This is a genomic window from Paenibacillus sp. FSL P2-0173, from assembly GCF_038008045.1.
In the GTDB taxonomy this organism is placed as follows: domain Bacteria; phylum Bacillota; class Bacilli; order Paenibacillales; family Paenibacillaceae; genus Paenibacillus; species Paenibacillus polymyxa_B.
In genome coordinates this window covers 749,729-807,399 of sequence record NZ_JBBOYK010000001.1, presented here as the reverse complement: position 1 = coordinate 807,399, position 57,671 = coordinate 749,729, and the positions used below count along the sequence as shown (strand labels likewise).

The window sequence follows — 57,671 nt, the reverse complement described above, 5'->3', positions numbered from 1 at the left end:
GAAACCGGATTGAAGTTTCAAGTTGCTTATGCAAGCAAAGCGTTTTGTGTTATGGCGATGTGTGCTTTAGCTGCTGAAGAAGGAATGTCGCTTGACGTAGTTTCCAGTGGAGAATTGTTTACTGCGCTACAAGCAGGGTTCCCGGCAGAGCGAATCCATTTTCACGGCAATAACAAAACACCGGAAGAAATTGAAATGGCGTTAGATGCGCAAATTGGCTGCTTCGTCGTTGATAGCGAAATGGAGTTGCATTTGTTGCAGGCCCTTGCCTCCGAGAAAGAACAGCAGGTGAATATCTTACTGCGTGTTACACCAGGGGTTGAGGCGCATACGCATGAATATATGGCCACAGGTCAAGAAGATTCGAAATTTGGCTTTGACATTGGGAATGGTACAGCACGCCAAGCAGTGGAACAGGCTATCGAGCTGGACCATCTTAACCTGTTAGGGGTACATTCTCATATCGGTTCGCAAATTTTCGAAGTGAATGGCTTTCAAATGGCTGCTGAACGGGTTGCAGCTTTTTCCAGAGAAATTAAAGAACAGCTTCAGTTTTCTTTCAAAGTGATTAATCTGGGTGGGGGATTTGGCATTCGCTACACAGAGGAGGACACACCGCTGAAAGTATCCACCTATGTGCAGGCTATCGGCGAAGCGGTGAAAACCTATTTTTCAGGACTTTACGATGAACTTCCAGAAATTTGGATTGAGCCGGGACGCAGTATTGTAGGCGATTCAGGCACGACCTTATATACGGTAGGAAGCATCAAGGATATTCCGCAGGTACGTAAATATGTCTCGGTAGATGGCGGGATGACAGATAATCCACGTCCTGCACTGTATCAGGCCAAGTATGAAGCGATGCTGGCTAATCGAGCGCAGGATACGAACGAAGAGACGGTGTCCATTGCGGGCAAATGCTGCGAAAGCGGCGATATGCTTATTTGGGATGTAGAACTACCTCGTATAAATAGCGGCGACTTGCTCGCTGTTGCCTCAACCGGAGCCTACAATTACTCCATGGCGAGTAATTATAACCGAATACGTCGACCAGCAGTTGTATTTGTCAACAACGGTGAGGCCGAGTTGGTGGTGCGTCGGGAAACCTACGAGGATATCGTACGCAACGATGTTGTGCCACAGCGCTTGATTCGTGATCAAGCCAGTCCGGCGGTTCAGCCTAACGCCAAGATTACGGTTTCGTCCTGATTTTAGCATTGTAAGATCAAGCAGGCCATTGAGTCGGTAATAATACACCGGGGACAATGGCCCTTTTTTTTGGACAAGACTTTGCTAAGCGCGGCAATTCATAGTAAACTGGAACTTGATGTTATTTAGTTCTCAAAACAGGTTGAAAAGGAGATACAAACAATGAAAAAAGGTAGAATAGATCTTGAAAACGGCGGTATCGTCGAAATTGACTTTTTCCCAGAAGAAGCTCCAAACACCGTTGCTAACTTTGAAAAGCTGGCAAACAGCGGTTATTACAACGGTTTGAGCTTCCACCGTGTCATTCCGGGCTTTGTGGCTCAAGGTGGTTGTCCAATCGGTAACGGTACAGGCGGTCCTGGTTACACGATTGACTGTGAAACAGCTACGAATACAACAAAGCATGCCAAAGGCGTTCTGTCCATGGCTCATGCAGGTCGCAACACAGGTGGCAGCCAATTCTTTATCTGCTACGCTCCACAACCACATTTAGATGGAGTACATACTGTATTTGGTAAAGTAACCAAAGGTATGGAATTCATTGATGCTGTAAAACAAGGCGACAAAATGAAAGAGGTTAAAGTATTTGACGTGTAATTTTACCGTTAATTACATGATCTTTTTTAAATAGCGTTGCACCTAAGCCGTTCTGTCTTTGGACAGGGCGGCTTTTGTTGTCTTTTGTTTGACGGTTTATTGATTTTCGCAATCACGTAGGCATTACAGTGCGTAAGATCACATTCGAAAAGTAAGTGTTGTGATAGCCTTTTCATAAGAATGCATTTTCCATTTATTTTATATGAGTATTCAAACTCAGTAAGGATTGGAAAAGAAGGGGGCTTATCACATTGTCTATTTTAACGCGCACAAATCGACTCGGATTTTTTGAAATCCGGCTGGAATCCATTGGTGGACTCGGCGCTAATCTGGCTGGCAAAATGTTGGCCGAAACCGGGGTGCTTGGTCTGGGGCTGAATGCTTCAAATTTTTCGTCCTACGGTTCGGAAAAAAAGGGAACTCCGGTTAAAAGCTTCGTCCGCTTCTGTGAGCCGGAGGTCGATATTCGGGATCACAGTCCGATTGAGCAACCGCATGTGGTAGGCATTTTCCATGAAACGTTATACAAAACGGTAAATGTAATTAGCGGACTGCCAGCGGATGGGATTGTAGTGGTTAATTCCACACGTCCAGCAGAAGAAATACGGGCTGATTTGGGACTGGTATCCGGTACATTAGCGGTGGTGGATGCGATGGGCATCGCACTGGAAGAGCGAACCAAACTAAATACGTCCATGCTCGGTGCCTTGTTCCGTGTCTGTGATTTCCTGGACCCGGAAGCGATGAGATCGGTTATTCGCAGTACCTTTGAAAAGAAAAATCCACTGTTAGTGGAACCTAATCTGCGTACGTTTAACCGTGGTTATGATGAAATGGAACTGCACGTATATCCAGTTACTGATGACGCAGAGGATCGGGTTTTTGAACGTCCGCAGCCATTGCTGGGATACGAAACCCAACTACTGGGGGGCGTTATTGCAACTCAGGGAAACAGCATGACGAGAGATGTTAGTGGTTCACGTCAGGGGTATGTGCCTGAATATGAAGCTGATAAATGTACCCATTGTGCCAAGTGTGATTCGATTTGCCCGGATTACTGTTTTGTATGGGAAGAGCAAGCAGACAAACGCGGAAGAATGATGCCATTTTTGCAAGGAATTGATTACCAGTATTGCAAAGGATGTCTGAAATGTGTAGATATTTGCCCGTCGGGGGCATTAAGCTCGCGTCGCGAACAATGGGGATGGGCGGAACAGAATCGAGTTGCCCACCAATTTCCGGCATATGAAGGAGGGCGTGCGTAATGGCAAAACTGGAGGAAGAACTCAAACAGACAGGCGCCGCGCAAGTGACAACGTTCGAATCCGGTAATGAAATGGCAGCTACGGCGGCTGCGCAGATTAATTATCATATGATGGGATATTTCCCGATTACTCCATCTACCGAGGTAGCGCAGTATCTGGATCAGATGAGAACGAGAGGTCAGCATAATATTAAGCTGGTTGCAGCAGACGGAGAACACGGATCGGCAGGGATTTGTTATGGAGCTGCCGCAGCGGGAGCGAGGGTTGTGAACGCCACTAGTTCGCAAGGTTTCCTGTACATGCTGGAGCAGTTACCTGTTCAGTCAGGTACCCGTTTTCCAATGGTTATGAATCTGGTGACACGAGCTGTTAGTGGTCCCCTGGATATTCGCGGGGATCATTCGGACCTGTACTATGGTTTGAATACAGGCTGGGTCATTTTGACGGCAAGTACACCACAGGCTGTGTATGATATGAACATCATGGCACTAAAAATCGCAGAGCATAGCGATGTTAGGCTGCCTGTAATGGTCGCATATGACGGTTTTTATACGTCCCATCAAAAACGTAAAGTGCAATATTTTGCCGATGCTGAGACCGTGCGCGGTTTTGTAGGTCCTAACCCGAACTTGAATTATCCGAATATTACGGATTTTGATCATCCTGTTACCGTGGGTGCGCATATGAACGGTGATGACCTGACGAATAATCATGTTCAGCTATCCGAAGCACTGAAGCTGTCAGAAGGAGTATATGAGCAGGTAGCAGCAGAATATGCCGCTTTATCCGGTCGGGAATACCCGATTTTGGATCTGTATCATATGGAGGATGCTGAGGTCGCGGTATTCCTGTTGAATTCGGCGGCTGAATCGGCCAAGGATGTGGCGGATCAACTCCGCGCGCGCGGGATTAAAGCTGGTGTGATACGTCCGAATATCATCAGACCGTTCCCAGCTGCACAACTACGGGAAGCATTACGCGATGTCAAGGCGCTGCTGGTAGGTGAACGTGCAGATTCGTATGGGGCAGACGGCGGTAATTTAACGCATGAAATTAAAGCGGCCTTGCAGGAGGACCCGCTGAACCGGACACTCGTGTTGAGTCGTATATTTGGCTTGGGCGGCAAGGATTTTTATGCGGAAGATGCAGAGGCGTTCTTCCAGCTTGCGATTGAGGCGGCAGAGGCCGGACGAGCCGAGAAGCCCTTTGATTATTACGGAATTAATCCGGGTTCACCGGACAAGGTGATGCCGCAAGTTATGCAACCGCCACGTGGCAATGCATACCGTACGGGTCTGATTCAGGTTACGCCGGACGAGGCGACCGGGAAGCTCAAAGTCAAGGTACCACCCCTGCGGTCGTTGACGACCAAACCACGCCGTCTTACACCAGGTCACGGGGCTTGCCCAGGATGTGGGGCATTGTCTGCGCTGGAACTGTTTTTCAAAGGTATTGAAGGGGATATTGTCGTGCTGTTCCAGACAGGCTGCGTATATGTGACGACGACAGGGTATCCATATACATCACACAAACAACCGATGATCCACAATCTTTTTCAAAACGGGGCCGCTACACTTTCGGGAGCGCTGGAAGCTTATATGGAAATGAAGCGCCGCAATGAAATTGAGATGTCGGACGATCCGACCTTTATCATGATCAGTGGTGACGGTGGGATGGATATTGGTATGGGTTCTGCGATTGGTGCGGCTCTGCGTAATCATAAGCTGATCATGTTGGAATATGATAACGAAGGGTACATGAATACAGGTTCACAGCAATCGTACTCCACTCCGCTCGGTCACATGACCAGTACGTCGGGTGTAGGGAAAATGCAAAAAGGAAAGCAAGGGCATCACAAGGATACCGTGCAAATCATGGCTGCTTGTAACATTCCGTATGCTTTTACAGCAGCTGAAAGTCATCCGCAGGATATGCTGCGTAAAGCAGCCAAAGCTCAATGGTATGCGAACAACGTGGGTACGGCCTATGGTAAGATCCTGTGCGCCTGCCCGCTGAATTGGAAATCCGAAGACAGACTGGGCACCAGCATTGTGGGCGCCGCAGTCGAGTCCTGTTTCTTTCCTTTGTACGAAATAGAGCAAGGCAGTACGACGATTACGTATAATCCGGAAGACAAGGGAAAACGGATTCCAGCTGCAGAATGGTTGAAATTAATGGGTAAAACGAAGCATCTTCTCAAGGAAGAGGCTACGCTGGCTACCTTTGAGCAGGAGATTGAGCGTCGCTGGACTACCCTGAAAAAGAAACATGAAATTTCAGAGCTATAATTCTGTTTTTTGCATAATCATCGATTAGCATTGTTAGCCGCTGTTACTGTAGTGGTTCGATCAAGATTCTTTGCGCTTATTGCGCAAAGAATCTTTTTTGTCGTTTATGGGTTCAAGCATAAAAAAACAGGTAATGATTTCCGATATAGGAGTGGAGGCCTATAAGAGGCACGTTAAAAAGTTTTCTTCTGAATTTTAAGATGCAATGAGGTGCAGGTAATGATTAAGCTGAATACAGTTGAAATAATCGAAATTATAAAGAAGCAGATCCCTAAGGTTATGAACATCAAGCCAGTAGAACTAAAGTTTACGGACGATTTTGGACGGGCCTCGCTGGCAGCGACAGAACACAAATTCACACTGACGAACCAGCATTATTCTGCCAAGGTGATGGATTGCGTGTTAGAAACACAAGTACGCCCCATTTTAATGTGTGAAATTATTTATTTTCTGAAATGCGAGTTTATTGACGGACATGTTGATGTGCGACTGGATTATGAGGCATGTTCTGAGGAAGGGCGGGGACCTGTTGCTTCAGCCGTAATTACCTTTGATCATGCAACAGAGTTGGGAGTCGAGGAGCTGGCCGATCTGATTGACTTGGCGCTTCATATGAATGATAAAACCTGGTTTGAAGAACTCTCCAGCCAATATGTCAAAACCAAAGCAGGCGCTTCTATTAGATAACTTGCTTTTTTTAGAAGTCGGTGCTAATATACGTAACAAGTTTAATGTTAATTCAATTAAATAAGAGCAAGATCCTTCGGGGCGGGGCGAAATTCCCCACCGGCGGTGATGACATGTTTGTGGATCGTTTTTGTGAGAAACAGCATGGCTTAGTCCGTGACCCGGATGCTGAATGATCGGCAGAAGGTGGACCTGGTGCAAATCCGGGACCGACAGTATAGTCTGGATGGGAGAAGGATACGAAGCGCATGTGCATGACGTGACATGTGCCGATTTTTAGCATACCCAATTGTGCGTACGGCTTATTTCGTTGTAGGACAGCATCGGGCGATAGCTTGCTTAAGCTTTCTTTTTGATGGGTGTTCTGAGCGTATTTGGTTGTATCCTCAGTCATGCTTTCTATTGGCAAACCTATGATTTCATGTCGTCTTAAGATGCATATGAACTGCGCTTGTATACTACAAATGTGACTCTCATCACCCCCATGACGGATTGAATCCGAACTGGGGGTTTTTTGCGCTTATAGCTGATGAATTAGGGATAAACTGAAATGTAGTGGAAAGGAGTGAAGGCATGTTTACCGGATTAGTTGAGGAAGTGGGTCGCATTCAAACTATTTCCAAAAGCGGTGAAGCGATGGTGCTGGGGATTTCGGGTTCCGTAGTGTTGGGCGATTTGAAAATAGGAGACAGTGTCTCGGTGAATGGCGTTTGCCTGACCGCGATACGGATTGGTTCGAAAGACTTTAAGGTTGATGTGATGCCGGAAACCTTTCGCAGCACTAATCTGAAAGAGTTGAGATCCGACAGCCGAGTCAATCTGGAGCGAGCAATGGCGGCGAGTGGAAGGTTCGGAGGACACATCGTGCAAGGACATGTGGACGGGACGGGAACGATTCGCGGGGTGACATCAGACCAGAATGCAGTTGTGTTCGAAGTTGAGCCTAAAAATCAAACATTATTTAAATATATTCTACTCAAAGGGTCAATCACAATTGATGGTATCAGCCTCACAGTCGCACAGCGTACGGGAGATACCTTTGCCGTATCCATTATTCCCCACACTTTATCCGAAACGGCCTTACAAGCCAAACGTGAGGGGGATACCGTCAATATCGAATGTGATATTTTGGGCAAATATGTAGAACAGCTTTTAAATTACAGAGGTGCAGCGGAGGCGGAGAGAGTAGAAAAAGCTCCTCTCAGTTTGGACTATTTGGCGAAACACGGCTTTGCCTGATATTGAATGGTAAGCCTGTTTAGGAGCATTCGTGGCACAAGACATAAGGAGGAAAGTGTTATGGATAGAGGTAGCCAAACAAGTGCAATGGCAAACGTCATGGAGCATGGCGAGTTGGAACATGACGAAGAGATTCGTTTGGATTCCATCGAAGAAGCGTTGGAGGATTTAAAAAACGGTAAAGTCGTTATTGTAGTGGATGATGAACAGCGCGAAAATGAAGGCGATTTTATCGCTTTGGCTGAAAAAGCGTCGCCTGAGGTCATTAATTTCATGATTACAGAAGGTCGTGGGTTGGTCTGTGTGCCAATCACACGACAAAGAGCCGAAGCTTTGGAATTGCATCCTATGGTAGAGCAAAATACAGATTTCCACGGTACTGCCTTTACGGTATCGGTAGATCATATGGAGACAACAACGGGTATTTCAGCGGCCGAGCGCTCCTTGACTGTACGCGCCTTGGCAGACGAAGCAGTCACAGGAAGTGATTTCCGCAAGCCTGGTCACATGTTCCCGCTGATTGCTCGCGATGGTGGTGTCTTGCAGCGTGCTGGTCACACTGAAGCGGCTGTTGATCTGGCCCGACTCAGTGGCTTCAAGCCTGCTGGGGTCATTTGCGAAATTATAAAGGAAGATGGCTCAATGGCCCGCCTGCCTGATCTGGCAGTGGTCGCCAAGCGACATCAATTGAAACTGATCAGTATTCAGCATTTGGTGGACTACCGTCGTCGTTTGTCATTGTAAAAATACATCTCGGTTCCAAGTAAATCTGAAGTATTATCCGAAGTCCCTAAATAATTAAACTATGAGAGGTTGATTAAACATGGCACGTTTTCTAGAAGGTAATCTCGTATCGAACGGTTTAAAATATGGTATTGTGGTGGGTAGATTTAATGAGTTTATTACGAGCAAGCTGTTAAGCGGCGCAATTGACGCCCTTCAACGACATGGTGCGCAGGAAGATGAAATTGATGTAGCCTGGGTTCCGGGTGCATTTGAAATTTCACTGATTGCACAAAAAATGGCTGCAAGCGGCAAATATGATGCCGTAATTACGCTGGGTACGGTCATCCGTGGTTCTACTTCACATTATGATATCGTCTGCAATGAAGTGGCCAAGGGTGTGGCAGCAAGCAGCCTGAAAACGGGAGTGCCTGTTATTTTTGGGGTAGTGACGACAGAAAACATTGAACAGGCTATTGAACGAGCAGGTACGAAGGCTGGTAATAAAGGTTGGGATTCTGCATTGGCTGCGATTGAAATGGCCAATCTCGGCAAGCAATTTTAATTATAGGAATAGCTGAATAGAACGGTATAAACTGCAAGGTGAAAAGGGATTGGATTGTTAAGCAAGGCGATGACGTATATACTACAGAAAGAGGGATTGATAACGTAGAGCATAAGTGCTATAGGGAAAGGTATTGTTGAATGATGATTGGAGTAAGGCAGGGGGAAGCACATTGACAGTCGTAAACTACAAGCTGGAAACATTCGAGGGTCCGCTGGATCTACTGTTGCATCTGATTGATAAAGCCGAGATCGACATTCAGGATATCCCGATTAGCGATATTACTGATCAGTATATGGCTTTTTTGCACAGTATGCAGGAGCTGGAACTGGACATTACGAGCGAGTTTCTGGTGATGGCGGCGACGCTCTTATCTATTAAGAGTAAATTGTTGCTTCCCAAGCCACCTGTGATGGAATATGACGATTTGGATTTTTATGAGGAAGAGGATTATGATCCACGTGAGGAACTGGTCCGCAAGCTGGTGGAGTATCGTAAATATAAAGGGATTGCTCGCCATCTAAGTGAACGTGAGTGGGAGCGGAGTCTAATTTATGGCAAGGAGCCAGAAGATCTAAGCGCATTCCTGCCCACTGAACCCGCAAATCCGGTGCATGGGCTGCATGCAAGCGATTTGGTCGCGGCCTTTCAGCGTGCTTTGCGCAAAGCAGAACGACGTACGACGGTAACCCGTGTTCATCGAGACGAAATTTCAGTCAAGGACCGTATCCGGCAAGTTATCGGGGCGTTAGAGATGCTGGGGAACGGAGGACGGCTGCTGTTCTCCAAGCTGATGCATGAGGATATGTATCGGCATGAGGTGGTTGTGACCTTTTTGGCTATCCTTGAACTGATGAAAATGAAACAAATTTTCTGTTATCAGGAGAAGCTTTTCGATGATATTGTAATGGAGTGGAGAGGGGATTTACGGGTTAATGGATTATCTGAAGCTGAAATCAATTATTGAGGGACTGCTGTTTCTCGCAGGAGAGGAAGGGTTGTCCACCAAGCAGATCGCCGACATTGTAGAGCAGCAGCAAGAGCTGGTTGAACAGTGCCTGGAAGATATGAAGCAGGACATGGAGCAGGGGGGAAGGGGCTTGCAACTTGTCCGTATTGCCGGTCATTATCAGCTTGCAACTTTATCCGAACATGCACCTTACTTTGAAAAGCTCGCATACTCTCCGGCACGTGCCTCACTGTCTCAAGCTGCTTTGGAGACGCTGGCCATTGTTGCCTACCGCCAGCCCATTACAAGAGTTGAAATCGAAGAGATTCGGGGTGTCAAATCCGAGCGGGCCATACATACACTGGTCAACAAGGAGCTCATTGAAGAGAAAGGTCGAGCTGAAGCCATCGGACGGCCAATATTGTACGGAACGACGAAATCATTTTTGGATTATTTCGGTCTGGGCTCTTTGGCAGATCTACCGCAACCGGAGCTGTTCGAGGATTCGGACAATTTGGAGGAAGAGACTCAATTATTGTTCGAGCGTCTGGAGAACAGCCAGCCTGCGGCCAACGATTTGGATCTTGAATCCCAATAAAGTTGCTCCGGATCTTGCGGCTCACTTATGTAAAAGCTCAAACATTCAGCCAGTCCTCACGTAGTTGGGGGCTGGCTGTTGGTATTTTAAGATGCATGATTTTCCGGCGAACGGTCATACTATTTTTGCCATGATATCTATAGCAAAAAGGTAGGGAGGACTCGCCAGTGTGGAAATGGATCAGTATCGCCATCATCGTCGTTATATTACTTGTGCTGGCTATTCTGCTCTCTCGTATTCGATTGAAGCTGGATATTGCCAAACATGACAATGATGATCGGGCGCATCTAGAGATCAGATTTCTATACGGGATGATTAAAATGAATTACGATATTCCGGCCATTCTCATAACAGGTTTAAAAAAAGGGCTTCTCTATCGGCTTGACCGCAATAAAAACATACATAAAACGGATGCTTCCGTAGATAGCGGAAATATTGATACAGAAAAAATAAAGCAATTTATACATGATATACGGGTTTTGCTCAAGGGAACGAAATCCTTACATCGATGGTTGCGACATACCTTGGCGCATGTGACGTTGTCCAAAATGGAATGGTCTACCAATATAAGTCTTGCTGATGCGGCTTATACAGCTACCTCAACCGGTATTTTATGGGGATTGAAAACGACCTTGATCGGTTTTGCTACCAGCTTTGTACGTGTGGACTGTATCCCGAAGCTGTTTGTCGTGCCCTATTGGGTGGATCGCTTGCGTTTTACTACCACCTTGACCTGTGAAGCAAATATGTCGCTTGGTTATTTGATTTTCTCTATGCTCATGTTAGCTTACCGCATATGGCGCGTTCCGGGTGGACCGGAGGCGTGGAAACGGGTTTTTTCCAAAAAAACTGAGGATCCTCAAGCTACCAGTGAAAGTTAAACAGTGGAGTGAGGTGAGACTCAATCCTTTCTGAACTATCGAATGACATACATATTTCCTTGAACCCCTGCGCACAATAGCGAAAGAAAAGGCAGTCTACGCTTGAGATAAGCAGAGGAGGAATAAATCATGTCAGATCACCCGATTCAAGGGCTCATGCAAACCGCAATGGAAAACATCAAAGCCATGGTAGATGTGAATACGATTGTAGGAGACGCAGTGGAAACACCCGATGGTTCCGTTATTTTGCCAATCAGTAAGGTAGGATTTGGTTTCGCTGCCGGAGGAAGTGATTTTAACGTAGACGAAGAGGCACTTCATACTTCCTCGGCGTCGGGTAATCATAGCGGGAAGGAAGGGCATCCTTTTGGAGGCGGTAGCGGTGGTGGTGTATCTATTCATCCCATTGCTTTTCTGGTTGTTGGCAAACAGGGGGCACAAATCGTTCCATTGGACAATCAAACGCATCTGATTGAGAAGCTCATTGACTCCACGCCATACCTGATTGATAAGGTTCAGTCTATCTTCCAGAACGCAGGCGGCAACTTGCAGACTCCACCCCCACAGGTACCTGTAGATGTTGCTACGGATCACAGTAATTCTGGCCCGGCTTACTTGTAAAAGTTATTGAAATTAAAAGCGTTCTCTCAGGAAGGTATCCCAAAGCCGAGTATAGGCTAAGGAATACCTTCTTTTCTGCTTGTACTTGGCCCTATCCCCGAATATACTGCCTTCTCCCAATGACAGTATGTATATGGTGACTGTATTCCTGTTGATACAAAGTATGCAGCGAGATTTCATTTTTTCGATTTCCTTCGGCAGCAAACTGGGATAGGTAGATGAAGTCCGGATAGATCACTTCATCCGTCAAATAAGCAGATACCGTGGCTTCCGGTCGACGATGTTGATTCAGGGAATCGATAATACCCTTCGCCGGCAAGATGCCAATCCCATGTCCATAAAACAAGTCTTCCTTCAGCTTAACGACATTTTCTCCTTTCCATTCCAATGTTTCAGACGACACATCCGGATTGTTGAAATACAGAATATCGCCAGGAGCCGCTTTATGACTTCCTTCCTGCTGTATGAGCCTGAGGTCGCTGTCATAGTGCCAGTCATACAGCAGCATATCTGCAAAAATCCGATTAAACTCACTTTCCAAAATGGAATCCAGCACTCCTTTGTACAGCACAATAACCATAGCTGTTGCACATTCAAAAGCGTATTGATGTCCGTTTAAAAAGATATCTCTGATCCCCTGTGCCGGTGTGACACCTGCTTTGATCTGAAAGCCACCTTTTTCCGTTAAATCCCAAAATTGCTGGTTGCAACGTGCGGTAGAAAACGTGGCAAAGGATACACCACTACGGTGTAATGCTTCTGCGGACTCTACAATCCGCGATCTTAAAATCATTTCAAACTGTAGTCGCTGCATGTTATAACCCCTCGATCCATATTTAACGTTTAGTAACTAATATATATGTATTCAGGGAGGGATGTTGCTTAGTTTGTGTAGAAAGAAAGCGAAAAAAGAGCAGCTAATGGCTGTCCTGTAAAGGAATTTTCTGTTATAAAGGTGGACATACTTTGAACAGCTTGGACATAGAATGGTACAAGACTTGCTCAAAACCGGAGGAATCCAAATGTTTAAAAAAAAGCAACACATCCACGCGGACCACAGCCATTTCTTGAATAAGGCACGCGCATTTGTTTTGCCGCTGGTACTTCTGCTTATTTTGTCATTGCCGCTTACGTTGCTAAGTCCGCAGCCCGTTCGGGGAGCGATAAAAACAGAAGCAGCACCGCCCTCATTAGGAACCCATGCACAGGCTGCTTCTTTAATTGATGTCACATCAGGAAGAATCATTTATTCTACCGAGGGTGACCGGGAGCTACGTATTGCCAGCCTGACCAAAATTATGACTGCGATCGTGGCCATTGAACATGGACGCTTGCAGGACCGGGTAAAGGTGAGTCCAACGGCGTATGCCAAAGAAGGTTCCTCGCTTTTTCTGCAAATGGGTGAACAAATGTCGCTGGAAAATATGCTGTACGGCTTAATGCTCCGTTCTGGTAATGATGCCGCTTCTGCCATTGCTGAGCATGTGGGGGGGACAGAAGAGGGATTTGTCCATTTGATGAATGACAAGGCGGTTCAGCTTGGGCTAAGCCATACACATTTTGCTAATCCGCACGGGCTGGATGCCGAGGGACATTATTCCTCAGCCAATGATATGGCCCGGCTTACTGCTTATGCGCTGCATAATCCAACTTTTGCCCGTATCGTAAAAACAGAACTGAAAAAAGCACCGAATCCCAACGATTCTTGGGACTACTCATGGCACAACAAAAACAAAATGCTGCGGCTGTATGAGGGAGCTGACGGGGTGAAAACAGGCTTTACCAAAAAAGCGTTTCGCTGTCTGGTCAGTTCGGCCACACGGGACGGTCGCCAGCTCGCTGCTGTTACCTTGAATGACGGGGACGATTGGAACGATCATGCCCGTATGCTTGATTACGGATTTCGATATTATCCGCTCATTCCGATTACGGACAAGCAGCAACCTATCGATGGTTACCCACTATTAACAGGTACAAGCTTTGCATATCCTTTACATGATAGTGAGAAGACCCAGTTGCACAAAAGACTAGTGTTGTATAAAAATTCCGCCTCTGTAGACAGAGCGGACATATCTTTTGGCTTACGAGGACGGGTCGAATTCCTATTGGATGGTGAACTTATTGGTTCCGTTCCTGTGTATGAAAAAGGGAGTAAGCTGCCTGCTCAAAGTACCGTACGGCCACAGCAGGAGGCTCCAACTGCACAAGATCCTGCGAACAATACTCAGCAACGAGGTTGGACGAGCAGATGGAACGAAATTCTTAAAAATTTGTTTGGAGCCTAGGGCAAGCAGGAAATAGAGCTGCACGTGTCACATCATTGGGTAAAGGAGGAATCAGCCATGATTCATCTCATATGGGTGGCTTTGATTTGTATTGGATTTGTATTTGCTGCCGCGCAGGGAAATATTGAGGTGGTGACGAAAGCGGCTTTTGACGGGGCAACTACGGGGGTTACAGTGTGCTTTGGACTGATAAGTGTGCTGGTATTTTGGATGGGCATGATGAGGCTGGCTGAAGATGGCGGGCTCTTACAGAAAATATCCAAGCTGCTTTCTCCTTTGGTTGCCTTTCTCTTCCCTGATGTTCCGCGTAATCATCCCGCTATGGGTTACATTTTGTCCAATATGAGCGCCAATCTGCTGGGTCTGGGGAATGCAGCCACACCGATGGGAATCAAGGCGATGCAAGAGTTGCAGACGCTCAATCCAGATAAGCAAACCGCCACACCAGCCATGTGTACGCTGCTCGCCCTGAATACAGCCAGTATTACGCTTATTCCTACGACGTTGATCGCGATACGGCTTAATTTTCATTCCGCACATCCGGCAGAAATCGTTGGTACAACACTGGTAGCGACCGCAATAGCCACCTTTGCCGCAATTGCGGCGGACCGTTGGTACCGTAGTCGAGAATTGCGCCGCCGTCCTCCAGCGATTCCGCCGTTCCAGACATCCTTGGCGCCACTCACCTCACCAGCATCAACATCTGCTGCCTCTTCAACAACGTCGTCCGTATCTTCACCTGCCGTTCCGCGAACGGGAATCAAGGCTGCCAAGGGCAGGGACACCACTTGGAAAGGATGAGGGAGGCATGCTTTATTTTATTAACCTCGTATCAACTTGGGCTATCCCGGTTATTCTCGCTTTTATTCCTTTATATGCATATGCCAAAAAGGTACCTGTCTACGATTCTTTTGTGGATGGAGCTAAAGACGGCTTTTCTACCGCCATCAGCATTATTCCTCATCTCGTAGGCATGATGGTGGCGATTAGCATTTTTCGAGCATCCGGCGCTTTGGACTATTTGATCTCCTGGGTAACGCCATGGATTAAGCACTGGGGCGTCCCCGGTGAGGTATTGCCTTTAGGCTTGCTTCGTCCATTGACGGGCACTGGTTCACTTGCGTTTACGACGGATCTAATTCGCACCTATGGCCCGGATTCCATGATCGGTCGGATCGCTTCAACGATTCAGGGCAGCACAGACACGACGCTGTATGTGCTAACTGTATATTTTGGTGCGGTAGGTATCCGCAATGGACGGTATGCTTTGAAGGTAGGACTATTTTCAGATGTGGTTGGTTTTGTGGCAGCCATTGCGATTTGCCTGCTTATATTTTAATTTCTGTATCGTTTTTTGAACGGGGGTTGTGATTTTGCTCATGGATGGGTATCATTAGCATGAGGTGAATTAGCGAACATGGAAAGATTGCAGAAAATATTGGCCCAAGCTGGTGTAGCTTCCAGACGTAAATGTGAGGAGCTTATTCAGGCGGGCAGCGTGGAAGTGAACGGGGTTGTCGTAACTGAACTGGGAACGAAGGCAGACCCTGATCAAGATATGATTACGGTAAAGGGACGCCCGATCAAAACCGAGAAAAAAATCTATCTGATGATGAACAAACCTAAAGGAGTTATTACGAGTGCTTCCGATCCGGAAGGCCGTAAAATCGTGTCAGACTATCTGAAAGGCGTTAAGGAACGCGTATATCCGGTAGGACGTCTCGATTACGACACCGAAGGGCTGCTGTTGCTTACCAATGATGGCGAGTTCGCCAATCTGCTCACCCATCCCAAGCATCATGTGCCCAAGACATATGTGGCAACAGTCAAAGGCGTTCCGCATGGTACTGAGCTGGACAAGCTGAAAAAAGGAATCGTGCTGGAAGATGGCATTACTGCACCAGCCGAGGTAGAATATAAAGATGTAGATCCGAATGGTAAGGAGTCTGTGATCCAGATTACCATTTATGAAGGCAGAAATCGCCAGGTAAGACGGATGTTTGAGGCCATTTCACACCCAGTCATCAGACTCAAGCGGATTGCCTTCGGAGATCTTTTGCTACAAAACTTGAAGCGCGGTCTGACCAGACCCCTAACTAAGGACGAAATCAACCGTCTCATTCAACTTGCCAAATCAGACAACACGAAAAAGAAACGGACAGGACGGGGGTCATAACCCCGGCCTTTTTGGTGTAAAGAGACTGTTGGATGAGAGTAAAGTTTGACCAAGCACAGGAAAATAGTAAAATAGAGAGAATGCTTTTTTTAGCGAAGGGGCTGGGAATATGTCAGAACAAAGCAACCGCATATTAATTGTAGACGATGAAGAACGCATTCGCCGCCTTCTGCGGATGTATCTGGAAAAAGAAGGATATGTAATTGACGAAGCTGAGGATGGTGAGATTGCCCTCCAAAAAGCGACTGCAAGCGATTACAGCATTATTTTGCTCGATGTAATGCTTCCGGGGATGGATGGAATTGAGGTATGTACACGGCTGCGTCAGACCAAAGCTACACCTGTGATTATGCTGACTGCCAAAGGCGAGGAAGTGAACCGTGTACAAGGCTTTGAAGTCGGAGCCGATGATTATGTGGTTAAGCCCTTTAGCCCGCGAGAAGTCATTTACCGGGTGAAGGCGATTTTACGCCGTTCGTCGGAAACTGCCTTTTTAACGAAAGAGGCGGTACCAAGCAATAGTATTGTTTTTCCGAATCTTATCATTGAGCATGATGCGCACCGGGTAACTGCGGGTGGAATTGAAATCAGTCTCACGCCTAAAGAGTACGAGCTGTTGCATTATTTGGCGGTGTCACCAGATAAAGTCTTCTCGCGCGAAGAACTGCTGAAAGACGTTTGGAATTACGAATTTTTTGGTGATCTGCGCACTGTGGATACGCATGTGAAACGGCTTCGTGAAAAGCTGAATAAGGTATCGCCAGAGGCAGCGGCTATGATTACGACCGTGTGGGGCGTAGGTTATAAGCTGGAGGTTCCAAAATAACGTGAACTTCTGGAGATCGCTGGTGGGCAAGCTGTGGATCACCATCATTTGTCTTGTAGGCTCTGTGCTTATTTTTCTAGGGCTTTTTTTATTGCCGTACATCAACAGAAATTTTGCGGCGTATGAATCGACGGAAATCAAGCATTTGTTCACCTATACATGCATTGTCGGATTTTTATTGACGACCTTTTTTGCCCTATTCCTTTTTACTAAAATCACACAGCCTATGCAGCTGTTGATTCAGGCGGCGAATGCGATTCGTGAGGGAAGGTATGATACTCGGCTTTCGCTGGTGACCAGTGATGAAATTGGAGAACTGGCGAAAACTTTTAATCATATGTCTACGGAACTGGAAGCAACGATCCGCAGTCTGAATGAGGAAAAAAACCATTTATCCAGTGTACTGCGAAGCATGTCTGATGCAGTAATCACCTTCGACAGAAGCGGACAAATCATCTTGACGAATCCGCCGGCACAAAGTCTGTTGGATATCTGGAAAAAGCTGGAGTGGCAGGAGCGTGATCTGGAGGAGTTTGGAGCTTCTGTACCTGAGCCTTTGCAGTCTCTGTTCCATACCGTTATGGACAGGGGAGAGGATGTCGGAGACTATATCCATGTCAAGAAGGGCTCCTGGTCGGTGCAGATGGCGCCTCTGTATACGGATAATGCAATCCGCGGTGCAGTAGCTGTGCTTAGAGATATTACGGAAGAAGTGAAGCTTGAGAAGATGCGGAGTGATTTTGTGGCCAACGTCTCTCATGAAATCCGTACACCTTTATCTATGATGCAGGGCTACAGCGAGGCGTTGCTGGATGGTATGGCGGGTTCACCTGAAGAATCCGAGGAGCTGGTACAGGTCATCCATGATGAATCATTACGCATGGGAAGATTAGTCAAAGATCTGCTTGATCTGGCCCGAATGGAGGCTGGTCATACAGACATGCACCGACAGGAAGTGGATGTGAATGAGCTGATCGAGCGTGTTCATCGTAAATTTACGGTACGTTCGAAGGAACAGGGACTGACACTCGATTACCATGAGCAAGGCCAACGTTTGCTGCTGCCTGAGGCAGATGAAGACCGACTGGAGCAGGTATTGACCAATTTGCTGGATAATGCATTCAGACATACACCCGGCGGGAAAAAGGTTACTATTGCGGCGGATCGAATTTTGGGAGAACGGCACGAGTTAATCCGTATTCGGATTAAGGATGAAGGTGTAGGCATTGCCAGCGAGGATCTACCTTATATTTTCGACCGCTTCTACAAGGCAGATAAGGCCAGAGTACGTGGTGAGGATAAAGGGACTGGTTTGGGGCTTGCTATTGTCAAGAATATTGTAGAGGCTCACGGAGGCTCTGTCTCTGCTGCCAGCGCATTGGGGGAAGGGACGGAATTTACTATTTTGCTGCCGATCTCCAACAAAACAAAGCTGGGTCTGTAACAGGCTTATAAGCCCCAACTGATATACCCCGGTTTGCAGGCATCCTCGGAAGAGGGTGCTTTTTGTTGAAAAATCAACATTTATCTTGTTCAACGTGGAACATCCTGTTTCAAGATAATTGCTCTCATGATAGATAACGGTATAAGAAAAAGACGCCTGGGTAGCCAGGCGCCTCTCTTTATTATAAACCTTGGACTTCTCAATACTGTCTGGAACTAATCTAGCACTACTTCTTGGGCAGTATTTAGTTCTGGCAAACCAACGAGTTGAACCAGCACATCTTTAGGCACGGCTTTATCGACGGTCAAGATCATGATGGCTTCTCCGCCGACAATTTTACGCCCTACTTGCATGGAAGCGATATTGACGCCGTTCTCCCCAAGCAAGGTGCCGACACGACCGATAATGCCTGGTTTATCATTGTGGGAGATGAGCAGGAAATGAGCTTCTGGTGCCACATCTACTGGGAACTGGTTCAACCGAACAATACGTTCGCCATAGCCTGCCAGCAGGGTGCCAGATACACGTTGCTCTTCGCCGCTCTGGGTTTTGAGTGTAACGGTAATCAGGTTGGTAAATCCCTTGGTGGCGGGCGCCTGAGACACGACAAGATGGATGTCACGTGTTTTGGCCAGATGTACAGAGTTTACAATGTTCACATCGCTGCCCAGATGACGGCTAAGTACACCTTTCAAAATATAACGTGTCAGCGGCTGTGTATCCACAGAGGACAAATCACCAGCGTAATCTACCTGAATTTCACGTACAGCCTGATTCGTGATCTGAGCGGCAAAGCTGCCCAGCTTCTCTCCAAGCGAGAAATATGGCTGCAATTGCGTCATGACGTTGGATGGTACTGGAGGCATGTTGACCGCATTTTTAAAAGGCTCATCACGCAAAATATGCAGCACTTGCTCGGACACATCGATAGCTACATTCTCCTGAGCTTCGACAGTTGAGGCACCCAGATGTGGTGTGACTATAATTTTCGGATGACTCAGGAATGGGTGATCCTGTGCTGGCGGCTCTGATTCGAATACGTCAAAGGCTGCACCGGCAACGATACCTTCATCAATGGCTTCAACAAGAGCCATTTCATCGATAACTCCGCCCCGGGCACAGTTGATGATGCGCATTCCTTTTTTCATCACTTCAAACTGTGGACGAGCAATCATATGTTTCGTTTCTGGTGTTAATGGTGTGTGTACGGTCATAAAATCTGCGTTGCGGATAATTTCGTCCACGCTCGCCAGCTTAATGCCCAGCTTCTCAGCGCGTTCTTCCGTTAGAAATGGATCATAGCCGAGGATGCTCATGCCAAATGCTTTGGCACGTTTAGCCACCTCACTGCCGATACGTCCCATGCCGAGGACTCCAAGTGTTTTGTTACGCAGTTCGACACCGAGGAATGTTTTACGATCCCATGTACCGCCAATGGTTTTGGCATACGCCTGTGGAATATGACGTGCTAGAGCCATCATCATCGCAAAAGTGTGCTCACATGTCGTAATCGTGTTGCCGTCAGGAGCGTTAATAACGATAATCCCGCGCTGTGTTGCTGCTTCAAGGTCGATGTTGTCCACTCCGACCCCAGCTCGCCCTACAACCTTGAGGTTCTTACCTGCCGTCATGATGCGTTCGGTTACCCGAGTCTGGCTTCGAACGAGTAACGCGTCATAGTCACCAATAATTTGAACCAATTCATCCTCGCTGAGACCTGTGTTCTTGTCCACTGTGACATCGTCTGCATCCATCAGTTGCTGGATGCCCAGGTCACTGATCGGATCGGATACTAACACTTTAAACATTTGGTTTCCTCCTCAAAGTTAACTTCTTTTATGGACAGGATGTACTTCAAACTGAAATACATTCCATAAAGAACATGAAAAAACTTGAAATGCTTCTAAAAGTACAGGAGAGCGGTGTGAAATACTAGTGTGATAACGCATTGACGCAGAAAAGGGATGGAATAGCATTATGCACCAAACTAACGACCAAAAGTCTTATGCGGAGACACTTTGCGGTTTTCGGGCATCAAAAAAACTCCCGAATCACATACTATCTCCATAGTAAGGGACGAGAGTTATCGTGGTACCACCCTAATTCGCAGCCATTTCGCAATGGACTGCCTTCAGCGGTCATAAAATGACCGAAAGGATAACGGTTTTCTGCCGATTGCATCTAATGCCGGGAAATATTCCCCAGACCTCGGTGCAATAACTCAGGAGCGCTGAAAGTAGTTACTTCGTCACCGGCTTCCACCCAAGCACCGGTTCTCTGAGGACGAAATCAATACCTTTTCTCCATCATTGTTGTTGTCGCTAATAATTTTTTCATAATGTATCATGGCTTACATGGGCATGTCAATAGGACATGCGACATGTGTGGATAGCCGGCTAGATATATAGCTACAGAATGCGGAAAATTAAGATTTAAGTCTTCTTGAATCCGTCCGACTTTTTGGCTATGATGCTAAAGAAGACTATGCAGAGGACTAACTAACTATGAAAAAGCTTAAAGTGAAATGGAAAAGAGCGCAAATTCATGAATTGAATGACCGCTTGCTGCTTTACAATTTGTATCTAACTCAGGGGCTGACCCTGCTGATTGGCGCAATCTGGATTATTTTTCAGAAAAGAAATGTGTTAGAACTATTTGCATTGCCGAACACTCTGCACGTCTTATGGTGGGGATTGGGCTTGGCCGCCGCTATGTTACTTGTGGATCTGTTGCTATCCCGGATTATGCCTGAGGATGCTATGGATGACGGTGGTATTAACCAAATGCTGTTTCAAAATCGTCCGGTTTGGCATATTATTTGTATAGCAGCTATCGTCTCCATCTGTGAGGAACTCTTGTTCAGAGGTGCGATTCAGTACAGCTTTGGTCCTTATTGGACAAGCATTTTGTTTGCGGTGATTCATATCCGATATTTACGGCATTGGATTCCCACTGGCTGGGTTTTTCTTAGCAGTTATGGATTGGGCTACATATATGTGCAGACCGGTAGTCTGTGGGCACCGATCATTTGTCATTTTGTGATTGACCTTATATCTGGTTTAGCGTTACGTTTTCGGAGGTATGAAGAATGAATCAGGAACTTAGCAGAGTGCAGACCTATGGTAGCCGTCGAAATGGTCGCAAAGGCAAGGAGGAGGACAGGTCAAAATCTAAACCAGTTCGCTCCCGTGCTTCACGGCCCGTGCCAGAATTGGCTCACGTTGCCGCTGCACCAGAAGTTGCTGTGACGATGGAGGATGACACTCCTGCCAGTGAGTACCGAACGCGGGCGGAAATGTTTCCGTCCCGCCGTATTCGGGTAAGCAAGTGGTTTTTAAATTTTTTGAGCACTCTTTTTGTGCTGATTACTGCAGCGTTACTGTGGTGGGGCATCAAGGGTGCACCACCCATCAGTGAAATGCTTTGGTAATATAAAGTTATTATGGACGTCTGTGCTTAGGTCAAGGCGCGTAATGATACGGTAAAGGCCTCCATCTCCGCATGAATAGCGGAGAATGGAGGCCTTTATTGCATCATCTATAGTTAATCCGGAGTATACGCAAGTGTCTATTAGCTGGCAGGAACCTCAATGCCTTGCGGATCGACAAATTGATAACCCTTTTGCTCAAGGCGTGTCAATAGACTGTCCAGAGCCTCAGCTGTCCATGGCAGTTCATGCATCAAAATATTGCTGCCTGGATGGAGTTGTTCTGTTACGTTTTTGAGGAGTGCCTCCGTTTTATTAGGCTGATTCTTTTTCATTGTCCAGTCCAGAGAACCGACGGACCATGTCATGTATAGGAGACCGTTTTCCTTAGCGACCTTGCGACCTACGTCTCCGCCTGCACCATGAGGGGGACGGAAGAATACAGGGGCTTGCCCTGTAATGTCCTTAACAGCTTTTTGTACTGTTTCAATCTGTTTTTTGACCTCGGGCTCAGATTTATTCTTCAGCACGATGTGATCCCAGCTATGGTTGCCGATGGGCTGCCCACGGTCATGGATAAGCTTGAGCAACTCAGGATGCTCTTTTACACGGTAACCGTTTACGAAGAAAATTGCTTTCGCTTTGTGTTTGTCCAGTACATCTATGATTTTGTTAATCATGGCTGCTTCCTTAGGACCATCATCAAAGGTCAGTAACACGACTTTTTTTTCGGTACCTTGTTGGTTAGGGATTACATTGTAGGCTTTATCCAAGTGATACATTTTGTTATTGGTAGTTGCAGATGTTGCAGATGTCGCAGCTCCTGTTTCGTTGCTTTCGCTGGTTTTATCATTTTGTGCATTGGTTTTACCCGCTGAGTTATGATCATCACTGCCTGCTTGCTTACTGCTGCTTTTTGGGGAAGAGACGTTGCTCTGATCTTTGGCGCTGTTACTTGAGTCAGACGCTGCCGAATCCTGCTGGTTGCTTGTTGCCGCAGATTCCGGCTTGGTTGCAGTGCAAGCACTAAGCAGCAGACATGCAGTGAACAAAATGGCTGCTGTTTTTGTACCCATTATTTCATCTCACCTTCCTGTATTTTATACCGTATGAGTTTGTCACTACTGACGAACACTATGCTTGATTCTACCACAAAGGGAGGTTCTAATTGTGAAAACATCTTCATTTTTCCTGGGAATCGTCTTGGGCGCTGTCGCAAGCTCTTTGATCTCCCGCAACCGCAACATGTTGGGCTTATCTATGGACATGGGTGGAAAAAAAGGCGGCAATTTAGTGCAGAAAGCCCGTACTAAAATGATGGACGCGGCATTCCCCGGAATGGGCGAGATTACGCTCAATAAAGAAGACACCCATAAGGATCAAGACCATCATTTACAAACAGATAAAACCGCTCATAACGCCCATACTGCCAAGAACAAAGAAGAGAATATGAAGTTGATTAAAGACTTCATCAGCACAAGTCCCGATGTTAAACGTGAGGTCGAGCAAATTTTGAAAGAAACTCATACAGCCGTACCGGGATTGTAACCCAGAAACCTTTATTCCGAATCATTTTGCGGCTTTTTTGTAAAAGCCGTTCAAATGATTCTTTTTTTTATCTTTTTATTGCGTGCATTTACGATTATAAAATGATAACATGATTACATAGAACCATTTTCATCACAGGCATCATAATTGCATCATAATCTGTTAATAACACTCGGCTGCCAGGAGGAGGGTCCAGTATGAAAATAGAAAGATTAAGTCAGGACAAGATACGGATTTTCCTTACCTTTGACGATTTGAGCGAACGCGGTATTCAAAAAGACGATATGTGGCAAGAAATTCCAAGAGTTCATGAGCTGTTTACCGAAATGATGGATCAGGCATACAGTGAACTGGGCTTCGACGCCACGGGACCGTTAGCTGTCGAAGTCTTTGCGCTTCCTGCTCAAGGAATGGTTGTTATCGTCACCCGGGGAAAATATGACCATCAACAGTATGGTTCGGGTCCCGATGAGGAGCTTCCAGAAGAAGTCTACGAAATGGAAGTCACGCTGGAGCATAGCGATTCCATCGTTTACGCGTTTAGCGATTTCGAAGTTCTCATAGAAGCGGCTCATATGCTTCGTAGCAACACTACGGAAGCAGGTAAGCTGTATCATTATAGAGGAAAATGGATTCTGCATTTGGAACCAGAAGAAGTAGAGGAGTCCAAGCTTGCGGCTTTAATCGCGGTTCTTGCTGAATTTGGAGAAGGCTCATCCGTTACACCAGCTATGTTGGAAGAGTACGGCAAGCTGGTCATTCCTGAACAGGCAGTTGCTGTCATCTGCACTCATTTTGACAGCCGTTCTTGATTCGTTCTATTGAAAGTGATATCGAAGTGAATTTGTCGGCTCTGCGCTGAAAGCAGGGCCGACTCATTTTTATGGAGGGATGATGATCGGTGCTTCTGTTTTCGGTTTTAGCGGCAGCCACAGCGCCGGGTCTCGCCTTATTGATGTATTTTTACTTGAAGGACAGGTATGATTCGGAGCCACTGCACATGGTTATTAAAGTGTTTTTGCTCGGCTTTTTGGTGGTTCTTCCTGTCATGATTTTTCAACGCGGGCTGCTGCTTTGGCTAGGGGATCACACGTTAATCCAGGTATTCGGCATTTCAGCCGGAGTGGAAGAGTTTTTTAAATGGTTTCTGTTGTATCACATCATCTATAATCATACCGAGTTCGACGAGCCTTATGATGGTATTTTGTATGCAGCCGCAGTCTCACTCGGATTTGCAACGGTTGAAAATCTGTTATATGCCTGGGCGGGGCATGCTTCGATTAGCATGATGCTGATGCGATCATTGCTACCGGTATCCGGTCATGCGATGTTTGGCGTAATGATGGGCTACTACATGGGGAAGGCCAAGTTTTCAAAGGGCTTGAGGAGCAAATACATGTTGTTGCTGTCATTGGTGCTTCCATGGTTCTGGCACGGAGTATACGATTTGATTTTGACGAAATTTTCGCATGACTGGATCTGGTTTATCATTCCACTGATGGCATTTCTATGGTATGGGGGAATGGCGAAGATTAGTCGAGCCAATAACCGTTCTCCTTTTCGCTTGTTAAAGCGGGAAGAAAAGGTTAATATGTAACGAAATGGGACACACTGATCTGACAAACCTGTTAGAGAAAGAGGTGTCTTTTTTTGCGCATAAAAGTAAGAATTCATTGTAAAAGATGCGGGGAACGCTTTGTGCTAAGAGGACGCATAGAGCAAGGACAGATTCAGACCGGCTTTAAACGCTGCATTTGCGATAACTGTGAGTTTATTGTTGAAGTCATGGAAAAGCATGCATAAGAGAGCTTTCTTCTTGTCACACTATCGGTAGTGTACTTGAAGAAAGGAGACTCCCAATATGTATAAGCGACTTAGTGCCGTATTGTTCCCGGTGGTTACCCTGATGATGATAGGAGCATTTGTGTGGGGTTATCAGCAAAGCCAGATGAGAAAAGAGGTGTCTCTTCAGGCAGATAACATGTCGATTAAAGCGGAAAATCAATACCAGCGTGCGTTTCACGATTTGTCGTTTCATATGGATCAGCTGCATTCTCAACTCGGTAACGCGGTTGCTGTCCATAACACTTCACACTCGATGCACCGCAAATGTTTGATGAACGTGTGGAGAATTGCAAGTGAGGCCCAAAATGAGGTTAATCAGTTGCCTCTCAATGTAATGCCTTTTAATCATGCCAAGGATTTGCTGTCACATCTATCTGCATTTTCGTATCAGACCGCTGTTCGTGATCTGGATCACGAGCCTTTAAATGAGAAAGAAATTTCGAACCTGAAAACGTTATATAACAATTCCAAAGAAATTTCGAAAAACATGCAGGAAGTGCAGCAAAAGGTCCTTAGCAAAAATTTGCGATGGATGGATGTAGATATGGCGGCAGGTTCTCAAACTGGGCCGAAGGACAATACCATTATTGATGGCTTTAAAACCGTGGACAAAAAGGTGGAAAACTACAAGGAGCTGGATTGGGGACCGTCTGTAGCCAGCATCTATGATAAACGCTCTGTGAAAAAATTGAGTCTTCCGGCAGTGAATGCAGAACAAATTAAACGAAATGCCGCTGAATTTACAGGAAAACCGGAAAGTCAGATTCGTGTGAACGAAAACGGTAAAGGAACGGAATGGGCATCTTATACAGCTACCCTGCTAAATAAGAAGCAACCCGTGGCCAGTATGGATTTCACGAAAAAAGGCGGCAAGCTTATTTCTTATCATGACATGAGGGCAGTAGGTCCTAAAAAAGCAACACGTAATGAAGCGATTCGCTATGCTAGTGAATACCTTGAACAAAAAGGTTACAAAGGAATGAAGCCAGTTGCATATGATGAAAGCGGGAATTTAGCTAACATTACATTTGCGAGCCAACAAGGGGACGTGATTATCTATCCAGAAAAAATCACAGTCAGATCAGGCCTTGATAACGGACAAGTGATCGGTTTTCAATCCAGTGATTATGTGTATGAGCATAGTCATCTCCGCCGCATTCCGCAAGCGAAATTGAATTTGAATGCAGCACGAGCAAAATTGAATCCTGAGTTTCGTGAAACTTACCACCGTAAAGCCTTAATTGAAAATGAACTTTCGAATGAAGTTCTGTGTTATGAATTTGGTGGTAAAATCAATGGTTCCGTTTACCGGATATACATTAACGCCAATACAGGGATGGAAGAAACGATTGAAGAGGTTAAAGATTCAGATGAACCTCAGGTTACTGCAAGTAATGCGTAGTTGATTACATGAAAATGAATCAATAGTCACTCTAAACCTCCTTCATGAAGGAGGTTTTTTGTGCTTTAGTCATAGCTCGAACAAATATAATGCTTAATATAGGCATAAAGTCGTGGTATTATATACCTTAATTAGAGCTTTTAATGGACAAGGATGGTGGATCATTTGTTTCCCAAAATTAATGATGTGTTATACATACAAGTGGCTGGTACTGACCATAAGGACGAGATTTTTGAATTTAAGTCTCGTATTGCGGAAGAGGAGTCACAGAACTTTCTAATTGAAATTCCTATGTCACAAACAAGTGGACACTTGAAAAAATTGTTTCTAGGGGAAGAGCTGTCTATATTTTTTATGAGCGAGGGTGGGATTAAAAATTATTTCAATACCCACGTTACGGGTTTTAAAGAGGATATCCTCCGGATGGTTCGCATCCACAAACCTGCTCCAGACAGCATCAGCAAAATTCAGCGCCGAAACTTTCTTCGGGTTAAGGCCAACTTGGAAATTGCGGTAAAGCATGGTGAGAACGAGTCCAGATTTGTAGCAGAGACACATGATGTGGGAGGCGGAGGCGTTTCTTTTCAGACCCAGGGAGCTCATCATCTTGAAGAAGGAGAATCATTATCTTGCTGGATTTTGGTCCCTTATAAAAACGGAACTCAAGAGCATGTTCCGTTCCAATCTGAAATTGTACGTATTCAGCAGATGGAAAACGGCCGCAGACTCATTATGCTGAAATATGAGAAAATTGCTGATCAGGAGCGCCAAAAACTGATTAAATATTGTTTTGAACGGCAGCTGGAATTCAGGGAAAAATCTTAATCATCCGAAATTTTTCTTTTTTAGTAACCTGTCGCTTATTTTGCATCGCCTATAAATGTGTGGTATAATTTTCACGTCGCAGGCAATGCCTGCTTTTTTCTTGAGGTTAGGTTAGGAGGAATTCCCTGTTGGCAAGGCAACATGTATCTTCAAGTAACAAAATAAATGTAGCCATTGATGGACCTGCTGGTGCAGGGAAAAGTACAGTGGCCCGCCTGGTGGCGAAAGCACTTTCTTATGTATATGTAGATACCGGCGCCATGTACCGAGCAGCAACGTGGTACATGATGTGTAAGGAAATTCCTGCAGAAAATGTACAAAAAGTGCTTCAGCATGTACCTGAGCTGGTGATTGAATTAGTACCGGACCCCACAGGCCAAAAGGTTTATTGTAACGGGGAAGATGTAACCACTGTGATCCGTTCGATGGAAGTGACTAGCAACGTGTCTCAGTATTCAAGTATTGCTGGTTTACGTACACGTTTGACTGAAAACCAGCGTGAAATGGCTGCACGCAAGGGTGTCGTTATGGATGGTCGCGATATTGGAACAACTGTACTTCCCGATGCGGAAGTCAAGGTGTTCATGACCGCAAGTGTTCAGGAACGTGCCTCTCGCCGTTTTAAAGAACTGAGCGAAACTGATGATATCACTCTGGAGCAGCTAGAACGTGACATTGCGGCACGTGACAAGCTTGACGAGGAGAGGGAGGTATCCCCGCTTCGTTGCAGTGAGGACGCCATCGTGCTCGATACGACCCATATGGGCATTCAGGATGTCGTTGATACGATCGTATCTTATTGCTTAACGGAGAAGGATGGAGAGATCAGCCAATGATATATACTGTATGCGCCAGTATTTTGCGTCTCATTTACCGCGTTCTGTTTAGACTTGAGGCGGTAGGCAGGGAAAATGTTCCTGCCGAGGGCGGAGTACTGTTGTGTTCTAATCATATTAGTAATCTTGACCCTCCTACAGTCGGTATTTTGTTGAAGCGAAAGGTTCACTTTATGGCAAAAGCCGAGCTGTTTAATGTTCCTGTACTAGGTCCGCTAATTGGGAAACTGGGAGCTTTTCCAGTCAAACGCGGTGGTGTAAGTAAGGAATCCATTAAGCTGGCATTGAACATTTTGCGTGACGGTAAGGTTATGGGGATCTTTCCCGAAGGCTCCAGAGGAGCTGGGGGAATCGGTAAAAAGGGTGCTGCAAGCTTTGCGCTACGCAGTGGAGCGGCTGCCGTTCCGGTCGCCATCATTGGTGATTACAAGCTTTTCCGTAAAACGAAAGTGTTATACGGTAAACCTGTCAATTTGGACGCTTACCAAAAGGGTGCCGATATCGAAGGAGATCCGCTTGAACTGGCAACAGAAGCAATTATGTCTCGTATTCGCACGATGAAGGAAACGGGTAAGCCTACGAATAACTGAAAGGCTTGCATGAATTGTGTCTAAGCTCGGAAAACTAGAACAAAAGTTTATTTATGTTTTGAACTCTGCCATGCGCAGGTTTAAATAAATGGTTTTTTTTGAATTGAGGAGGGTATTGACATGTCGGAAGAAATTAAAAATCAAGAAGCTGCTGAAGCGGCAAATCAAGACGAGCTCGATCAAATCGTCTCCCTGAAAAAAGGTGACACCGTTAAGGGTACAATCGTGAAATTGGAAGATAACCAAGCGGTAGTAAGCATTGGATATAAATACGATGGAGTTATTCCAATTCGCGAGTTGTCTTCTGGTCTGGATAACGCAGAAGAAGCAGTACAAGTAGGCCAAGAGGTTGAAGCTAGAATTATCAGCATCGACGATGGCAAAGAAAAACTTGTTCTGTCCAAACGTGCAATCGACAGTGAAAATGCTTGGGAAAAGTTGGAGCAACTGTTCGAAAGCAAAGAAGTATTTGAAGTCGTTGTAAATGATGTCGTTAAAGGTGGCATCGTGGTAGACGTAGGTCTGCGCGGATTCATCCCTGCATCCATGGTAGAACGTCACTTCGTTGAAGATTTCAGTGATTACAAAGGCCGCACATTGCGTGTTGTTGTAAAAGAACTGGATCGTGAAAATAACAAAGTGATCCTTTCTCAAAAAGACGTTCTGGAAGCAGAATTCGAAGCCAACAAGCTTAAAGTAATGGCTGAGCTGAAAGAAGGTCAAGAAATCGTAGGTACGGTTCAACGTCTTACACAGTTCGGTGCTTTCGTAGATGTTGGCGGCGTGGACGGTCTGGTTCACGTATCTGAAATTGCTTGGACTCATGTCGATAAGCCTTCTGATGCAGTTTCTGAAGGAGATCAAGTGAAAGTGAAAGTCTTGAAAGTAGATCCTGAAAAAGGAAAAATCAGCCTGAGCATGAAAGCTGCACAGCCTGGTCCTTGGGAATCGGCTGCTGGACAATTCAACAACAATGACATCGTAACAGGTGTTGTAAAACGTCTGGTTAACTTCGGCGCATTCGTTGAAATCGCTCCTGGCGTGGAAGGTTTGGTTCATATTTCCCAAATTTCCCACAAACACATTGGAACTCCACAAGAAGTTCTGGAAGAAGGACAAGAAGTGAAAGTTAAAATTCTTGAAATGAATCCTTCCGAAAAACGTGTTAGCCTGAGCATTAAAGAAACTGAGGAAGCTCCTGAAGCTGCTCCTAAAGCAGAAAGAGCACCACGTGCATCTCGTGCACCTCGTGAGGAACTGAATAATCCTAACGTTTCCCTCAATAATTCCGGTCTGAGCATTACGCTCGGCGAGCGTTTTGGCGATAAGCTGAACAAATTTAAATGAGTTTAAATCAATACATTTTATAATAAGCATAACGTACACCATCGGCGGACCCAGAGGGTTCGCCGATTGTTGTTACGTGACCATATCGCCAATAGGTATGTTTTTTGCTATGATGATAGCGGAAGAATTGACAGGAGGAGTGAATTTATGGCAAGACCCGTTGTGGCTATCGTTGGTCGTCCGAATGTGGGTAAGTCCACTATTTTTAATCGGATTATCGGGGATCGTTTGTCCATCGTGGAAGATAAACCCGGAATCACTCGTGACCGTATATACGGTATATCGGAGTGGAATGGTAAATCCTTCAGTATTATTGACACCGGCGGCATTGAGATTGATGGTGAGGATGTCATTTTAAAATCCATCCGTATGCAGGCCGAACTCGCAATAGAAGAAGCAGATGTAATTGTATTCATGAGTGATGCGAAAGCAGGAATTACACAGTCAGATGAAGAGGTAGCTCAAATGCTATATCGTTCGGGTAAACCGATCATCGTAGCTGTCAACAAGGTGGACAACCTCAGTCGCGCCGATCTGATTTATGAGTTTTATTCTTATGGATTTGGTGATCCAATCGCTGTTTCTGGTAGTCATGGAACAGGGATAGGCGACTTGTTAGATGCCATTACGTCCAATTTGCCTGAGCTGGAAGAAGATCACTATGATGAAGACGTTATTCGTGTTGCCTTGATCGGCCGCCCAAATGTAGGTAAATCTTCACTGGTTAACGCCATTTTGGGAGAAGAACGGGTTATCGTTAGTGACATTGCAGGCACGACTCGTGATGCAATTGATACACCTTTTGAAAAAGACGGTCAAAAGTATGTGCTGATTGATACGGCAGGTATGCGTAAACGTGGTAAAGTTTATGAAACGACCGAAAAATATAGTGTAATGCGTGCCATGCGTGCCATTGAGCGTGCAGATGTTGTACTGGTCGTTATTAACGGCGAGGAAGGCATTATTGAGCAGGATAAGCACATTGCTGGCTATGCTTATGAAGCGGGTAAAGCATCGCTGTTTGTCGTTAACAAATGGGATGTCGTGGACAAGGACGATAAAACGATGCACCAGTTTGAAACGAAAATTCGCGATCACTTTCTGTTTATGACATATGCTCCGATTGTGTTCTTGTCTGCAAAAACGAAGCAACGTCTGCAAAAGCTGCTTCCTGTTGTACAGCATGTGGCGCAGCAGCATGTGTTGCGTATTCAGACACATTTGCTGAATGATGTAATTTCCGATGCGGTTGCCATCAATCCTCCACCAACAGACAAGGGACGTCGTCTGCGCATTAACTATGTGACCCAGGTTGCTGTTAAGCCGCCTACGATGGTTGTATTCGTAAACGATCCAGAAATAATGCACTTCTCGTATGAGCGTTATCTGGAGAACAAAATTCGCGCCGCCTTCAATTTTGAAGGAACTCCAATTCGTATCTTTACACGGCGCAAGTCTGACGAAAGTTAGGAGCGAATAGGTTGATTTTACAAATCGTTGCCATCGTACTCAGTTACTTGCTTGGCTCTGTCAGCTTTAGTTTGCTGTATGGAAAATTAAAAGGAATCGACATTCGCCAGCATGGAAGCGGCAATGCCGGTGCGACGAATACGCTGCGTGTGCTTGGAAAAGGCCCAGCTATTCTGGTGCTGCTGCTGGACGTACTTAAAGGGGTTATTGCAGTGCTAATAGGGCACTGGTTAGGTGGACAATCATCCTGGGGACCGGGTTTGTGCGGCATTGCGGCGATTGCGGGCCATAACTGGCCGGTATATTTTCACTTCCGTGGAGGAAAAGGTATTGCGACTGCTATTGGTGTATTGGCATCGCTTGCCTTACTGCCCGCACTATATGCCGGAATCATTGCGATACTTGCAATCGTAATGACGCGTTACGTATCCTTGGGATCGCTCATTTTTGTCATTTTGACCCCCTGGATATTACTCGTGCTTGGTTATGCATGGCCGTTATTCTGGACGGCTCTAATCATTTGTCTGTTCGCTGTGTGGAGACACCGTACCAACATAGTCAAGCTGGTACGGGGGAATGAGAATAAGCTTGGCTCCAAAGGAGGAGATCGTCTTGTCTGAGAAAATAGCTGTGCTGGTCGCGGGGAGTTGGGGAACAGCCCTGGCTTCCGTTCTTGCGGCCAATAACAACAATGTCTCTGTCTGGACGAGAAACGAGCAGCAAGCAGCTGAAATCAATGAGAAGCATACGAATGAGCATTATTTACCAGGCTCCATTTTGTCTGATCGCATTTCAGCTACAACTGACATGCAGACTGCGGTATCTGGTGCTAGAGCAGTGATTATCGTATCTCCTTCGGCTGCTGCTCGTCAGGTAGCACGTAGTCTGAAAGCTCATTTTAGCAAGGATATGCTGGTAGTGCATGCCATTAAAGGGTTTGAAACTGAAACGCTTAAACGTATGTCCACGGTGATCTCGGAAGAACTGGAAGTCGCGGAGGGCGATATTGCCGTGCTGTCTGGTCCGAGTCATGCGGAAGAAGTGGTGAAGAAGTGTCCTACAACGGTCGTTGTAGCTTCCTCCAATGAGAAGGCTGCACAGGCCGCACAGGGGCTGTTCATGAACTCCTATTTCCGCGTCTATACAAACCGTGATTTGCTCGGCGTGGAACTGTCCGGGGCGCTAAAAAACATTATCGCATTGGGTGCGGGAATGTCAGACGGACTTGGTTTCGGTGATAATGCCAAAGCGGCTTTATTGACTCGTGGATTGGCTGAAATTACCCGTGCCGGAGTTGAGATGGGTGCTAATCCATTAACCTTTGCCGGCCTGGCTGGTATTGGCGATCTAGTGGTCACTGCAACGAGTCGTCACAGTCGCAACTGGCGTGCAGGGTCCCTATTGGGACAGGGCCAGCAGCTTGATGCTGTGCTAGAATCGATGGGCATGGTCGTAGAAGGTATTCGAACGACAAAAGCTGCATACGCCATCTCTCAAAAATTAGGTGTTCAGATGCCTATTACAGAGGTGCTGTATGGAGTACTGTTTGAAGGACGTGACGTCCGTAAGGCCGTTGAGGCGCTGATGGGTCGCGATCCTAAGACCGAGATGGAAGTCATGCCACTTCAAACTTGGGAGCAATGGCATTCTTAAGGGTCGGATGAGCTTTAATAATATAAAGGCTGTCTCATGGTAGATTTTTTCTATAATGAGATAGCCTTTTTTAGTTAGGCGTTTGGCATGTCTTATGTACGCTTAATCACCTTTTGTCTCCGCCACTCATAGACTGAGTTGAGCAATGGCGGAGGAGGGGAGATTGTGAATAAAAACTTTCCGAAAGATGCATTGAAGGCCATTAACAAAAAAGGTGGCAAAAACATATCCGAAAATGCAGTGAAAAAGCTGGCAGGCACGGTAAAGGCGGACACGCTTCAAAGCGAAGCGCAACTGCGTCAGCTTATCAAGCAGGTGTCTGCGATGGCCAACATTCCGGTGTCGGAAGATACAGTAAGGGATATCGTTGGTGCCGTCAAAAAGAGCGGAATGAATCCTTCCAATATGGAAGCGTTGATGAAAATGATGATGAAAAAATAGACCGCTGGCGGCACGCCGGTTAGTATTATTCACCGTGAACCGGGAAGGTTCGCGGTTTTTTTTATATTTTGGAGCAGCTAACCTCTTTTTCAGTACACAAAATATCGAACTGCCCTGTCGAACATGTTATAATGATGCCCATCAGGAAACGGAAGGAAAGACAGCAAAGGAGGAAACGATGTTGAAGGAGGCAATATCATCAGTGTTAGTAGACAGGCTTCCTCACAATCTGGCAGTTGCGCTGAGTAGCTTGGCTGAGAGCTGGTCAACAGTGTCGGTTCCGTGGATGCTGGGGGGGAGCTGTTCACTACTTGTGCAAGAAGTTGAACTGGATCGCCTGCCTCGGGACATTGATATTTATGCGGATATTCATGCTGCAAAGCAGCTCCATGCGCACCCCCTGGGTATGAGTATAGATCGACAGCAGGTTGACCGTAGCGGCTCTTACGTTTCATTGCTGAGCCACTATGACTTGGAGGGATTTCCAGTCGAGTTGGTGGGGGGATTTGAGGTATTATGTGGCGGAGCGTTATACCGCTTAGAGATCGAGCGACTACTTTGGTCGGCTGGGGTTCAGCTTGAGCTGGGGAGTGCTCCACTGCGTCTGATGCCGCTCAGTCATGAACTTTTATTCAATATATTGCGAAATCGACCCGACCGATATAAAGCGATTGCAGATGTTATGAAGCGCGACCCGCGACGTCATATCATTGTACTGAAGCAGCTACTAGTCAGTAATATTTGGAATGAGGAGCAATTGGACAAGCTTGCAGAACTTCTGCCTTGGCCAGAGTTGCACTCCGTCATCCTGATGGGCAATGAAGTATAAGCTGTGTGTGTTAGGAGAAAGACGACTGGAGGACCGTTCATGAATGTGCAGATTATGTTCAAGCCGTCAGGCAGGCGCGTACAGGTCGGTCAGGGTACGTCATTGCTTCAGGCTGCCCGTAAAGCGGGTGTATATATTCCCACTCGTTGTGACGGAAAAGCAGCCTGTCTGATGTGTAAGGTACAGATATCACCGGAATGGGCTGAATTCGCAGGCCAACCCAGCGATGCAGAGCAGCGTAAGCTGGGACCTTTACTGGATGAGGGAATACGCTTATCCTGCCAGGTGCGTGTCCAAGGCGATATGCAGGTAACCGTACCGGAGGATAGGCTTAAGGCGGCTATCAGGCGGCAACTGGAGCGTCAGGCGATGGATGATGAACTGTGGTAATGCCGATTATATCAGGAGAATAAAAAAGGATGGTTTCCGACGACTCTAAACGGTCAGGAGAAACATCCTTTTTTTATTTAATCTAGCGACGAAGTCATGGGAGAGTCTTGCCCCGCATATATTAGGTGAGTGGACCCAAACGTAAAATATCGTTTCTGCAATGATCGCTGTGTCGTAATCTATTTTTTAAAAAACTAAACATATTTTACGGAGGGGATACATATGATGGTATCAGTCCAAATGCATGTACGAGTTTACGCCGTTTCGCCGATTCCATCAGTCTCCTGAATCTCGGCGGCGGACGACTTCCGGGCATTTTAAAGGCTGTTCTGCCGCATCTGGGATCAAGCAGTTGGTTGAACACGAAGCGGATGCTCTTTAAGCATTTTTCCTTCGGAGACTTTTGAGGAGGGGATTTCATTGGAGAAAGTGGACATTTTTAAAGACATTGCCGAACGCACCGGAGGAGACATTTATCTTGGGGTCGTCGGCGCAGTCCGAACAGGAAAATCAACGTTTATCAAGCGGTTTATGGAGACGATTGTTCTGCCGAACATTACAAGTGAGGCGGACCGTGCCCGCGCCGTAGACGAGTTGCCGCAAAGTGCGGCAGGCAAGACGATCATGACGACGGAGCCTAAATTCGTACCGAATAATGCCGTCCAGATCAAAGTAACGGAAGGACTGGACGTGAATGTACGTCTGGTTGACTGTGTAGGATATGCAGTAGAAGGAGCAAAAGGGTACGAGGATGAAAATGGTCCGAGGATGATTTCCACACCATGGTTCGAAGAACCCATTCCTTTTCAGGAAGCGGCGGAAATTGGTACACGCAAGGTTATTCAGGAGCATTCGACGCTCGGTGTGGTAGTCACTACAGACGGCACGATTGCGGAAATCCCTCGCAGCTCTTATGTAGAGTCGGAGGAACGCGTCATTGAGGAGTTGAAGGAAGTTGGCAAGCCATTTGTTTTGGTTATCAACTCCACGCATCCGCGCAGTGATGAAACACTCCAGCTTCGCAGTGAGCTGGCTGCCAAGTACGATATACCAGTTATGACACTCAGCGCGGCGACTATGACGGAAGATGATGTTACAGGCGTACTTCGTGAAGTATTGTATGAATTTCCGGTGCATGAGGTGAATGTAAACCTGCCGAGCTGGGTCATGGTACTGAACGAAGAGCACTGGCTGCGTAGCAATTATGAAAATTCCGTTCGCGATACGGTTAAAGATATTCGACGTCTGCGTGATGTAGATCGAGTGGTTGGCCAGTTTATGGAATATGAATTCATCGACAGGGCCGGATTGAGCGGGATGAATATGGGGCAGGGCGTAGCTGAAATTGATCTGTATGCTCCCGATGAGCTATATGACCAGATTTTGGTCGAAGTCGTCGGGGTAGAGATTCGCGGCAAGGATCATTTGCTGCAAATGATGCAGGATTTTGCCCATGCCAAACGGGAGTACGACCGCTTCGCCGAGGCGCTGGAAATGGTCAAGACAACGGGATATGGCATTGCAGCGCCGTCATTGTCCGAAATGGCACTAGACGATCCGCAGTTGATTCGTCAGGGCACAAGGTTTGGTGTGCGGCTCAAGGCAACAGCACCTTCCATACACATGATCCGTGTGGATGTGGAATCGGAATTTGCTCCGATTATCGGAACAGAGAAGCAAAGTGAGGAGCTTATGCGCTATCTGATGCAGGATTTTGAGAATGACCCAATCAAAATTTGGGAGTCAGACATTTTCGGACGTTCGCTGCATTCCATTGTACGGGAAGGCATTCAGGGTAAAATCGCTATGATGCCGGACAATGCACGCTATAAGCTGCAGGAAACGCTGGGTCGTATCATTAATGAAGGCTCCGGCGGTCTCATTGCTATTATTCTTTAAGGCTAAGCCACACCCAAAAAAATGTATAAGAGAAATACCGTGGAGAGCAATTGGCTCTCTATGGTTCGCAAAAACAAAATATTAGACTGACCTCTAAAACCAGACAGGGGTAGCCATGGACGAGAAAATAAAGTCCTAGACTACCTCTGTTTTTATTGAGCTTTTCGTTTCTCCTAGCGGGATTTAGGTTCAAATGTAACAATCCGATTAATGAGTTTCACAACGTGATTACCCTGGTAGTCATTTTCATATTTGGTCTCTTTCAACGTAGCACCGAGGCTTATTTAATTTGCAATGAACGATTCTTATAATCGATATAGCAATTGACTGGCTATTTATTAAAAGCGTTGTTCTGGCATTCGGCAGGACACCCCAAATATTCAAATACTCTGCGTCCAGGTTCGTCAATCGGTAAGTACACTTCAATTCCAGGATACATGTGGCTGCTTACAGAAAGATGAATTTGCTTGTAGCGAATGGGGGCTAAATCGGCCATGGCTCCCATTCTGGCCAAAATGATTTTAGAGTGCTCAACTTCATTTGATGAGTCCTTTGGCTGCATACTCCAATATTTATTAAGATCGTCGTATTTTCGAAATCTGTCAATTAACTTTTTATACCAATGGTCGTATCGGGAAAACATGTTATACCTTTTGAAAGCTTGTATCCCGTAAATAGCATGAGACTCCCACTCTTCGAACGACTCAGCATCGAAGGTAGAACGGGGACGAATGGAAAAATCGGAGTTAAAATGAAAATCAACTTTATTCAGTTTTCCATTCATAAAAGAATCGGAGGGGATATCAAATAAATGGCGAAACGGCTCATTTAACCCCTTGATATCTAAGGTATGAGTAACGATCATTGCCGGAAATGGCAAATTACTCATGATCTGCTGCGCTTGCTCCAGAGCCAGCTCCAGAGACCGTCCCTCCAATTCGTAATGGATCGGAAGATAATCAGCGGCGAGAAGAAGATCATTGCGCTCATCTGAAGTGCACTCCAGATACTCAGCAATATGGATCATCGTTTGCCGATCCGGTATTCGACGAGACCGTCCAACCAATAGATTTTTATACGTAGGACATGCCTCATCATTAAGCTCCTGCTGAGTAAATCGTTTCAATAACGGGTGAGATAGCTCAGTATATTCCCGTTGACGTTTCATGCGAACAGCTTCAATCTCTCCCAATACGATTTTTAATGTTTTATATTGGAAGTCCTCGTCCTTGTGCATGGTCATCCTTTTTCAATCCTTTTCATAATGAGGTGTAGTTCTACACTTGGTGCAGATGATTCCCTACAGTATACTACATTGTGAAAAAGGTGAGCTATTTACAAGAGGTTCTCAATGATAATCATGGAGGAGATCGTATGATTCGTGCAATTGTAACAGATCCGTTTGCTTCAGGATATTTCGCGATAAAGGAAGCTGTCGCCCCACAGGCCCAGCCTTGGGAAGCGATCGTTCAAGTACAGGCCTTCTCTCTTAATCGGGGTGAAGTTGTAGATGCAAGGAATAATGGAAGACAGATCAGACCAGGCTGGGATTTTGCTGGGATCGTCATCGAGCAGGCCAAAGATGGCACGGGTCCGAAACAAGGAAGCCGTGTGGTAGGCCTTCTCCAAATGGGAGCATGGGCCGAACAAGTTGCTGCCCCTACTTCATTACTGGCTGAATTTCCCGATGATATTACCTTCGCCCAGGCTGCTACTTTACCGGTAGCCGGTCTGTCAGCGCTCTATACGCTTAGAAAAGGAGGAATGCTGCTCGGTAAGCGGATATTGGTAACTGGCTCGACTGGCGGAGTGGGGATTTTTGCACACCAGCTAGCAGCGCAATCAGGAGCTTTTACAGTAGGTGTAGCCAGAACCAAGGAAAAAGCTCTACTTGTTCAAGACGCTGGTGCTAATGAGGTTGTCGTTGGAGATACGGCGATTTTATCGGTTGATACATTTGGACCTTATCATCTAATTTTGGATTCAGTAGGTGGTGATACGCTAGCTGCATTACTACCTCAGCTTGTGCCAGAAGGGATTTGTGTATCCATGGGACATTCGTCCTCACCTTACGCAACGATTAATATCAGGGGCTTAGGGGGTAGGACCTTGTACAGCTTCTTTCTAGGAGAGGAGATAAATCGCTATTCGCCAGCGGAAGATCTGAAATTACTAGGTGAGCTTGTTTCAAAAGGCCAGTTAGTACCAAGGATCGAAGTGGAGGCATCGTGGAAGGAAGTTGGAACTATTGCCCAACAACTGATAGATCGGAAGTTTTCCGGTAAAGCAGTGCTCCAAATAAGTTAGATGGGAGCGTCCTCATATTGAAAATGACAAGGAGATTGTATCTCCAGGCTAGTCTCCGCTCATGATGTTCACATTTTAAGCATAAGCAAAAATCGACCCTGTGGCGTACCCTGTCAAGTAGAGAACTAAAAAGACACCTCTATGCAGCAACCGTTCCCCGTTATTCAATCGGGGGCGGTTGTTTAATTTTTTTGTGGAATTGTTGTATTTTGTCATATGTAGTCGGAATTTTTTTCTATATTTCATAAAACCTATTTACATACTTGGTTTAAAGCGATATATTAAGTATCAAATTTGAATTATTTTGTGGATTGAACGAGGGGGAAATGAAATCATGAATATCCAAAAAGAGCTCCAAAGAAACAAAAAGCTAGGGCTGGGGGCTATCATGCTACTGGTGCTGGTTTTGCTGGTCACTGCATGTGGCGTGCCGAAGACAGAGAGCGGCACTCAAGGGACAAGCACTGCAGGATCGAATACAACAAACGGAAAAACGGACAATTTAAATCTAAAGGGTAAACGGGTTGCGTTGATCATGGAGTTTAACACGGGCACATTTTCGCAACAGTATGTTCAAGGTGTGGAAGAGGAAGTTAAGAAATTTGGCGGTACGCTGACTAAGTTTGTGGCAGATAACGATAAGGCTAAAATGGCTTCTCTGCTTGATAGTGCGATTAACCAGCAATTTGATGTCATTTTGACTGATCACGGTGATGCATTGCTGGAGACAGGGCTGAAAAAGGCAATTTCCCGCAATATTCCGGTTATCGTGTTCGATGCTGCCGTCAATGTTCCGGGTGCGGTAGTGCTCGCCCAAGATGACCAAAGCATGGCTGAGCTGACGCTGGAGCAAATGAAAAAGGATATCGGTGGCAAAGGCAACATTGTGAAAGTATGGGTTGCCGGATTTGCACCGATGGAACGTCGTCAGGTTGCTTATGGTGCATTTTTGAAATCCAATCCAGATATTAAAGAAATTGCGACTTTTGGTTCGGCTCAGAATCCTGCGTTGGATACGCAAGCCAAAATGGAAGCTGTATTAAAGCAATATCCTAAGGGCGAAATTACAGCCGTCTGGGCGGCGTGGGATGAGTTTGCCAAAGGTGCAGCCCGTGCCATCCAACAAGCGGGACGTACGGAAATTAAAGTCTACGGCATTGACATGAGCGACGAGGACTTGCAAATGATCCAGGACCCGAAAAATCCTTGGGTGGCCTCGGCAGCCGTAGATCCAACAGATATCGGGCGCGTACAAGTGCGCTATGCATATCAGAAGTTGCATGGGGATAATCCGGAGGAGAAAGTTGTACTGAAGGCTGTATATGTGCAACGCGAAGCGCTGCCAGATAAGCAAATTTCCACATCCGAGCTGTCCCAATATGTGAAGGGATGGGGCCAAAGCGAGCAGGGCTATAAGGATTGGATGAAGGAATATGAAACGTCCAAATAAAATGTTTGCATAACGCAAAGGCGCGCTTCGGCGCGCTTTTATCATAAGCAGGCGTGAGGGGGCACCATGAGTTCACAAGTATATACATTGGAAATGAAAAAAATCAGCAAACAGTTTGCTGGTGTAGATGCGCTGCGAGCCGTGGATTTTACGGTGCAGGGTGGCGAAATTCACGCTCTGCTGGGCGCCAACGGGGCAGGGAAAAGCACATTGATGAAGATTTTGTCCGGTGCGTATCGTTCCGATCAGGGAGCTATCGTAGTTGGTGGGAAGGAACTGAACATTAGTTCACCGTGGGAGGCCAAAAGAGCGGGAATTCACTGTGTGTATCAGGAGGTCGATTCAGCGCTTGTACCTCAGTTAACTGTCGCTGAAAATATTGTAATGGACGATTTGTCTGCACCTGATGGTCGATGGTGGGCTGCACCGGGTTCTATGCGCAGACGAGCGCGTGAGGCATTAGCACGTCTGGAGGTAGATATTGACGTAAGACGATATGTGTCTGAATTGACGTTGGCAGAAAAACAGCTTGTGCTTATTGCACGCATTCTGACACAGCAAGCAAATACCATCATTTTTGATGAGCCTACGGCGCCGCTCAGCGAGGAAGAAACGCGACGTTTGTTCCGCACAATCCATACACTCAAGGATGAGGGAGTTGCATGTATCCTCATCACACACCGATTGCCGGAGGTTATCGAACACAGTGACCATGTTACGGTGATGCGTGATGGTGAGCGCGTGTTCACGGGGCCTGCCTCTGATTTAAGTGTAGGCGACATCGTTACGCATATGCTTGGGAAAACATTTGAAGAGGAGTTCCCAAAAACAGAGGTACCGATTGGTGAAACGGTATTGGAAGCGAAAGGGCTTCATAAAGGATTACGAGTGCACGGCATTGATTTACAAGTCCGATGTGGTGAAATTCTCTCTATTGTGGGTTTGGTTGGTGCAGGCAAGACAGAGCTGTCACGACTTCTTACAGGAGCAGACAAGCCGGATAAGGGAGAGTTGACCTTTAAAGGTCGCTCCATTCGATTGAGAGAGCCAGCGGACGCGGTAGCTCAAGGAATTGTGTCCATACCCGAGGAGCGGCGTAAGCAGGGGGTGTTAATTGAGGAGAGTGTGGAAAGAAACCTCAGCCTTCCGCTTTTGGGCAAACTGAGTGTCCTTGGTTTCATCAGTCGGCGTAAAGAACGAAATAACGGTAATGGAATTGTCGCCTCTCTCGGTATTAAGACGCCATCGCTCCGCCAGAATGTTAAATATTTAAGTGGTGGGAATCAGCAAAAAGTTGCGATTGGGAAATGGTTGCATTCTGGAGCGGATGTATTTGTTTTTGACGAGCCAACCAAGGGTGTAGATATAGGGGCAAAAAGTGATATTTTCCGTATCATTGGCGAGTTGGCGGAGCAAGGAAAAGCGATCATTTATCTAACCTGTGAATTTGCTGAAGGGATTGGCATTGGTGATCGGATTGCAGTGATGTATGATGGAAAAATTATAAAGGAATTTGCGCGGGGCGAAGTGGAACAGGAACAGCTTCTGTTGTATGCCAGCGGCGGTGAAGAGGTGCATTCATGAAGGAAAAATGGTTAAACGTCTCATTTCGTTACGGTGCCGTAGTTGTCATTATAGGTGTGTTAGCGTTTTTTTCATCTACATTACCTTATTTCTGGACGTATGATAATTTAATGGACATTCTTGGCTCAATTGCCATTGTGACTTTCGTTGCCATTGGTGTGACGTTGTCACTTATTGTGGACGGTTTTGACCTATCGGTGGGAGCTACAGTATCTTTGACAACGGTCGTTTCAGCTTCTTTGATGGTCTGGTATGAGCAGCCTGTTGCGGTGGTCATTATTGTGTCTCTGGTTGTCGGTGCTTTGGTAGGACTGTTGAATTCATTACTGATTATTAAACTGCGTATTCCTGATTTGCTCGCAACCCTTGCAATCATGTATATTGTAAGCGGGATTCACAAAACGTACGCCCAGGGCTATACCATATACAATCATATGCAGTTTCCCGATGGCAGCAAGGCGCCGGGGGAGATATCTCCTGCATTTCTTTTGCTGGGGCAAGGTAAATGGTTGGGTATCCCGATTTCAGTTATTTTACTGTTGCTGGCTGTGGCAGCGGTGCATGTTTTCTTGACCTATACAAAGCATGGGCGTCAAATGTATGTAACGGGTGGAAATGAGGAAGCTGCTCGTCTGTCAGGCATACGGGTAAAAAAAGTCCGTACTCTGGCCTATGTTGCTTCAGGCGTATTTGCGGCGATTGCCGGTATTTTGTATGCCTCGCGAGTAGGCTCAGGCCAAATTGACGCGGGTTCCCCCTTGCTGATGGAGGCGGTAGCTGCAGTATTCGTCGGTTTTTCGGTCTTTGGTGCTGGTAAACCCAATGTCATTGGTACATTTATTGGTGCAGTGTTGATCGGTGTGTTGGTTAATGGACTAACGATGATGAATGTGCAATATTTTGCCCATGATATTGTCAAAGGAGTAGTGCTGGTACTTGCGCTGGCCGTTACTTTTTACGTGTTAAACCGTCGTCGTACTTGAAATTGTCTGTGGACTGTATTACTATAAACCTTGTTCCACGCAAGAAGGGTGCCATAAAACGCCAGTTTCGGCCTATATTGCGGAGGTTAGGTATATTCTATGTATATTTAACGACGAAACGGAAACAGATGATAACATTATGGAAGGCAGTACGCCGCCCGGGTTATTTTATACAGGCGACCTCATATCGGTCATTAACACCGATAACCTTAATGCTGGACTACACTTGAATTGGGAGGTGAATATTATGAATAAAACGGATTTGATCAATCAGGTTTCTGAAAGCACTGAATTGTCCAAAAAGGACGTAACCAAAGCAATCGATGCAGTATTTGAGGCGATCTCTGGAGCGCTGCAAAGCGGAGATAAGGTGCAACTGGTAGGTTTCGGGAACTTTGAGGTTCGTGAACGTTCCGCACGTAAAGGACGTAACCCGCAAACAGGAGAAGAAATCGAAATCCCTGCGAGTAAAATTCCGGCATTTAAACCGGGTAAAGCGCTCAAAGACGGAATTAAATAAGATTTCTTACATATTCCCAATGCGCTGAAAAGACCGTGAATTTGATTCACGGCCTTTTCTTTTTGTCCTGTTTACTTCGTGGTAGAGGTGCTATGGACTGGAGAAGAGGAAGCTGTTCTGCCGTTTCGCGAGGCATAAGCGATCAGCACTAGGGGTTCACCTGTTAGCTCAGCAAATTCATGCTCCAGCTGTTGAAGTCGTTCGATTTGGGCAGGACTGAGATTGGCGGGAAGATAGTTTTTCATCAGATCCGTTCCTTTCTTTAATGGATGGGACTGCACGGATAGTATGGCTCGGGACACGCTAATTGTTGCAGGTAGCGAAGGAAGCATGTAGTTGACAAAACAAGCTTGAATCTCCATCATAAAAAGTATAGCTTCGGCTCTCAGGGAGGAAAAGGACATGGAAGATAATGTGACGGGTAGTAGTGAGTACGTCGTAATTAAAGCGAAAAGCAACGGATGTCAGGTTTTTGGTCTGACCAGAGGTCAGGATACACGCTTGCATCATTCAGAAAAATTGGACAAGGGCGAAGTACTGATCGTCCAATTTACGGATCATACTTCTGCTATTAAAATTCGCGGCAAAGCCGTTGTGATGACCAAGCACGGGGTAGTAGATACGGAGGATTAAAATGCAGGCATAGCCTGCTTTTTTTTGTTGTAGAATGAGAGTGAGGACCTTTACCGTAGCAAACCCACATTATGAGGTAGAGGTCAGGGGAGGCTCTGATGAAACCTTGGATTGTATTCGGTGGCTCCATTCTCATAACCATCGCAGCAGCTGTGTTGCTGCCGTCCTTACAGGTGCTGGACTCAGGAACCGCAGCAGTTCGCGAGACACAGGCGACGATTTCGCCTCAGCAACGGGTGCTGCTGTCGGATGACAATCTGGTGGATACGCTGAATGAGCTGCCGTTGACCACACCGATTGCAAGCGCAAGCTGGGAACATTCAGTCCTGACCCTGGATGTCAAGCTGTCTAAGGAAGAAACTGCCCCACTAGAGATTTATCAAAACATGGCGGAGCTTGCCGCTTTTAGCTTTTACGGAACGACGAATGTACGGCAATTGCTGCTTCGGGTGGTGACACAGGATGAATGGTCAGGAGAACGTCATTTGCTGCTTGCATCCGATATACGCCGGAACGAGTGGACGAACGAGGCATTGGAACAGCTGAGAAGCCGGGAAGGCGCGGAATTGCCAGAGGATTTGAGGTCCCGTTTCCGCATTACGGTAACGCCCATGTGGCAAAACAGGTTTAACGGTGTATATACAGATTAGATGTTTCTGCCGGTGGACCTACAGTACTTTAGTCGCGAATCATTTTAAATTGTGATATAATATAAGGCATTGCAATTATTTGAGTATAGCAGAAAGTCATGTCTCGGAGGCTTAGGATGAAACCGTATCGCGTACCCCAATTAGCAAGGAAATATGTGGAATACGACATGATTCAACAACATACGGAAATGCCGGCTTTTCCTGACAGCCGTACCCGTTTGATGTTTGTGTTTTTGAACCGGAATGCGCAGGAGCTGCATGCCAGTGAGGACGAACTGTACGCATTGGTAACCTCGCTTGTGCAGATGGGGCTGGATACGCATGATATGATTGATACTTTATCCGGTATACGGAGCCCGGAGGAGATGCGTTCCAGACAGCTGAAAGTGTTAGCTGGGGACTATTTTAGCAGTCGTTTTTATCAGCTGCTTGCACTGGCAGGCCGCATCACGGCCATTTCGAAGCTGAGTGATGCTGTATGTGAAGTGAACGCAGGGAAAATGAATCTGTACTGGGGAATGAAGCAATTCCGATTGGATGCAACTCAGTATTTAACTCAGATGGTTCGTTTCAAAAAGGAGCTTTTTTTATCATTCACTTCACTTGTAGCAGAACAGGATCAGGAAATTTGGAAGCAGCTTCTCAACAAATTTGCCCTCTGTGACACCTTGGTGGAGGAATGGGGCAAGCGGACAGAACCGGACAAGTCCCGTTTCGGATATATGTTCTGGCATATTTATGGTAACGGGGACCGGAACGAGCAGGCATTGCTTTCAGAGAGTGGTACTGACACTGAAGCATGGCGTAAGCTTGTTCTGAAATACAAAGCCGAGGATGCGATACTGGACAAGCTTCGCACGGCTGTTACACACATCCGGCAGATCCTGTCAGATGATCAAAATACGGGGATCGAGGAATTTGAACGCATGCTTGAGCCTTTCCTGAAGCTGCTAAATAGTCCGCACCCAGTTGTGAGGGAAGGTTAGGTGAACGTGATGGGATCAAGCGACACCAAGCCGAAAGAGCAATTCGTTCATGGCGTGTTTGAAAGCATAGCAGGTAAATACGATTTGATGAACGATATACTGAGCTTTCGCAGACATAAGGCTTGGCGGAAATTTACGATGAAAAAAATGAACATGCATCGCGGCGATACGGCAATTGATCTTTGCTGTGGTACATGTGACTGGACGCTTGCGATGGCACGAGCAAGTGAAAGTGGTCACATCGTAGGACTCGATTTTAGTCAGAACATGCTCAATGTTGGCGAGCGTAAGATTACATCAGAATCCCGTGAAAAGCAAATTAAGCTTGTTCAGGGCAACGCGATGGAACTACCTTTTGAAGATAATTCATTTGATTATGCGACGATTGGTTTCGGTCTGCGCAACGTGCCTGATCTGCGCCACGTGTTACAGGAGATGCAACGAGTCGTCAAACCTGGCGGGCAGGTCGTATGTCTGGAATTGTCCAAACCTACTTGGCAGCCGTTCAAGGGAATTTACTACACATATTTTCAACACATCTTGCCCATGCTCGGCAAATTGTTCGCCAAACGTTATGAGCAGTATAAATGGCTCCCTGATTCGTTGGCGCTTTTTCCAGGAAGGGATGAGTTGGCTGGCATCTTCCGTGAAGTCGGATTGAAGGATGTTCAGGCTCATTCTCTCACCGGAGGCATTGCGGCATTGCACATTGGAATCAAGGAGAGTCAGCATGTTTAAGAAAATTGCTATTTTTTTGGAAATGATTAAAATTGAACATACGTTATTTGCGCTCCCATTTGCATTCATGGGGGCTGTATTGGGGTCTGTTATCGTGACAGGCAACCTTCCCTCTTGGCCGCAGATCGGCTGGATTCTGCTAGCTATGGTTGGCGCACGTAGCGCGGCTTTTGGCTTCAATCGTATGATTGACCGGGTGATTGACGGGAAAAATCCGCGCACAGCAGGACGCGCTATCCCGGCGGGGTTGCTCAAATCGAGCGAAGTGGTGATTTTCATTATCGTCAGTTTGGTGTTGTTATTCTGGGCATCATTCAAGTTAAGTCCGCTGGCGTTCAAGCTGTTCCCGCTGGCCTTTTTTATGCTCGTTTTTTATTCTTACACCAAGCGTTTCACTTGGCTTTGCCATATTGTGCTTGGTCTGACCATTGGTTTGGCGCCACTCGGCGCGTGGGTTGCAGTAACGGGACAAATAGATTTGACTGCTATCGTACTATATCTCACGATTGCATTTTGGACGGCGGGATTTGATGTAATTTATGCTTGTCAGGATATAGATTTTGACCAAAACGAAGGAGTTTATTCTATTCCTGCCCGTTTTGGTGTAGCAGGTGCGTTGAACATCGCTCGGGCATTCCACGTCATTACGGCAATCGGATTTATTGTACTGTTCTTTATTGCAGATTTAAGCTGGTGGTATCTGGCGGGCATGATTATTTCGTACATTATTTTATTTTATGAACACTATATCGTATCTCCAAAAGATTTGAGTCGTTTGCAGACGGCATTCTTTACTATGAACGGTGTACTTAGCACTGTCGTGTTTGCCTTTACACTGATTGATTTGGTGGTGCGTCAATACTAATGAATAATCAGGTGAGCGGACATCAAGGCAAACGAATCGTTATTGGCATTACAGGCGCGAGCGGAAGCATTTATGGTGTGCGACTGGTAGAGACTTTGCTGGACTTGCAATACACAGTTCACCTGATCGTTTCCAATGCTGGCTGGCGGGTATTGAAAGAGGAGTTGGGCTGGAATGTGACTGACCGGGAAGGGGCTTTGAATGAACAATTCGGAGGCCGTCCCGGTTCTCTTGTATACCATCCGTTCACAGATATTGGAGCTTCGATTGCGAGCGGCTCTTATTTGGTGGATGCGATGATTATTATGCCATGCTCGATGGGGACGTTGTCAGCAGTAGCACACGGCTCGTCCGATAACCTTATGGCGAGAGCAGCGGACGTGATGATGAAGGAAGGTCGTCCGCTGATCCTTGTGCCTCGTGAAACACCTCTACATGCCATTCATTTGGAAAACATGCTTAAGCTTGCGAGACTCGGCGTCAAAATGATTCCGGCTATGCCGGCTTTTTACTTTCATCCGAAGACGCTGGATGATATTGTGCTGTTCCTCGTAGGCAAAGTATTGGACAGCTTGCGTATAGAACATCAACTGTTTACGAGATGGGGGGATTCCGATGCCGACGCCGGACACCAAGACAATCACAATCGGAAAAATTAAATATACAAACGCTTGGCCTATTTTTCATTATTTTAATCCTTCTGAGCTTCTCCATTCGGCGGAGATGGTTTCTAAAGTTCCGGCTGAATTGAATCGAGGTATGCTGAATGGGAGTTTGGATATCAGTGCGATGTCCTCATTTGCGTATGCATCGGGTGCTGAGGAAATGCTATTGTTGCCGGATTTATCCGTCAGTGCAGATGGTCCTGTGCAATCCATTTTACTATTTTCACGCAAGCCGCTGGACGAAATCAAAAACGGAACCATTGCACTAACGAATACGTCTGCTACATCCGTGAATTTGTTGAAAATTTTGATGCAAAAGGCATGGGAAGGTCAGCCTTCCTATTTTGACTGTGAACCGGATCTTGACTTGATGCTGGAACAGGCAGATGCAGGGCTACTGATTGGAGATCACGCGATTAAGGCATCTTGGCGAAGCGAAGGTCTGTATGTTACGGACCTCGGAGAAGAGTGGAAGCGCTGGACGGGTTATAGTATGACTTTTGCTGTATGGGCAGTACGACGTGCTGTTGCTGCTCAAAATCCCGCGGCGGTGGCTGAAATTGCAAGTGCGTTCCGCGTAAGCAAGCAGCGTAGTCTGTCGGACCTGACGCCTGTTATTTCTGAAGCATGCGAGGAAATTGGAGGTCTGCGAGATTATTGGGAGCGTTACTTTACTAATCTGTGTTATGATTTTGGAGAGAAGCAACAACAAGGTTTAGAGCTTTATTTTCAGTATGCGCATGAACTGGGGCTGCTTGACCGACGAGTGAAGCCGCTTCTCTGGAGTGACAATACGCTGACACGGGTGAAAGAATGAAACGATTGGATTTGTTCGGTTTATTAAAGAAGGATATGAACTTTATAGAAGAAGAGTTGTATCGCAGTATCGACAGTACGGAGCCGTTGATTAATGATACGTCGCTTCATCTGCTTAAAGCAGGGGGCAAGCGTTTGCGTCCCGTATTTGTATTGCTGGGAGGCAAGTTTGGAGAATATGATCTGGACAAGCTCAAGCGTATAGCGGTACCTCTGGAACTGATTCATTCTGCCTCTCTCGTTCACGACGATGTGATTGACGATGCGGAAATGAGACGCGGTCAACCCACCGTGAAGTCCAAATGGGACAATCGGGTGGCTATGTACACCGGAGACTACATATATGCACGTGCGCTGTCTATTGCTGCTGGACTGCCGAATCCCGACATTCACCGGGTACTGTCTAAAGCGCTGGTGCAGATGTCCATTGGTGAAATGGAACAAATTCGTGATTTTTTTAATGTGGATCAGAGTGTGCGGAATTATTTGCTTCGCATACGGCGAAAAACGGCATTGTTGATTGCGGTTAGTTGCCAGCTGGGAGCTATGGCTGCAGGGGCACGAGAAAGTGTCAATTCCCTGCTGTACAGCTATGGCTATAACGTAGGTATGGCTTTTCAAATTCAGGATGATCTGCTTGATCTGTGTGGCACGGAAAAAAAGATTGGCAAGCCGCCGGGCAGCGATATGAGACAGGGGAATATTACGCTTCCGGTGATTTATGCGCTTGAACAGCCTGAGTTGCGTGCCGATCTACTGGCTGAAATCCGCCGCATTCAGGATGGAGATGGGCAAGGAGACGCACGCAAAGCGGTGGATATGATCAAAAAAAGTGAAGGAATCGCTAAAGCTGAAATTCTCGCCGACCGATATATTAATAAAGCGCTAAACGCGCTGGACTTACTACCAGATGTCAAAACAAAAAAGACGCTACGCGATATTGCTCATTTTGTAACACGCCGCTCCTACTAAAGTTGTGTTTTGGGTTTGCTGTGACAAAATGCTTTAACCGGTTCCAAGCTTTCTGTTACAATACAGTTTAGTACTGTATAAATACATTAGATTGGATTGGGAGTGAGCCGATGGATCGTACTTTTTTGATGGTTAAACCGGATGGTGTACAACGTGGATTGATTGGACGTATCATCAGTCGACTGGAAGACAAAGGCTTCAAAATGACGGCTGGCAAGCTTGTGCAAGTATCTAGAGAACAGGCAGAACGGCATTATGCGGAGCATGTGGGCAAGCCTTTTTTTGAAGAGCTTGTAGGTTTTATCACATCAGGCCCTGTGTTTGCTATGGTATGGGAAGGGGATAACATCGTTACGCTTTCCCGCTTGTTGATTGGTAAAACACAAGTAACTGAAGCTCTTCCGGGCACAATTCGTGGAGACTTTGCAGCACATACACCGTTTAACCTCATTCATGGTTCAGATTCACCGGAGAGCGCAGAGCGCGAGATTGCAAATTTTTTCATGCCGGAAGAATCCGTTCGGTATGAAAAAAGTGTGGCGACCTGGATGTAAGTTAAATTACGTATGAAGAAGGATGGTAGCATGACGGATATGGAACTGGGTCAGACGGACCCCGATTACACAGCGTTTATCCGCAAAATCAAGGACAGCACAGGTATTGATCTTGCACAATACAAAGAAGCACAGATGAAAAGGCGGTTAACTACGCTTCGCAACAAAAACGGGTTTCCCAGTTTTGTTTCTTTTTATGATGCCATGATGAAGGAAAAACCTCTATTCTATGAATTTCTGGATCGAATGACGATCAATGTTTCGGAATTTTGGCGAAATCCCAATCGGTGGGAAGTGCTGCGGGATACAATCTTGCCACAGCTGCTTGTGGGGAAGCAGAAGCTTAAGCTGTGGAGTGCGGCCTGCTCGACTGGTGAAGAGCCTTATAGCCTGGCTATGGTTCTCGACGGTAAAGGGATTTTAGGAAATTGTTCCATTACAGCTTCCGACATTGATGACGGTGCATTGGCAAAAGCCAAGGAAGGCAAATATTTGGAGCGTTCGCTCAAGGATGTACCTGAGCAGGTGGCTAGCAAATATTTTAAGCCGGATGGTGCGATGTATCGAATTGATGACCGTTTGAAACAAGCCGTGAAATTTCAAAAGCAAAACTTGCTGCTGGATCGGTTTGAGGATGGTTATGATCTCATTATCTGTCGAAATGTAATGATTTATTTTACAGAAGAGGCAAAACATACGTTGTATCAAAAGTTTGCAGCCAGTCTTCGTCCCGGCGGTGTGTTATTTGTCGGTAGTACAGAGCAAATCTTTTCTCCTAACCAATATGGTCTGGAATCGACGGAAACCTTTTTTTATCGCAAAAAAGCATAAGCCTGCATATATCATCCAAAGTTTGTAGGAACTTATTTATATCCTTGAGTAATTGATGGTTGGCTTATCAGCAAAGCACGTCCTTTAGCCCCTTTGGCTAAGAGGCGTGTTTTTGTTTATCTGCATACACGTGGCTTTTCTTGTCAAAGAAAGGTGCGTATACTATAATGAAGCACAGTTAAAGATTTTAGCGATGCACAGTTTAACAGTTTAAAGGGGGAACGCGTCATGAGTTTACGTTATTTAACCGCGGGGGAAACGCATGGTCCCCAGCTAACTGCCATTGTAGAGGGTATGCCGAGCAATTTAAAATTGGATTTTGAGGAATTGAATTTTCAGCTGCACCGTCGTCAGAAAGGGTATGGACGGGGTCGGCGTATGCAGATTGAAAAAGATACGGCGAAGATTGCCGGAGGCGTACGTCACGGCTATACCACAGGTGCACCGATTGCGCTGGTTGTAGAAAATAACGATTGGAAGCACTGGCAGAACATTATGAATATTGAGCCTATTGAAGGCAGTGATGAAGACAAGCGTCGGGTTCACCGGCCACGTCCGGGTCATGCGGATTTGAATGGCGGAATGAAATACAACCTGAAGGACCTTCGTAACGTGCTGGAGCGCTCCAGTGCACGTGAAACAGCAATTCGTGTGGCATGCGGCGGTTTGGCCCGTCAATTGCTGGCTGAGTTCGGAATCAAGGTGGCAGGTCAGGTCATCCGTATTGGGGAAATCGAAGCTCCTTACCGTGATTTGCCGATTGATGAGCTGATTGCCGTGACAGAAGCCTCCTCGGTGAGAGTAACCGATCCAGAAACCGAAAAGAAAATGGAAGCATATATTGATCTGATCAAGCAAGAAGGTGATTCAGTCGGTGGGGTAGTGGAGTGTATTGTAGAAGGTGTTCCGATTGGTCTGGGCAGTCATGTACAGTATGATCGGAAACTGGATGCACGTATCGCACAAGGCGTCATGTCGATTAATGCATTTAAAGGCGTGGAAATTGGCATCGGCTTTGAAGCAGGGGAATTGCGCGGTTCACAGGTGCATGACGAGATTCTATATGATGAGGAACGTGGATATCACCGTCGTACCAATCGTTTGGGTGGTTTTGAGGGTGGTATGACGAATGGAATGCCAGTTGTGGTTCGTGGCGTAATGAAGCCGATTCCTACACTCTACAAGCCGTTGCAAAGCGTCGACATTGATACAAAGGAAGCGTTCACCGCACAGGTTGAGCGTTCGGATGCATGTGCAGTGCCAGCGGCAAGCGTAGTCATGGAGCATGTCGTAGCTTGGGAGATTGCGAAAGCTTTGCTAGAAAAATTCGGTGGGGATTCGATTGAAGAGATTCGCGCGAATATTGCATCCTACGAAGAACAACTGGGGCGGTACTAAGATGAGTACGCTGACGGTACAACTTGGCGAACGTTCTTATCCTATTCATATCGGACGAGGGCTGTTACATCGAGCCGGAGAGTTGTTGAAGGAACGAGGAATTGCGCAAAAAAGCCCGTTGTTGATTGTTTCTGACGAAAATGTAGCGGGATTCTACTTGGCAACATTGGAGAGCAATCTTCAGGCATCTGGCTACAAGACAGTGTCCTTTGTCGTTAAGCCAGGTGAAACCTCCAAGTCGCTTGCTGTATTTGAGCAGGTCATAACAGCAGCCATTGAGGGCGGTTTGGATCGCAATTCAGCCGTTATTGCACTTGGTGGTGGTGTGGTGGGTGATTTGGCTGGATTTGTGGCAGCTTCTTATATGAGAGGTGTCAAGTTTGTACAGATCCCCACTACGATCCTTGCCCATGATAGTAGCGTGGGCGGTAAGGTCGGCATCAACCATCCTTTGGCGAAGAATATGATAGGAGCCTTCCATCAACCGGAACTTGTGTTATATGACGTAGATACGTTGTCTACCTTACCTCCTCGTGAGGTATCTGCCGGGCTTGCTGAAATGATCAAGCATGGTTTGATCTGGGATGCTGATTTCGCCCAGTGGTGCCGTGACCATGCGACTGATTTGCTTGCGCTGGATGCGACAGCTCTGGAGTACGGTCTGGAAAAGGGATGTTCCGTAAAAGCCGAAGTGGTGTCGTGTGATGAACGAGAAAATGATTTACGCGCTATTCTAAACCTAGGTCATACGATTGGTCATGCGATTGAAGCCATTGCGGGATATGGTGAGTTTTTACACGGAGAAGCCATTTCTATTGGTATGGTCGGCTCCGCACTTTTGGGCGTGAAGCTGGGGGCAGATCCTTCTTTGGTAGATGAAACGAAGGATATGTTGTCTTCGCTACGGCTACCGACCTCCCTTCCGTCACAAATCGATACAGATCGGCTGCTGGACGCGATGATGCATGACAAAAAGTTCAAAGAAGGCAGCATTACTTTTGTCGTCCCACGTAGCATCGGGCACGTGGAGGTTGTGAAGGATATTTCCGTCTCTTACATCCGACGAGTTATTGAACAGTTAAAAGAGGGGGCGTAACGATGTACAATCGGGGAATTCGTGGCGCGACGACCGTAGTGAATAATGAAGAAAACGAAATTTTGGAAGCAACATGCCAACTACTGGAGGAAATTGTATCCTACAATGAAATTCAGCCGGAGGATATTAGTAACGTATGGATTACGGTGACCCATGACCTGGATACTGCCTTTCCAGCCAAGGCCATTCGTCAGCTTGATGGCTGGGATATGGTTCCGCTCATGTGTGCATTAGAAATTCCTGTGGCAGGCAGTTTACCCAAGTGCATTCGTTTGATGGTACAGGTAAACACCGATAAATCCCAGCGTGAAATTAAACATGTATATTTGAACGGAGCACAGGCGTTAAGACCGGATCTGGCTTCCCAAGGGAAATAAGTGCCCGTTTTTAAAGTTGATGGTTGCCAAAGTAACATCCCATGAGATATAGTGTGTGTAGCAGAGTTAAGTAGAGTAGAGTTAGCCAGAGACAGAGTTGAGATGAGAAGAGTGCAGCCTTAGCCAATTCCATATGAGATTACAGAGATCGGCGGTAGCGGGTAAGCTTTTGTCTATGAAGAGATATTCTTCTACAGAGAAGCTTATTTGAGGCAACCTGTGCGGTTATACAAAAGGGATGAGTGTATACTTATCTATTTGCTGTAGTCATTTTACATATGGAGCATTCTTATAATTTCGATAACTGACAGCCTCTACCTTATCGGTAGAGGCTTTTTTATATTCTCTCCTTTGGTTCTGCGCCAATTTGGAAAGGAAGTGATCTCATGTTAACGCCGCATGTGGAGCAAGTGATAACGATGGCGAGTGAATTTAACCTGATTCCTGTGTACAAAAAAGTGCTGGCTGATATGGAGACGCCGATTCGGATTTTCCGTCGGTATGCCGAGCGGGACCGTGCCTTTCTGCTAGAGAGTGTAGAGGGAGGCGAACAGTGGGCGCGACATTCATTCATCGGTACAGACCCGTTCCTAATGGTCTCGGGTAAAAAAGGACGTTTGATATTGGAGCAACACGGTAAACGGCAAATATTAAACGACAAGCCGATTGAAGCGCTCAAAGCATTGCTTCGTAAATACCGTAGTCCGAAACTGAAAGAAATGCCTCCATTTACAGGGGGGGCTATCGGATTTTTTGGATATGACTTGCTTCAATACTATGAAAAGCTGCCAGAGCATTCGGTAGATGATTTGAATATGGATGATATTCGTTTTATGTTCTGCGATCAAGTCATTGTCTTTGATCATGTGAAACAGCAAATTTTGCTGGTCGGCAATGTTCATATAGGCGAAGGGTTTCGCGATGAGGACATTCGTGCTGCTTATGCTGATGTGGAACGCAGGTTGGAGGAAACGGCGCAGTATCTGCGCAAGCAGACCCCGCCTGAGCGATTAGGATCGGCTTCCATTCCTGATGATGTGGAACTAGGTGAGATCCAATCCAATATGACGAAGGAACAATTTATATCAAACGTAGAGCAGGCAAAGGAGTATATCCGCTCCGGTGATATTTTTCAGGTTGTACTATCCCAGCGTTTTCACATTGATACAGAGGCCTCTCCTTTACAGGTATACCGCGTGCTGCGCACGATGAACCCGTCGCCATATATGTATTATTTGAAAATGGATGACGAGATCATCGTAGGTACCTCGCCTGAGGCACTCGTCAAGGTAGAAAACGGCCGGGTAGAAACCCGTCCTATTGCAGGAACGAGACCGCGTGGGGTAACGGAGACAGAAGATGCGGCACTTGCTGAAGAACTGTTAAACGATGAAAAAGAGCGTGCAGAACATCTGATGCTGGTCGATTTGGGAAGAAATGATTTGGGCCGTGTATCACAGTTTGGCACAGTCAAATGCGATACGTTTATGGAAATTGAACGCTATTCCCATGTCATGCACATTGTTTCCAATGTGTCAGGTGAGCTACGTGAGGACAAAGATTTCTTCGATGCCTTCCTGTCTTGTCTGCCAGCTGGCACTGTATCGGGGGCTCCGAAGCTACGGGCCATGGAGATTATTGCTGAGTTGGAGCGGGAAGCACGCGGACCCTATGCAGGGGCGATTGGATATTTGGGCTTCTCGGGCAATATGGACGCTTGCATTACGATTCGCACGATTGTGTTTAAAAAGAACCGGGCCTATGTCCAGGCAGGCGCTGGAATTGTGTGGGACTCGGTTCCGGAAAGCGAGTATCAGGAGACGGTAAACAAAGCAAAGGCATTGCTGAAGGCAATCCGCACGGCAGAAGTGATGTTTCCGGCAACAACACAGCCCTATAACAGCGTCATCAACCAAGATTATTTGTACACTCCGTAACACACAAAAATCTGATTTTGAGGAGGAGACGACAATGGAACGACATGACATGATGCAAGTGGGGTTAAGCCGGATCATTGAGGGACAGCATCTTTCGCGTACGGAGGCCCGTAGCGTAATGGAACAGATTATGAGTGGAAGTGCTACACAGGCGCAAATTGGCGGGCTGCTGACGGCTCTTCGCCTCAAAGGGGAAACGGTAGATGAAATCACTGGTTTTGCCGAGGCTATGCGTAGCTACGCTAGTCCAGTGCAAGCTGAAGAAGGTAGTGGTCGTTTGCTGGACACATGTGGCACTGGAGGTTCGGGTATTCACAAGTTTAATATTTCCACGATATCCGCGATCATCGCAGCTTCGGTGTCAGTGCGGGTAGCAAAGCATGGCAATCGTTCTGCAAGTGGCCGTGCTGGGAGCGCTGATGTCCTGGAGGCATTGGGAGTCAACATTCATTTGACGAGTGATCAGGCTAGGTCTTGTCTGGACCGAATCGGCATCTGCTTTTTATTCGCGCAGCTGTATCATCCGTCTATGAAGCATGCCGCCGCGCCGCGTCGCGAGCTGGGTGTACGGACGGTATTTAATATGCTTGGTCCATTGACGAATCCGGCTGGTGCGGATCGGCAGCTGTTGGGCATTTATGACGCCAACAAAACGGAAGTCATTGCCGAGGTATTGAACCAGCTCGGCTCCAAACGGGCCATGGTTGTCAGTAGTCTGGATGGGCTAGATGAAATTAGTATTTCAGCTGCGACACGAGTATCCGAGTTGAAGGACGGCAAGGTTCACACGTTCGAGCTTCATCCGTCGGATCTGGGCTTGCAGACGCATTCTCTCGATCAGGTGCTGGGTGGCGACGCACAGGTTAACGCAGATATCATACGACGAATTTTGAACGGAGAGCATGGAGCTTATCGGGATGTTGTGCTAGCGAATGCAGGAGCGTGCATTTATGTATCAGGGGCAGCAGACACCTTGACGGACGGAGTAGCACGAGCGGCAGAAGCCATTGACTCGGGACTGGCACTCTCCAAGCTGGATCAATTAATACAGGCAACGGGGGAATATCAATATGTATCTTGATAAAATTGTGGTGACGAAGCGACAAGAAGTGGAGCAGCTTAAGAAGCATTTTCAAATAAGTGAAGCTGAACGATTAATTGCTGATTTACCTGCGACGAGAGGATTCGAAAATGCGATCGCGAGCGGACGCAACCGTCCGCTCGGACTGATTGCTGAGGTGAAGAAGGCTTCCCCATCCAAAGGGTTGATTCGACCGGATTTCCATCCTGTGGACATTGCACGTGCATATGAGGGAGCAGGAGCGGATTGCATTTCTGTACTGACAGATGTGACGTATTTTCAGGGGAGCCCTAAATATTTACAGCAAATTCGCGATCAGGTGAAGATTCCGCTGCTGCGAAAGGATTTTATCATTGATGAACGGCAAATATAT

61 protein-coding genes, 1 riboswitch and 1 other annotated feature (2 of these 63 running past the window's edge) are annotated in these 57,671 nt (G+C 46.5%); of the genes, 56 read left to right on the top strand and 5 right to left on the bottom strand.

What is annotated here, in order from left to right; all coding sequences use genetic code 11:
- The 12 genes from lysA to ytfJ all read left to right on the top strand — a co-directional run.
- On the top strand, positions 1-1,209 hold the 3' portion of the coding sequence (gene lysA, locus MKX30_RS03515) for a diaminopimelate decarboxylase (RefSeq protein ID WP_013310776.1). Its footprint begins 159 nt before the window's first position; 1,209 of the gene's 1,368 nt are visible here — the last part of the coding sequence; its start codon lies off the left edge, out of view; it ends in the stop codon at positions 1,207-1,209.
- A 162-nt stretch (positions 1,210-1,371) separates the two neighbouring features.
- The gene (locus MKX30_RS03510; RefSeq protein ID WP_013310775.1) at positions 1,372-1,806 is read left to right on the top strand and encodes a peptidylprolyl isomerase; all 435 of its coding nucleotides are present in this window, start codon (positions 1,372-1,374) and stop codon (positions 1,804-1,806) included.
- A gap of 251 nt (positions 1,807-2,057) precedes the next feature.
- A complete protein-coding gene (locus MKX30_RS03505) occupies positions 2,058-3,071 on the top strand; it encodes a 2-oxoacid:acceptor oxidoreductase family protein (RefSeq protein ID WP_023989209.1) in 1,014 nt (337 codons plus the stop codon).
- Positions 3,071-5,359, top strand: coding sequence for a thiamine pyrophosphate-dependent enzyme (locus MKX30_RS03500; protein WP_028540618.1), 2,289 nt, complete (start codon positions 3,071-3,073; stop codon positions 5,357-5,359). The genes MKX30_RS03505 and MKX30_RS03500 overlap by 1 nt, the downstream gene beginning before the upstream one ends.
- A 219-nt stretch (positions 5,360-5,578) precedes the next feature.
- The gene (locus MKX30_RS03495; protein WP_013310772.1) at positions 5,579-6,046 is read left to right on the top strand and encodes an IDEAL domain-containing protein; all 468 of its coding nucleotides are present in this window, start codon (positions 5,579-5,581) and stop codon (positions 6,044-6,046) included.
- Between the two features lie 68 nt (positions 6,047-6,114).
- A riboswitch (FMN riboswitch) is annotated at positions 6,115-6,288 on the top strand.
- A 331-nt stretch (positions 6,289-6,619) separates the two neighbouring features.
- Entirely contained in the window at positions 6,620-7,285 is a 666-nt protein-coding gene (gene ribE, locus MKX30_RS03490; RefSeq protein ID WP_028540619.1) for a riboflavin synthase, read from the top strand.
- 60 nt (positions 7,286-7,345) lie between these two features.
- Positions 7,346-8,029, top strand: coding sequence for a 3,4-dihydroxy-2-butanone-4-phosphate synthase (gene ribB, locus MKX30_RS03485; RefSeq protein ID WP_081819194.1), 684 nt, complete (start codon positions 7,346-7,348; stop codon positions 8,027-8,029).
- A 79-nt stretch (positions 8,030-8,108) separates the two neighbouring features.
- Positions 8,109-8,573 carry a 6,7-dimethyl-8-ribityllumazine synthase gene (gene ribH / locus MKX30_RS03480; protein ID WP_023989205.1) on the top strand — a complete coding sequence of 155 codons (465 nt, stop codon included), beginning with the start codon at positions 8,109-8,111 and terminating at the stop codon, positions 8,571-8,573.
- A 172-nt stretch (positions 8,574-8,745) separates the two neighbouring features.
- Positions 8,746-9,540, top strand: coding sequence for a segregation and condensation protein A (locus MKX30_RS03475; protein ID WP_034095057.1), 795 nt, complete (start codon positions 8,746-8,748; stop codon positions 9,538-9,540).
- Complete coding sequence (gene scpB / locus MKX30_RS03470; protein ID WP_069079979.1) at positions 9,509-10,120, top strand: SMC-Scp complex subunit ScpB; 612 nt, start codon at positions 9,509-9,511, stop codon at positions 10,118-10,120. The genes MKX30_RS03475 and scpB overlap by 32 nt, the downstream gene beginning before the upstream one ends.
- Before the next feature lie 167 nt (positions 10,121-10,287).
- Positions 10,288-11,001, top strand: a complete 714-nt coding sequence (locus tag MKX30_RS03465) for a DUF2953 domain-containing protein (RefSeq protein ID WP_069079978.1) — start codon at positions 10,288-10,290, stop codon at positions 10,999-11,001.
- 129 nt (positions 11,002-11,130) lie between these two features.
- On the top strand, positions 11,131-11,622 hold the full coding sequence (ytfJ, locus tag MKX30_RS03460; protein WP_023989202.1) for a GerW family sporulation protein: 492 nt from the start codon (positions 11,131-11,133) through the stop codon (positions 11,620-11,622).
- Positions 11,623-11,713: 91 nt separating this feature from the next.
- On the opposite strand, the gene MKX30_RS03455 is transcribed toward ytfJ, so the two are convergent.
- Positions 11,714-12,436 carry a protein-glutamine gamma-glutamyltransferase gene (locus MKX30_RS03455; protein WP_023989201.1) on the bottom strand — a complete coding sequence of 241 codons (723 nt, stop codon included), beginning with the start codon at positions 12,434-12,436 and terminating at the stop codon, positions 11,714-11,716.
- A 208-nt stretch (positions 12,437-12,644) separates the two neighbouring features.
- Here MKX30_RS03455 and MKX30_RS03450 point away from each other — a divergent pair, with 208 nt between their 5' ends.
- The 6 genes from MKX30_RS03450 to MKX30_RS03425 all read left to right on the top strand — a co-directional run bounded on the left by MKX30_RS03450 (position 12,645) and on the right by MKX30_RS03425 (position 18,353).
- A complete protein-coding gene (locus MKX30_RS03450) occupies positions 12,645-13,907 on the top strand; it encodes a D-alanyl-D-alanine carboxypeptidase family protein (protein ID WP_341062446.1) in 1,263 nt (420 codons plus the stop codon).
- 57 nt (positions 13,908-13,964) lie between these two features.
- On the top strand, positions 13,965-14,708 hold the full coding sequence (locus MKX30_RS03445) for a nucleoside recognition domain-containing protein (RefSeq protein WP_341062445.1): 744 nt from the start codon (positions 13,965-13,967) through the stop codon (positions 14,706-14,708).
- Between the two features lie 7 nt (positions 14,709-14,715).
- Positions 14,716-15,246, top strand: a complete 531-nt coding sequence (locus MKX30_RS03440; protein WP_023989198.1) for a spore maturation protein — start codon at positions 14,716-14,718, stop codon at positions 15,244-15,246.
- Between the two features lie 78 nt (positions 15,247-15,324).
- Complete coding sequence (locus MKX30_RS03435) at positions 15,325-16,083, top strand: pseudouridine synthase (RefSeq protein WP_023989197.1); 759 nt, start codon at positions 15,325-15,327, stop codon at positions 16,081-16,083.
- A 109-nt stretch (positions 16,084-16,192) separates the two neighbouring features.
- Positions 16,193-16,909 (top strand): response regulator transcription factor, encoded by a 717-nt coding sequence (locus MKX30_RS03430; RefSeq protein ID WP_013310758.1) that lies wholly within the window; start codon positions 16,193-16,195, stop codon positions 16,907-16,909.
- Between the two features lies 1 nt (position 16,910).
- Positions 16,911-18,353: an ATP-binding protein gene (locus tag MKX30_RS03425; protein ID WP_023989196.1), complete on the top strand. Its 1,443-nt coding sequence runs from the start codon at positions 16,911-16,913 to the stop codon at positions 18,351-18,353.
- A gap of 215 nt (positions 18,354-18,568) precedes the next feature.
- Here the strand turns inward: MKX30_RS03425 and serA are convergent, their stop codons facing one another.
- Complete coding sequence (serA, locus tag MKX30_RS03420; RefSeq protein WP_028540623.1) at positions 18,569-20,161, bottom strand: phosphoglycerate dehydrogenase; 1,593 nt, start codon at positions 20,159-20,161, stop codon at positions 18,569-18,571.
- Positions 20,162-20,422: 261 nt separating this feature from the next.
- Positions 20,423-20,672, bottom strand: a binding site (T-box leader).
- Between the two features lie 185 nt (positions 20,673-20,857).
- Between serA and MKX30_RS03415 the strand changes: the two genes are divergently transcribed.
- A complete protein-coding gene (locus MKX30_RS03415; RefSeq protein ID WP_025723057.1) occupies positions 20,858-21,445 on the top strand; it encodes a type II CAAX endopeptidase family protein in 588 nt (195 codons plus the stop codon).
- Positions 21,442-21,783, top strand: a complete 342-nt coding sequence (locus MKX30_RS03410; RefSeq protein WP_025723058.1) for a hypothetical protein — start codon at positions 21,442-21,444, stop codon at positions 21,781-21,783. Before MKX30_RS03415 ends, MKX30_RS03410 begins: the two co-directional genes overlap by 4 nt.
- Before the next feature lie 140 nt (positions 21,784-21,923).
- Here the strand turns inward: MKX30_RS03410 and MKX30_RS03405 are convergent, their stop codons facing one another.
- Positions 21,924-22,856 (bottom strand): polysaccharide deacetylase family protein, encoded by a 933-nt coding sequence (locus tag MKX30_RS03405; RefSeq protein ID WP_264453632.1) that lies wholly within the window; start codon positions 22,854-22,856, stop codon positions 21,924-21,926.
- 94 nt (positions 22,857-22,950) lie between these two features.
- Here MKX30_RS03405 and MKX30_RS03400 point away from each other — a divergent pair, with 94 nt between their 5' ends.
- The 15 genes from MKX30_RS03400 to spoIVA all read left to right on the top strand — a co-directional run bounded on the left by MKX30_RS03400 (position 22,951) and on the right by spoIVA (position 36,855).
- Entirely contained in the window at positions 22,951-23,328 is a 378-nt protein-coding gene (locus MKX30_RS03400; protein WP_023989191.1) for a hypothetical protein, read from the top strand.
- Positions 23,329-23,525: 197 nt separating this feature from the next.
- Positions 23,526-24,140 (top strand): genetic competence negative regulator, encoded by a 615-nt coding sequence (locus MKX30_RS03395; protein ID WP_013310751.1) that lies wholly within the window; start codon positions 23,526-23,528, stop codon positions 24,138-24,140.
- 89 nt (positions 24,141-24,229) lie between these two features.
- Positions 24,230-24,925 (top strand): glutamic-type intramembrane protease PrsW, encoded by a 696-nt coding sequence (prsW, locus tag MKX30_RS03390; RefSeq protein ID WP_023989190.1) that lies wholly within the window; start codon positions 24,230-24,232, stop codon positions 24,923-24,925.
- Between the two features lie 264 nt (positions 24,926-25,189).
- Complete coding sequence (gene ypeB / locus MKX30_RS03385; RefSeq protein WP_023989189.1) at positions 25,190-26,575, top strand: germination protein YpeB; 1,386 nt, start codon at positions 25,190-25,192, stop codon at positions 26,573-26,575.
- A gap of 165 nt (positions 26,576-26,740) precedes the next feature.
- Entirely contained in the window at positions 26,741-27,400 is a 660-nt protein-coding gene (locus MKX30_RS03380) for a flagellar brake protein (RefSeq protein ID WP_023989188.1), read from the top strand.
- Positions 27,401-27,528: 128 nt separating this feature from the next.
- Positions 27,529-28,236 carry a (d)CMP kinase gene (gene cmk / locus MKX30_RS03375; RefSeq protein ID WP_023989187.1) on the top strand — a complete coding sequence of 236 codons (708 nt, stop codon included), beginning with the start codon at positions 27,529-27,531 and terminating at the stop codon, positions 28,234-28,236.
- A complete protein-coding gene (locus MKX30_RS03370; protein WP_013310746.1) occupies positions 28,233-28,826 on the top strand; it encodes a lysophospholipid acyltransferase family protein in 594 nt (197 codons plus the stop codon). Before cmk ends, MKX30_RS03370 begins: the two co-directional genes overlap by 4 nt.
- A 120-nt stretch (positions 28,827-28,946) precedes the next feature.
- The gene (gene rpsA / locus MKX30_RS03365; RefSeq protein WP_013371699.1) at positions 28,947-30,173 is read left to right on the top strand and encodes a 30S ribosomal protein S1; all 1,227 of its coding nucleotides are present in this window, start codon (positions 28,947-28,949) and stop codon (positions 30,171-30,173) included.
- Positions 30,174-30,320: 147 nt separating this feature from the next.
- The gene (der, locus tag MKX30_RS03360; protein WP_013310744.1) at positions 30,321-31,643 is read left to right on the top strand and encodes a ribosome biogenesis GTPase Der; all 1,323 of its coding nucleotides are present in this window, start codon (positions 30,321-30,323) and stop codon (positions 31,641-31,643) included.
- 11 nt (positions 31,644-31,654) lie between these two features.
- Entirely contained in the window at positions 31,655-32,263 is a 609-nt protein-coding gene (gene plsY, locus MKX30_RS03355; RefSeq protein ID WP_023989186.1) for a glycerol-3-phosphate 1-O-acyltransferase PlsY, read from the top strand.
- A complete protein-coding gene (locus MKX30_RS03350) occupies positions 32,256-33,296 on the top strand; it encodes an NAD(P)H-dependent glycerol-3-phosphate dehydrogenase (protein ID WP_023989185.1) in 1,041 nt (346 codons plus the stop codon). The genes plsY and MKX30_RS03350 overlap by 8 nt, the downstream gene beginning before the upstream one ends.
- A gap of 165 nt (positions 33,297-33,461) precedes the next feature.
- Positions 33,462-33,737 carry a stage VI sporulation protein F gene (locus tag MKX30_RS03345; RefSeq protein ID WP_013310741.1) on the top strand — a complete coding sequence of 92 codons (276 nt, stop codon included), beginning with the start codon at positions 33,462-33,464 and terminating at the stop codon, positions 33,735-33,737.
- A gap of 178 nt (positions 33,738-33,915) precedes the next feature.
- Positions 33,916-34,566, top strand: coding sequence for a hypothetical protein (locus MKX30_RS03340; RefSeq protein ID WP_264453634.1), 651 nt, complete (start codon positions 33,916-33,918; stop codon positions 34,564-34,566).
- A gap of 39 nt (positions 34,567-34,605) precedes the next feature.
- Entirely contained in the window at positions 34,606-34,956 is a 351-nt protein-coding gene (locus MKX30_RS03335; protein WP_076295283.1) for a 2Fe-2S iron-sulfur cluster-binding protein, read from the top strand.
- A gap of 420 nt (positions 34,957-35,376) precedes the next feature.
- The gene (spoIVA, locus tag MKX30_RS03330; RefSeq protein WP_023989182.1) at positions 35,377-36,855 is read left to right on the top strand and encodes a stage IV sporulation protein A; all 1,479 of its coding nucleotides are present in this window, start codon (positions 35,377-35,379) and stop codon (positions 36,853-36,855) included.
- 331 nt (positions 36,856-37,186) lie between these two features.
- Here spoIVA and MKX30_RS03325 read toward each other — a convergent pair whose 3' ends face one another.
- On the bottom strand, positions 37,187-38,098 hold the full coding sequence (locus tag MKX30_RS03325) for an MmyB family transcriptional regulator (protein WP_023989180.1): 912 nt from the start codon (positions 38,096-38,098) through the stop codon (positions 37,187-37,189).
- 131 nt (positions 38,099-38,229) lie between these two features.
- Between MKX30_RS03325 and MKX30_RS03320 the strand changes: the two genes are divergently transcribed.
- The 5 genes from MKX30_RS03320 (at position 38,230) to MKX30_RS03300 (ending at position 43,699) form a co-directional block, all read left to right on the top strand.
- Positions 38,230-39,162 (top strand): zinc-binding dehydrogenase, encoded by a 933-nt coding sequence (locus MKX30_RS03320; RefSeq protein ID WP_341062442.1) that lies wholly within the window; start codon positions 38,230-38,232, stop codon positions 39,160-39,162.
- Positions 39,163-39,496: 334 nt separating this feature from the next.
- Positions 39,497-40,612 (top strand): sugar ABC transporter substrate-binding protein, encoded by a 1,116-nt coding sequence (locus tag MKX30_RS03315; RefSeq protein ID WP_341062441.1) that lies wholly within the window; start codon positions 39,497-39,499, stop codon positions 40,610-40,612.
- A gap of 66 nt (positions 40,613-40,678) precedes the next feature.
- A complete protein-coding gene (locus MKX30_RS03310; protein ID WP_254347450.1) occupies positions 40,679-42,196 on the top strand; it encodes a sugar ABC transporter ATP-binding protein in 1,518 nt (505 codons plus the stop codon).
- Positions 42,193-43,179, top strand: a complete 987-nt coding sequence (locus tag MKX30_RS03305; protein ID WP_013310733.1) for an ABC transporter permease — start codon at positions 42,193-42,195, stop codon at positions 43,177-43,179. Before MKX30_RS03310 ends, MKX30_RS03305 begins: the two co-directional genes overlap by 4 nt.
- A 247-nt stretch (positions 43,180-43,426) precedes the next feature.
- Positions 43,427-43,699, top strand: coding sequence for an HU family DNA-binding protein (locus tag MKX30_RS03300; RefSeq protein ID WP_013310732.1), 273 nt, complete (start codon positions 43,427-43,429; stop codon positions 43,697-43,699).
- Between the two features lie 71 nt (positions 43,700-43,770).
- Here MKX30_RS03300 and MKX30_RS03295 read toward each other — a convergent pair whose 3' ends face one another.
- Complete coding sequence (locus MKX30_RS03295) at positions 43,771-44,064, bottom strand: hypothetical protein (RefSeq protein ID WP_034095056.1); 294 nt, start codon at positions 44,062-44,064, stop codon at positions 43,771-43,773.
- Between the two features lie 37 nt (positions 44,065-44,101).
- Between MKX30_RS03295 and mtrB the strand changes: the two genes are divergently transcribed.
- The 16 genes from mtrB to trpC form a co-directional block, all read left to right on the top strand.
- On the top strand, positions 44,102-44,332 hold the full coding sequence (mtrB, locus tag MKX30_RS03290; protein ID WP_013310730.1) for a trp RNA-binding attenuation protein MtrB: 231 nt from the start codon (positions 44,102-44,104) through the stop codon (positions 44,330-44,332).
- Positions 44,333-44,430: 98 nt separating this feature from the next.
- Entirely contained in the window at positions 44,431-44,982 is a 552-nt protein-coding gene (locus MKX30_RS03285) for a hypothetical protein (protein WP_254347449.1), read from the top strand.
- Positions 44,983-45,098: 116 nt separating this feature from the next.
- Positions 45,099-45,968 (top strand): heptaprenyl diphosphate synthase component 1, encoded by an 870-nt coding sequence (locus MKX30_RS03280; RefSeq protein WP_076295286.1) that lies wholly within the window; start codon positions 45,099-45,101, stop codon positions 45,966-45,968.
- A 9-nt stretch (positions 45,969-45,977) separates the two neighbouring features.
- Positions 45,978-46,706, top strand: a complete 729-nt coding sequence (locus tag MKX30_RS03275) for a demethylmenaquinone methyltransferase (protein ID WP_023989173.1) — start codon at positions 45,978-45,980, stop codon at positions 46,704-46,706.
- Positions 46,699-47,571, top strand: a complete 873-nt coding sequence (locus tag MKX30_RS03270) for a UbiA-like polyprenyltransferase (protein WP_028540635.1) — start codon at positions 46,699-46,701, stop codon at positions 47,569-47,571. Before MKX30_RS03275 ends, MKX30_RS03270 begins: the two co-directional genes overlap by 8 nt.
- Positions 47,571-48,230 carry a UbiX family flavin prenyltransferase gene (locus tag MKX30_RS03265; RefSeq protein WP_013310725.1) on the top strand — a complete coding sequence of 220 codons (660 nt, stop codon included), beginning with the start codon at positions 47,571-47,573 and terminating at the stop codon, positions 48,228-48,230. Before MKX30_RS03270 ends, MKX30_RS03265 begins: the two co-directional genes overlap by 1 nt.
- Positions 48,187-49,053, top strand: coding sequence for a menaquinone biosynthetic enzyme MqnA/MqnD family protein (locus tag MKX30_RS03260; RefSeq protein ID WP_028540636.1), 867 nt, complete (start codon positions 48,187-48,189; stop codon positions 49,051-49,053). Before MKX30_RS03265 ends, MKX30_RS03260 begins: the two co-directional genes overlap by 44 nt.
- Positions 49,050-50,024 (top strand): polyprenyl synthetase family protein, encoded by a 975-nt coding sequence (locus MKX30_RS03255; protein ID WP_013310723.1) that lies wholly within the window; start codon positions 49,050-49,052, stop codon positions 50,022-50,024. Before MKX30_RS03260 ends, MKX30_RS03255 begins: the two co-directional genes overlap by 4 nt.
- Positions 50,025-50,134: 110 nt before the next feature.
- Complete coding sequence (ndk, locus tag MKX30_RS03250; RefSeq protein WP_013310722.1) at positions 50,135-50,578, top strand: nucleoside-diphosphate kinase; 444 nt, start codon at positions 50,135-50,137, stop codon at positions 50,576-50,578.
- Between the two features lie 30 nt (positions 50,579-50,608).
- Positions 50,609-51,409 carry a CheR family methyltransferase gene (locus tag MKX30_RS03245; protein ID WP_023989169.1) on the top strand — a complete coding sequence of 267 codons (801 nt, stop codon included), beginning with the start codon at positions 50,609-50,611 and terminating at the stop codon, positions 51,407-51,409.
- Between the two features lie 228 nt (positions 51,410-51,637).
- Positions 51,638-52,807 carry a chorismate synthase gene (gene aroC / locus MKX30_RS03240; protein ID WP_028540638.1) on the top strand — a complete coding sequence of 390 codons (1,170 nt, stop codon included), beginning with the start codon at positions 51,638-51,640 and terminating at the stop codon, positions 52,805-52,807.
- A 1-nt stretch (position 52,808) separates the two neighbouring features.
- Entirely contained in the window at positions 52,809-53,903 is a 1,095-nt protein-coding gene (gene aroB, locus MKX30_RS03235) for a 3-dehydroquinate synthase (protein ID WP_279832736.1), read from the top strand.
- Between the two features lie 2 nt (positions 53,904-53,905).
- Entirely contained in the window at positions 53,906-54,280 is a 375-nt protein-coding gene (aroH, locus tag MKX30_RS03230; RefSeq protein ID WP_013310718.1) for a chorismate mutase, read from the top strand.
- Between the two features lie 386 nt (positions 54,281-54,666).
- The gene (gene trpE, locus MKX30_RS03225) at positions 54,667-56,217 is read left to right on the top strand and encodes an anthranilate synthase component I (protein ID WP_028540639.1); all 1,551 of its coding nucleotides are present in this window, start codon (positions 54,667-54,669) and stop codon (positions 56,215-56,217) included.
- A gap of 34 nt (positions 56,218-56,251) precedes the next feature.
- Positions 56,252-57,298, top strand: a complete 1,047-nt coding sequence (gene trpD / locus MKX30_RS03220; RefSeq protein WP_028540640.1) for an anthranilate phosphoribosyltransferase — start codon at positions 56,252-56,254, stop codon at positions 57,296-57,298.
- Positions 57,288-57,671, top strand: partial view of an indole-3-glycerol phosphate synthase TrpC gene (gene trpC, locus MKX30_RS03215; RefSeq protein WP_069079970.1) — the 5' portion only. It continues 411 nt past the right edge of the window; only the first 384 of its 795 coding nucleotides appear in the window; its start codon is at positions 57,288-57,290; the stop codon falls past the right edge of the window. Before trpD ends, trpC begins: the two co-directional genes overlap by 11 nt.

What these genes read in the sequence shown, in the direction of transcription:
- MKX30_RS03255 (WP_013310723.1), top strand. Translation starts at nt 49,050, where the DNA reads ATGAAACGATTGGATTTGTTCGGTTTATTAAAGAAGGATATGAACTTT.
- ribH (WP_023989205.1), top strand. Translation starts at nt 8,109, where the DNA reads ATGGCACGTTTTCTAGAAGGTAATCTCGTATCGAACGGTTTAAAATAT.
- MKX30_RS03295 (WP_034095056.1), bottom strand. Translation starts at nt 44,064, where the DNA reads ATGATGGAGATTCAAGCTTGTTTTGTCAACTACATGCTTCCTTCGCTA.
- mtrB (WP_013310730.1), top strand. Translation starts at nt 44,102, where the DNA reads ATGGAAGATAATGTGACGGGTAGTAGTGAGTACGTCGTAATTAAAGCG.
- MKX30_RS03245 (WP_023989169.1), top strand. Translation starts at nt 50,609, where the DNA reads ATGACGGATATGGAACTGGGTCAGACGGACCCCGATTACACAGCGTTT.
- rpsA (WP_013371699.1), top strand. Translation starts at nt 28,947, where the DNA reads ATGTCGGAAGAAATTAAAAATCAAGAAGCTGCTGAAGCGGCAAATCAA.
- MKX30_RS03415 (WP_025723057.1), top strand. Translation starts at nt 20,858, where the DNA reads ATGAAAAAGCTTAAAGTGAAATGGAAAAGAGCGCAAATTCATGAATTG.
- MKX30_RS03450 (WP_341062446.1), top strand. Translation starts at nt 12,645, where the DNA reads ATGTTTAAAAAAAAGCAACACATCCACGCGGACCACAGCCATTTCTTG.
- MKX30_RS03435 (WP_023989197.1), top strand. Translation starts at nt 15,325, where the DNA reads ATGGAAAGATTGCAGAAAATATTGGCCCAAGCTGGTGTAGCTTCCAGA.
- ndk (WP_013310722.1), top strand. Translation starts at nt 50,135, where the DNA reads ATGGATCGTACTTTTTTGATGGTTAAACCGGATGGTGTACAACGTGGA.
- MKX30_RS03315 (WP_341062441.1), top strand. Translation starts at nt 39,497, where the DNA reads ATGAATATCCAAAAAGAGCTCCAAAGAAACAAAAAGCTAGGGCTGGGG.
- MKX30_RS03455 (WP_023989201.1), bottom strand. Translation starts at nt 12,436, where the DNA reads ATGCAGCGACTACAGTTTGAAATGATTTTAAGATCGCGGATTGTAGAG.
- aroC (WP_028540638.1), top strand. Translation starts at nt 51,638, where the DNA reads ATGAGTTTACGTTATTTAACCGCGGGGGAAACGCATGGTCCCCAGCTA.
- MKX30_RS03430 (WP_013310758.1), top strand. Translation starts at nt 16,193, where the DNA reads ATGTCAGAACAAAGCAACCGCATATTAATTGTAGACGATGAAGAACGC.
- MKX30_RS03495 (WP_013310772.1), top strand. Translation starts at nt 5,579, where the DNA reads ATGATTAAGCTGAATACAGTTGAAATAATCGAAATTATAAAGAAGCAG.
- der (WP_013310744.1), top strand. Translation starts at nt 30,321, where the DNA reads ATGGCAAGACCCGTTGTGGCTATCGTTGGTCGTCCGAATGTGGGTAAG.
- MKX30_RS03270 (WP_028540635.1), top strand. Translation starts at nt 46,699, where the DNA reads ATGTTTAAGAAAATTGCTATTTTTTTGGAAATGATTAAAATTGAACAT.
- MKX30_RS03305 (WP_013310733.1), top strand. Translation starts at nt 42,193, where the DNA reads ATGAAGGAAAAATGGTTAAACGTCTCATTTCGTTACGGTGCCGTAGTT.
- MKX30_RS03320 (WP_341062442.1), top strand. Translation starts at nt 38,230, where the DNA reads ATGATTCGTGCAATTGTAACAGATCCGTTTGCTTCAGGATATTTCGCG.
- ribB (WP_081819194.1), top strand. Translation starts at nt 7,346, where the DNA reads ATGGATAGAGGTAGCCAAACAAGTGCAATGGCAAACGTCATGGAGCAT.
- MKX30_RS03440 (WP_023989198.1), top strand. Translation starts at nt 14,716, where the DNA reads ATGCTTTATTTTATTAACCTCGTATCAACTTGGGCTATCCCGGTTATT.
- ribE (WP_028540619.1), top strand. Translation starts at nt 6,620, where the DNA reads ATGTTTACCGGATTAGTTGAGGAAGTGGGTCGCATTCAAACTATTTCC.
- MKX30_RS03405 (WP_264453632.1), bottom strand. Translation starts at nt 22,856, where the DNA reads ATGGGTACAAAAACAGCAGCCATTTTGTTCACTGCATGTCTGCTGCTT.
- ytfJ (WP_023989202.1), top strand. Translation starts at nt 11,131, where the DNA reads ATGTCAGATCACCCGATTCAAGGGCTCATGCAAACCGCAATGGAAAAC.
- MKX30_RS03445 (WP_341062445.1), top strand. Translation starts at nt 13,965, where the DNA reads ATGATTCATCTCATATGGGTGGCTTTGATTTGTATTGGATTTGTATTT.
- MKX30_RS03280 (WP_076295286.1), top strand. Translation starts at nt 45,099, where the DNA reads ATGAAACCGTATCGCGTACCCCAATTAGCAAGGAAATATGTGGAATAC.
- MKX30_RS03335 (WP_076295283.1), top strand. Translation starts at nt 34,606, where the DNA reads ATGAATGTGCAGATTATGTTCAAGCCGTCAGGCAGGCGCGTACAGGTC.
- MKX30_RS03510 (WP_013310775.1), top strand. Translation starts at nt 1,372, where the DNA reads ATGAAAAAAGGTAGAATAGATCTTGAAAACGGCGGTATCGTCGAAATT.
- trpE (WP_028540639.1), top strand. Translation starts at nt 54,667, where the DNA reads ATGTTAACGCCGCATGTGGAGCAAGTGATAACGATGGCGAGTGAATTT.
- aroB (WP_279832736.1), top strand. Translation starts at nt 52,809, where the DNA reads ATGAGTACGCTGACGGTACAACTTGGCGAACGTTCTTATCCTATTCAT.
- MKX30_RS03395 (WP_013310751.1), top strand. Translation starts at nt 23,526, where the DNA reads ATGAAAATAGAAAGATTAAGTCAGGACAAGATACGGATTTTCCTTACC.
- scpB (WP_069079979.1), top strand. Translation starts at nt 9,509, where the DNA reads ATGGATTATCTGAAGCTGAAATCAATTATTGAGGGACTGCTGTTTCTC.
- MKX30_RS03285 (WP_254347449.1), top strand. Translation starts at nt 44,431, where the DNA reads ATGAAACCTTGGATTGTATTCGGTGGCTCCATTCTCATAACCATCGCA.
- MKX30_RS03370 (WP_013310746.1), top strand. Translation starts at nt 28,233, where the DNA reads ATGATATATACTGTATGCGCCAGTATTTTGCGTCTCATTTACCGCGTT.
- MKX30_RS03325 (WP_023989180.1), bottom strand. Translation starts at nt 38,098, where the DNA reads ATGACCATGCACAAGGACGAGGACTTCCAATATAAAACATTAAAAATC.
- MKX30_RS03260 (WP_028540636.1), top strand. Translation starts at nt 48,187, where the DNA reads ATGCCGACGCCGGACACCAAGACAATCACAATCGGAAAAATTAAATAT.
- MKX30_RS03410 (WP_025723058.1), top strand. Translation starts at nt 21,442, where the DNA reads ATGAATCAGGAACTTAGCAGAGTGCAGACCTATGGTAGCCGTCGAAAT.
- MKX30_RS03310 (WP_254347450.1), top strand. Translation starts at nt 40,679, where the DNA reads ATGAGTTCACAAGTATATACATTGGAAATGAAAAAAATCAGCAAACAG.
- MKX30_RS03500 (WP_028540618.1), top strand. Translation starts at nt 3,071, where the DNA reads ATGGCAAAACTGGAGGAAGAACTCAAACAGACAGGCGCCGCGCAAGTG.
- MKX30_RS03265 (WP_013310725.1), top strand. Translation starts at nt 47,571, where the DNA reads ATGAATAATCAGGTGAGCGGACATCAAGGCAAACGAATCGTTATTGGC.
- MKX30_RS03340 (WP_264453634.1), top strand. Translation starts at nt 33,916, where the DNA reads ATGTTGAAGGAGGCAATATCATCAGTGTTAGTAGACAGGCTTCCTCAC.
- MKX30_RS03275 (WP_023989173.1), top strand. Translation starts at nt 45,978, where the DNA reads ATGGGATCAAGCGACACCAAGCCGAAAGAGCAATTCGTTCATGGCGTG.
- trpD (WP_028540640.1), top strand. Translation starts at nt 56,252, where the DNA reads ATGGAACGACATGACATGATGCAAGTGGGGTTAAGCCGGATCATTGAG.
- ypeB (WP_023989189.1), top strand. Translation starts at nt 25,190, where the DNA reads ATGTATAAGCGACTTAGTGCCGTATTGTTCCCGGTGGTTACCCTGATG.
- MKX30_RS03300 (WP_013310732.1), top strand. Translation starts at nt 43,427, where the DNA reads ATGAATAAAACGGATTTGATCAATCAGGTTTCTGAAAGCACTGAATTG.
- serA (WP_028540623.1), bottom strand. Translation starts at nt 20,161, where the DNA reads ATGTTTAAAGTGTTAGTATCCGATCCGATCAGTGACCTGGGCATCCAG.
- aroH (WP_013310718.1), top strand. Translation starts at nt 53,906, where the DNA reads ATGTACAATCGGGGAATTCGTGGCGCGACGACCGTAGTGAATAATGAA.